Below are 54,460 nucleotides of genomic sequence, written 5' to 3' on the forward strand. Positions count from 1 at the left end.
GGCGCGGCAGCGGGCGCTGCGCTGGATCCAGTCGTTCGCGCACGAGCAGCCGGGCGCGGACCTGCTGCTGATCGTGGAGCGCGCGCGGCGCGAGCACGGCCGCAAGGGCCCCATCCGTGCCGCGGTCGAAAAGCTGCTGGAGGAGCTGAACGGCGGATTGATCGACTGGTGGCAGCCGTTCGCCGAGGGAAGCATCGCCGTCCGCATCTCCGCCGATCCGCACCGCTACCGCCGCCCCGGCGCCAAACCGGAGGATCCGGGCGAAGGCCGCACGGACGAAACGGCGGGGCGCGCCTGGCTGCATCCCGAGGCCGACATCCCCGAAGAGCTGGTGCCGCTTGCCCGGCGCACGGCGGAACTGCGGCGCACGCGGGAACGGCAGGCGGTGGGGCTGATGGCCGTGGTGCTGCGCGAGATCTGGATCGAGGCGCAGGCCACGGCCATGACCGACCGCATCACCTGGGACGCCGCGCTGCAGGCCATCGCCCGGCGTGAGCAGGCGCGGATGCTGGAGTCGTTCGAGGAGGATTGACGCCGCCCGCTGGACAACCGCCCCCGCTCGCTCCCATTCTTCCCCTCGCGCCGCAAGCCGCCACCCCGTCCGCACCGTCCGATGAGCGATCCGCAGAACCCGCGTTCGTCCCTGCACTCGTCCCACATCCCGCCCCCGCCGCCGCGTCCCGAGCGGCGCAGCGGGTGCTTGCGCGTGGGGTTGATTGGCTGCGGCGTGCTGCTGCTGCTGGGGATCGTGGCCGTGGTGGCCACCGGCATCTGGTGGAAGCGCAACAGCCCCGAGCTTCAGGCCGAGGCCGTGGTGGCGGCGCGCGAGGGCGCGCGGTTTGGCGTGAGCAACGACGAGGCTGCGTGCTTTGAGCAGGCCAAGCAGCGTGCGGCCGGCAGCATGACCGTGGCGGGAAGCTTTTCGGTGGGGGCATACATGCGCACGTGCCTGGAGTTCGCCCGCCAGACCCCCGCGTTCTGCGACGACGTGCCTCCACAGGGCTCTCTGCGCCGCACCGTGGAGTGGCAGACCGCCCGCTGCGGCGACGACGCCATCTGCCGCAACGTAGCCCAGGTGGTGCAGCAGTACTGCACGGGCGGCCGCATCAAGCGCCCCGCCAGCGATACGGTAAAGGTGATGACGGACTCCGTGGGGATCTTCGGCATGCCGCCGCCAGCCGGCGGAACCGCGGCGGAGGCGGAAGCGGATAGCGGGACGTTCTAGGGACGGGGAAGGATCGAACTGCGTCCGCGGGGGTGCCCCTCCCCCGGCCCTCCCCGTTCGTTCCTCACGGAGAGGGGAGAACTGCGGGGGGTGCTCATGGTGCGGTCCGGTTGCGGACGCGCAGGTGCTTGGAACGCCGCACACGGTCCGGCCGCCGAGTCCACGCAGGTGGACTTCGTGTAGTTGTTGCCGCGAATTTATTCGCCCCGGCAGGCGGCCGCGCACGTGCCCGGCCCAGACTCGATCCAGTCACCCGCTCACCAGCTCACCCGCTCACCCGTTCACCCGCTCACAACAAGAGGCCCCGCGACTCACGCCCGTCATCCATCCGCCACAATCAGTGCGTGATGTGGCGTTCGAAGTACTCCAGGATGCGCAGCATGTGGTCGATGCGGTGCCCCGGCTCGCCGCTGCGGGTAAGCTCGTGGCCTTCGCGCGGGTAGCGGACGAACTCCACCGGCCGGCCCAGCACCGTCAGCGCGCGGTACAGCGCCTCGGCGCTGGCGATGGTGGCGCGAAAGTCGGTGTCGGCGTGCAGCAGCAGCAGCGGCGTGCGGATGTCGGCCACGTACGTAAGCGGCGACTGCGCGCGCGTGATCTCCGGGTCCTCCCACGGCCGCGTGCCGAACTCGCCCTCGAACAGCCGCCAGGTGTTGGACGAGCCGTACCAGATGCCCAGGTCGTACACGCCGCGCTGCGCCACCGCCGCCTTGAAGCGCGTTTGCGCCTCGCGCGCGATGATCCACGTGGTCAGGTACCCCGCGTAGCTGCCGCCCGTGATCACCTGCCGAGCCGGGTCCGCCAGCCCGCGCGCGATCACGCTGTCCGCGCCGATCAGCACGTCCTGCGCGGGCGGCGTGCCCCAGTTGCGGCGGATGGCGCGCAGCCCCTCGTTGCCGTAGCCCGACGAGCCGCGCGGGTTGGACAGCCACACCGTGTACCCGGCGCCCGCCAGCATCTGGTACTCCAGCCACATGCTGGCCTCGCCCGGGCCCCACATGGCGTGCGGACCGCCGTGCATCTCCACCGCCAGCGGCGCCCGCCGGCCGGGACGATGGTTAATGGGGAGCAGGTACCAGCCGTGCGCGCGGCGGCCGTCGAACGACGGATAGCGAATCTCGTGGTAGTCGCTCACGTACACCTGCGCCAGCAGCGAATCGTTCAGCGTGGTCAGCCGCCGCTCGCCCGCGCCCGCCGCGTCCGCCGTGTACACGTCGCTGGGGCGCCGCGGGTTCATCTCCGACCAGGCGATGCGCCCGCCCGCCGCGTCGAACGAAAGCACGCCGCGCGGTCCCTGCACCACCGGCTGCGGGTTGATGTTGTCCAGCCGCGTGCGGTACAGCGGCACCGAGCCCTCCGACGGCGTCGTAAAGTACAGCCACCCGTCGGAGGTGATGGTGAATCCGTTGGGCGCGCGGTCCATCGGCCCGGTGATGCTGCGCCGGTTGCTGCCGTCGCGCCGCATCACCACCAGCTCGGCGTCGGTGGCGGTGAACGAGTTGGGGTCCGTGGCAAAGCGGATGTAGACGATGTGCTGGCCGTCCGGCGAAAAGCTTGCTCCGTCCTCGCCCGTCCCCGCCTCGGCGATGGTGCGCGGGCGACCGCGGCCGTCCGCGGCGGCGATCACCAGGTCGCTTTCCAGCTCGTAGTCCGGGTGCAGCCCGGCGGTGCGCGGCGGCCCGGCGCTGTAGATGAGCGAGTCGCCCGCCGGCGTCCACTCCGGCGCGCCGATGCCGTACGCCGCGCGCGTCAGCTGGACGGGCTTGGCGCCCTGCCGCACCTCGACCACGTAGATCTGGCCGTAGCTTTCGTCCTCGATGCTGGTCTCGCCCAGGTAGCCCAGGCGGGTGACCACGCGCGGGTCCTGTTCGCGGGCATTGGCGGCCAGCTTGGCGCGGATGGCGGCCAGCGCGGCGGCGCGGTTGTCGTCGATGTTGCGGATGGCCGCCGCGTCGATCCTGGCCTCATCCGCCTTCTTGGCGCTGTCCGCCGCCGTTGAGTCGGACTGTGCCAGCTGCTCGGGGGTGAGCTGCGACATGAAGGCGATGCGGCGCGAGTCCGGCGACCACACCGGCGCGCCGGCGCCCGTCTCCAGGTCGGTGAGCGGCCACGCTTCGCCGCCCTCGGCCAGGGGAAGGATCCACACCTGCCCCGGCCCCTCCCCGCGCGACTGGGTAAAGGCGATCATCCGCCCGTCCGGCGAGAACCGCGGCGCCCCGATCCCCCGCGCGTTGGTCCAGGTGAGCCGCCGCAGTCCGCTGCCGTCGGTGTTGGCGATCCACAGGTCGCGCCGGTAGCGGTTCTGCGCGCTGTCCACCTCGGTGACCACGAACACTGCCCGCTGCCCGTCGGGCGACAGGTTCACGGCGCCGGCGTTCTTGAGATGGTAAAAGTCCAGCGCCGTAAGCGGGCGCCGTTCCTGCGCGTGGGCCGGCGCGGCGGCAAGCGCCAGCGCGGCCAGGGCGGTCAGGTGCGAAAGGCGGATGCGCATGGGTTGTGGGCGGGTGCGGGACGTGGTGCGCCGGAGCGGGTTGGCGCCATCTGGATGTGCTGAAAAATTTGCACCCTCCGGGTTCCCCTCCGCAAGGGAAACGTTGAGCCGGGTGGTTGCCAAACCTTTAGACTGGAAAGCAAGTCGAGTCATCCTGAGGGAGCGCACCCCGTGTAACCAGAACCTGCAGAAGAGCTTGCGCGCGACCGAAGGACCTCTCTCCGCCATCGTGGGGCATGCCCTTCCGCGGAAATCCAGCCCTTCGGCTCTGCCGGCAAGGTCCTTCGGTCGGCGCCAAGCTGCATCATACCGAATCCGCAAAAAGAATGGTGATAGGGATCCGGCAAACGGTGTCATTCTGAGGGAGGCGCCGCGCAAAGCTCTCCGTCTCGCTGGAAAGCTTGGCGCCGACCGAAGAATCTCTACGCTGGGCGCACCATCCTGTCGGCTACGACTGGCTTTGGCGCGAGAAACCCCGCCCGTTTCCGATAAAGATCCTTCAGTCGGCGCACGGGCTGCTGCGCTTTGCCGAAGGTTCGGGGTGGGCGCCTTCCTCAGGATGACAGCGATCGTCCACAACCACTGTTTTTGCGGATTCGGTATCATGATCATACAAGCAGGATGCAGCGCGGCGCCTCCCTCAGGATGACTGCTCAACCGGGCGTGCGGCAAACGACAAACGGACGCGGAGGGTTTCCTCGGCGTCCGCTCCTTATGTTGTTCCTCTCCGCGCCCTCCGCGCCCTCCGCGTCTCCGCGTGATATCCGTTCGTTCAGGTGCCCGAGACGATCTTGTAGACGCCGCCATCGTGCGAAGTCAGGTACAGCTCGCCGCGCGCGTCCTCGCCGAACGACGAGATGTTGCCCACGTTATCCACCTCCCACGAGCGCGCGTCCGTGGCCGCGCCGTTCGTGTAGCGAAAGCTGCGGAGCCAGCCCTGGCAGAAGTCCGAATAGAAGTACTGGCCGCGCAGCGCGGGAATGTCCTGCCCGCGATACACGAAGCCGCCGGTGACGGAGCAGCCGTCGGAGTGTGTGTACTCCAACGCGGGCAGCATCGTGCCGGTGCGGTCGCAGCCGGTGGAGGGCTCAAAGCAGTCCGATCCCTCCATCACGTCCCACCCGTAGTTCATCCCGCCCTGACCTGCCGGGACGACGTTGATTTCCTCCAGCCGGTTCTGCCCCACGTCGGCCACGTACAGCAGGTTGGCCGTGCGGTCCCACGAAAAACGCCATGGGTTGCGCAGCCCCGACGCCCAGATCTCCGGCCGCGGGCTGGTGCCGCCGGCGTACGGATTGTCGGCGGGGATGGCGTACGGCCGCCCCGCGTCCACGTCGATGCGCAGCAGCTTGCCCAGCAGGTGCAGCGGGTCCTGCCCCGTCTCGTCCGGGTCGCCGCCGCCGCCCCCGTCGCCCATCCCGATGTACAGCTTTCCGTCGGGCCCGAACGCCGCCAGCCCGCCGTTGTGGTTGCTGTACGGCTGCGCGACGCTCAGCACCAGCTCCGCCGTGGCGGGATCGGCGCGGTTGGGGTCGGCACTCACCCGGTAGCGCTCGATGCGGGTGTCGCCGCGCGTGTCGGTGTAGTTGACGAAGAAGGTGCCGTTGGAGGCGTAGTGCGGATGGAACGCCACGCTCAGCAGCCCCCGCTCGCCCCCGGCGGATACTTTGGCCGTGACATCCAGAAAGGGCGTGGGGAGCAGCGTTCCGTTCTGCACGATGCGGATGCGCCCCGGCTGCTCTACGATGAACAGCCGCGCATCGTTCGCGGGCGCCGCAAGCTGCACGGGCGACTGCAGCCCTTCGGCCACACGCTGCAGGCGGATGCTGGTGTCCCCCGCGGGCGGGCCGCCGTTGGAGGGACCGTCGGAGCAGGCAGCCGCGAACGCCAGCAGAAAGATGAGGATGCGCGGGGTCATGGCGCCTCCGGGAAGTGGGTCGGCCGGTTCATCACCGCCGTTGTCCGGCGCGTCGTCGTCCAGCAGGTCGTGCGCGTCGCGCTCGCGGTGCCAGGGCACGCGCACCCGCACGCCAAACTGCGACCCGCCCTGAAAGCCGGGGCCAAAGATGGCGACGTTGGGCCCGTTGTCGACCAGTGCCGGGATCCCCGCTTCGCGCAGCGTTTCCGCCGCGAAATCGGCCTCCCACACCGCGCCGTACGTCGCCACCACCACCCACGGTTCGCTGCGCGACATCGCTCGTCGGGGTTCCGGGTCAGCATGGGCCGTTGGCACGGCCATCCTCTGGATGGTAGCCTTGAACCCGCGAGGTCGTCAAAGGTTTGCTGCGGAGAACCGCCGAGATCCGGTAACGAGGGGATGGTGATCGGGCGATGGACGGCTGCGGAACGCGCAGGTACCGATTGCGGATCTAACTCGGTGATCTCGCGGTTGCGGACGCGCCGGTGCATGGGATGCCGCACACGGCCGGGCCGCCGAGTCCACGGAGGTGGACTTTGTGTAGTTGTTGCAGCGAATTCATTCGCCCGTGGCGGAGGAGCGGATCAGAATCTCGACGCCGTGTTGATCACTTCCGCGGGCGGGGCGGTACGTTGCCGGACTACGAGTGGGGGCCGCACTCCATCGACATCATCTACTCCGGCGGCCCCACCACGCGGCGCACTTCGGAAACCAGGTGCGGGGGCATGCAGGGCTTGATCAGCAGCCCGTCGAACCCCTCCGCGACCATGCGGTCGCGGTCCACCGTGAGCGCCATGGCCGTCAGCACGATGATGGGGATGCCGGCCGTGCGCTTGTCGGCGCGCAGCTGCTGCATGGCCTGGCGGCCGTCCATCACCGGCATGGCCAGGTCCATCAAAATCAGGTCCGGCATGTGCTCGCGCGCCGCGTCCACCGCCTGCTGGCCGTTGGCGGCGCCCAGCGTGCGGTACCCCTCGCGCTCCAGCACGGTGAGCAGCGCCAGCCGGTTGTCCTCGTGGTCGTCGGCGAGGAGGATGGTCCGTGGCATCGACGGGTAGCCGGGCGGCCGGCGCGGGCGGTGTGCCTGGCCGGTGAGGTCATGGAAACGGAAGATGTGCGGAGTGCACGTATGCTGCGCAACCGCAAAATTGGCGCCGTTCCTGCCGCTGAATCACCCGGCGAACAGATCCTGCTGCGCGGTGGCGGGATAGATGAGGGTCCCGTCCTCCCGCACCACCGCGTGCTCCGAAAGCACGGCCGGACGCGCCTCGCCCGGGCCCAGGATGTCCAGCACGGGAACGCCGCGGGCCAGCAGCGCGTCGGTGATCAGCCGGCGGTGGCAGCGCCAGGGCACCGCCTCGGCGCACATGATGGTGGTGCGGCGCTCTGCCCCATCCCGCATCAGCCGGCCCAGCGCGGCCTGAAACGGCGGTGTGGCCGCGTAGTCGGCGTAGGCGCGGAACGCCGGGTGCCGCCACGCCGTGTTGGGCGACTCGCCCGCCTTGGGGTCCCCCGCCCGCCGCCCGCCCAGCGCCTCCTCGTGCCGGTACGCGATCCCCGCCTCCGCCAGCGACGCCGCCAGCGCGTCGCGCCCAAACTGCGGGTGGCGCCGCGAGCCGGGAAAGCGCCGCACATCCACCAGCAGCCGCACCCCGTGGTCCCGCAGCAGCCCGATGAACTCCTCCGCCGTGCGCGTGGAGTGGCCGATGGTGTAGATAGCCTGCGTCGAGTCGTTGCTCACCTCTTTCGCCTGCTCCCTCGAATCCGGCAGCATCGTGTTTTTCCTGTGTGTCGGAACTCTCACCCTTGTCGCTCGGCTGCTTGCTTGCACACATGAGCTTGGCGACGACTCATGGACCTTGCCTGCACGACAAGGGACGTGAACAACTCCCGGAGGCTTGGGCCGTCGCGACCCGACAAGGATCCTTCGGTCGCGCGCAAGCTCTTGTGATCAGGACAATTCGGACGTGCGCTTCCCTCAGGATGACAGCGTGCTTCTGGAGGAACAACTGAGGCTTCTCAACACCTCATGTCCAGCGCTCAGGCCAGGATAACCGGTTGAGGGAGCCGAAGGCTCTCGCCGTCACGAGCGTGGGGCTGGCTCCCTGCTTGGAGCCACCCCCACGGAGAGGCATACGAGATCCGACGGTCGCGCGCAAGCACCTGCGCTGTTTCGTGTTCCGCGCGGAGCGCTCCCTCAGCAAGTCAGCGTAATGCGCGGCCTGCCGATCAAGACGCGGGCTGCTCCACCGCTTCGATGGCGATGGAGATGGTCACCTCGTCGCCCAGCACCGCGCCGCCGCCCTCGGCCGCGCGGTTCCACGACACGCCGTAGTCCATGCGGTTGATGCGCGTTTCCGCCTCGAAGCCGATGCGGCGGCGGCCGGCCACACCGCCCACCTCCAGCATCCGCCCTTCCAGCACCACCGGCTTCGTCACGCCGCGGATGGTCAGGTTGCCGTGCACCCGCAGGTCCGCACCGCGCGTCTCCACCCGCGTGCTGCGGAAGGTGATCGTGGGATGGTTCTCCGCGTCGAAAAAGTCGCCCGACTTGAGGTGCGTGTCGCGGCGCTCGTTGTTGGTGTCGATGCTGGCCGTCTGGATCTCCACGTTCACCGATCCGCCGCCCAGGCTGGCCGGGTCGGCCACGATGGTGCCGCCCCACGTGTTGAACGAGCCGTTCACGCGGCTCACCAGGTGGCGGATGCGGAAGCTGAGCTCGCTGTGCGACTGGTCGATCTGCCAGCGCACGGGAGCCGCGCCGGGCGCGTCGGCGGGGCGGACGGCGGGCGCGGCGGCGACGGCCGCGGCCAGGAGCGACGGGACGATGGCCAGGGACAACAGAGTACGGCTGCGGACTCGCATGGTCGTTGGGACTTTCGGGATGGGAAGGGCCGTTCCAGCGCGGCGGTGAGGCCGTTGAAGGTTGCCGCGCAGAATGCGTGTTGCAACGAATATATGCGGATACCACCCGCCGTCCAGTGGCGGAATCCCGGCGTACCTCTCGCCGCGTCGTGCGGAGGGTTTCAAAGATCGCGCATCAGGTGGTGCGTACCTGCTTCTCCCCTGCGCTCCGGATAGGATCCCTCCGATCCGCACCCATCCTCACAAAAAGGCTGCGGATCGTGAGATCTGACGCTGAGGATACACCACGTAAAACTCTGTTGACTCTGCTAACTCTGTGTGAGCCCCTACTCTCTTTCCAAGCCACGAGAGCAGCGGAAACGGCACGAGAAACTCCGTTGACTCCGTGTGAGGCCCCATCTTTTGCGGAGGCAGCCGAACCCGTTCAGTTGCGGCGGCGGTTCAGCATGCGGCGCAGGTCCGCCTCCGCCGCGATGTAGCCGAACGGCGCCCAGTCCTCCGCTGAGGTCACGCGCCAGAAGATCTCCTCCGCCTGGTCCACGCGGCCGTTGTACAGGTGCCAGTTGCCCACCCCGTACTGCAGCGCGGCGGCCTCACCCGCCCCCTGCGTGGGCAGGGCCAGCAGCGAGTCGGGCGAGATGACGCCCTTGTACATCAGCAGGCGCCGGTAATAGCTCCGGTTCTCGATGACGTCCATCCCCTCGCGGATCGGCCCCAGCACCGCCGCCGCTTCTTCCTCGCGCCCCATCCGCCGCAGCGTCATGTACATCCAGTCGCTGGCCGTCACCCGCGCGTCGTCGTTCTGCGACACCGCCAGCGCGTTGCGAAAGCTGTACTGCGCCTGGCTGAACTCGCCGCGAAGGTAGTGGGCCAGCCCCAGGTGGTACCACACGTTCCAGTGCAGCGTGCTGCGCGGCTCGTTGCGCACGTTGGGCGCGCCGTCCGGCTCCACCTCGTCCGGGCGGCTGCGCAGCAGGCGGGCGGCCTGCTCCAGGTCCTGCACCGCGCGGTCAAACTCGCGCACCGTGATCCACCGGTGGCCCCGGTGGCGGTACATCCGCGGGTCCTCCGGGTGCTTGCGGATCCCTTCGGAAAAGATCCCCAGCGCGTCGCGGTAGCGGCCCAGGTACGCCACCCGCCGCCCCAGCCAGATGATGGCGTCGGCGTTGTCGGGGTCGCGCTCGTAGGCCGCGTACGCCGTGGCCAGGTCGGCCTCCAGCTCCTGGCGGCGCTCGCGCGGGCGCTCTACCGCGTACAGCGGCGCGCCCAGCAGCGAGGTGGCTTCGGGGTAGCCCGCGGCGGTGGGCGGCCCCCTGCGCCCGATACAGGACGCGAGCAGCACGGCCGGAACCAGCGCGAGTGCGGTGGCGAGCCTCATCGGGGCGGCGCTCCGGGGGAGGGGGACGGCAGGCGGCCGCACGTGCGCGCGCCGGAAAGGGCGAACGCTGGGGGTGCGCGGCCGGTGCGGTGGATCGGCGGAACGTACGGCGAATGTTGGAGAATACGCGGGAAGCGGCGGATTGAAAAGGGGTTCCGCCGCCGCCCGCCCGCCGCCGGCACCCTCAGCGGTTCAGCCGCAGGGGAAACATCAGCTGCCCCGGTACCGGCCAGCCGTCTTCCGTGGCGGGAACAAAGCTGATGGCGCGTACGTAGCTGAGCACCCGGTTCTCCCACCCGGCGCGGCCAAAGGGGGTGCGTTCCAGCCGCGCCTCCGTTACGTGGCCGCCCGCGTCCAGCGCCACCCGCACCCACACCGTTCCCCCGCCGCTGCCGCCGGCGGGCAGGATGGCCGTGGGGGCGCTGCGCTCCCGCACGTCGCCAAAGGGGGTGCCCCCAAAGGCGCCGTACCCCGCCACCGCCGCGTCACGCACCTGCGCCGGGCACACCTCGCGGCGTCCCACGCGCAGCACCGGCTGCTCGCCGCCCATGTCCATCCGCAGCCGCACCCCCCACTCGCGCGGCGCCGCGTCCGCCGTGCGCCGGTGGGCGAACACCAGCTTCTGCAGCGAGTCGGCCATGGCCGGCGGCAGGCGGTGCTCGATCAGGTCGCGGCGCACGTTCAGCCCCGCCTCGTCGTACGCCATCGCCAGCAGCACGTGGCCGCGCGGGCTCCCCGCCCCCCGCCACAACTCCCCCGCGGCGGCGATGAGGGCGGCGGAGTCTACCAGCGCGTCGGCCGCGGGGAGCTGCGCCGGAGCCGGGGACGGGCGGCAGGGCCGGTCCAGGGACGCGGGCGCGTCGCTCAGCAGGCTGGCGCGGCCGGGCGCCGCGCCGGAGCCCGCGGAGGCGCACGCCGCGCACGCCAGCAGCGCGGCCATCGAAACGAGCAGGCGGCGGTTCGTCATGGGAGGGCGGGGGTGAGGTGGATTTCCGCGCATCCGTACCGTGCGGTGACCGGAGCGTTACCATCCCGTTTCTCAATCGATAACGCAGCAGCATCACGGATGCCAGCTATTTCCGTGTAACGATTTTCGGAACGGCGATGATCCGCATCCAATCCCCTTGTGGGGGACGATCCGTTCAGCCGTCGTCTGCCCCCGGGTGATCAAGATGCTTGACGGATGTGGACGGGCGCGGGTAGAGTGCCCCCGGCCCGCCACGGGATCCATCCTCATCCACGCCGCCCGGACTCGCTCCCGACCATGAGAGATACACCCAGTCGCGCCCTCACCGCCGAGGCGATCGGCACGTTCGCGCTCTGCTTCGTCGGCATTCTGGCCATCAACGTCGACGCCATCAGCGGCGGCGAAGGCGCGGCCTCGCTGGCCAGCATCGCCTTTGCCCACGGCCTGACCATCATGGTGATGGTGGCCGCGCTGGGCGCCATCTCCGGCGCCCACTTCAACCCCGCGGTCACCATCGGCTTCGTGGCCACGGGGCGGATGACGGCTGTACGCGGCGTGCAGTACGCCGTCGCCCAGCTGGCCGGGGCCGTGCTTGCGTCGCTGCTGGTGGCCTGGCTGTTCGGCCTGGACGTGGTCCGCGGCGGCACGCCGGCCGTGGCGCCGATGGTCAAGCCCGTCGGCGCCATGGTCGTGGAGGTGGTGACGACGTTCTTCCTGGTGCTGGTCGTCTTTGGCACGGCCGTGGACCACCGCGCGCCCAGGAGCGTGTTTCCCTTCGCCATCGGCCTTACGGTCGCCCTGGACATCATGGCCACGGGCCCCATCACCGGCGCGGCGATGAACCCGGCGCGCGCGCTGGGTCCGGCGCTGGTGTCGGGCGCGTGGGCCAACCACTGGGTGTACTGGGCGGGGCCGCTGCTGGGCGGCGTTCTGGCCGCGTTCCTCCAGCACCGCTTTCTGATGGAGCACGCCCCCAGCCCCGCCACCGCCGAGCACGGCGGCCCCGCGCCGGCGGAAGAGCGCGGGGTCTGAGCGGGGCCTTTCGCTGTGGAGAGACGTTTTGGATGCGGAAGTCCAGCGATGATTTCTCCGAGGGTGATGCTAAACCTGCCCCCGCGACCAGTCATCCTGACCCTGAGGGAGGCGCCGCGCCGATCTTTCTTGTACGAAAGATTTTGGCGACCGAAGGACCTTGTCTGCCTGACCGAAGGACTTGAACGGCTCCCGGGGGCTGGGCCTCGCCCAACCCGACAAAGATCCTTCGGTCGCGCGCAAGATCCTGCGGTTATGAAAGTTACGGGCGTGCGCTCCCTCAGGATGACACCGTACCTCCAGGGAGCCGGTGGAGGTTTTGGCAACACCTCTCAGGAATCAACGGTATTCAGCTGGATTCTGTGTAACGAATCCGCAACGATCCACAACGTTTGCATATCCGGCCGTTGACGGTCGCGCGGGTTGGCGTGTAGACTCGTCGGCGTGGGGAGTAGCCTGTCGCTGACCAGGACAGCAGCGAACACGCGGTCGTCAATACGGGGCGCCTCTTGCGCCTTCGGGCGCGGGCACGAGGACCTTTGACGGCCTCTGGGGCGAGACCACTACGACACCGAACGTGCCGTAGGGTCTCGCCCTTTTTGCGTGCCCTTCGGCCTGGAGGAGGAGTGGTCCCGATGGCCGATTCCATCTGGCTGTGGGTGGGGTTCAATGCAGCGGTGCTCATCATGCTGGCGCTGGACCTGGGCGTGTTTCACCGCAAGGCGCACGCGGTAAGCCTGCGCGAGGCGTCGGCGTGGACGGCCGTGTGGGTGTCGCTGGCCATGCTGTTCAACGCCGGCATCTGGTACTTCGCGGGCCGGCAGCCCGCGCTCGAGTTCCTGACCGGCTACCTGGTCGAAAAGTCGCTGGCGGTCGACAACATCTTCGTCATCGCCCTCATCTTTTCCTACTTCGCCGTTCCCGCCGCGTACCAGCACCGCGTGCTCTTCTGGGGCATCCTGGGGGCGCTGGTGATGCGGGGCGCCTTCATCGCCGCCGGCGCGTACGTGCTGCACCAGTGGCACTGGGTGATCTACGTCTTTGGCGGCATCCTGCTGCTCACGGGCATCAAGATGGCCCTGCGCAAGGACGAGGCGATCGACCCCGAGCACAACCCGGTGGTGCGCCTGGCGCGGCGCTGGCTGCCGCTTACCCAGCGCTACGACGGCCAGCGGTTCTGGACGGTGGAGAACGGACGGCGCGTGGCCACGCCGCTGTTCCTGGTGCTGCTGCTGGTGGAGTTCACCGATCTGGTGTTCGCCATCGACAGCATTCCCGCCATCTTCGCCATCACGGACGACGCGTTCATCGTCTACACCAGCAACGTGATGGCCATCCTGGGCCTGCGGTCGATGTACTTTCTGCTGGCCGGCGTGGTCCACAAGTTCGTCTACCTCAAGTTCGGCCTGTCGCTGGTGCTGGTGTTCGTGGGCGCCAAGATGATGCTGATCGACTTCATCAAGGTTCCCACGACCGTGTCGCTGGCCGTGATCGCCACCGTGATCGGCGGCTCCATCGCCCTGTCGCTGCTGCGCCCGCCCAGGGGTGGCGTTGCCCCTCCGCCGCTGGGCCAGGACGCCCCGGACCCGGAGCCCGAGGCCGACGCCAGGGCAAAACCGGCGACCGTGGCCTGATCCGGCTTCGGACGTCGATCTCCCTCTCCTCGCGGCTTGCGAGGGGAGGGGCTGGTCGAAGCGCTTCCTCTCACGGGTGTTTCCCGTCCTCCAACGGCCCCCGTGTCATCCTGAGGCTCAGTCAGGCAGAGGAGATCCTTCGGTCGGCGCCAGAGGGTGTTGCCAAACCAAACCTCACTTGCTCCCACCGGAGCCCCACACTGTCATCCTGAGGGAGCGCACGCCCATAACCTTCATGACTACAGAAGGTTGCGCGCGACCGAAGGATCTTTGTCGGGTCGCGCCAGGCCCAGCCACCGGGAGCCGTTCCAGTCCCTGAGCCGGGCAGACAAGGCGCTTCGGTCGGCGCCAACTAGTCGCGAGGTTTACGAGCTCCGGAAGGGTCCGTCCCCTCGCGCCAAAGCATCCGAAGCGCGGTCCTTTCACCCCCTCTCCGCGAGGAACGAGCGGGGAGGGGGCCGGGGGGAGGGGCAACACCGCGCCGCAAATCCGCTCCAACTCCCCTCCACGTACCATCTTCTGCGCCGGGCACGCTTTCCGCATGCCCGGGAACCTTATCGCGCCCCACGGCGTTTCAGGTTTGTCCAAGCCAGCCGGAGCCGACCCTGGCCGCCCCGCAGTAGAGGTGTTGCATGCTGATCAAGAAGCCCGAGATCCCGTCGTCCGAGATTACGCCCGAGCGGCTGTACCTGAGCCGCCGCGAGTTCATCGGCGCCTCCGCCGTGGCGCTGGCCGCGGGCACCATTCCCGCCGTGGCCGCCTGCGACACCGCTGACGGCGCGGCCGAGGGTGCCGCCGCGGCGCCCCCCGCCCAGCAGCGCGACGAGCTTACGCCGCTGGAGGACGTGACCGGCTACAACAACTTCTACGAGTTCGGCACGGACAAGGAGGACCCGGCCCGCAACGCGCCGCGCACCCTGCGCCCGCGCCCGTGGACCGTGGTCGTCGACGGCCTGTGCGACCGGCCGGGGCGCTACGCCTTTGACGACTTTGTCCGCGGGGTCGCGCAGGTGGACCGCACCTACCGGCTGCGCTGCGTGGAGGCGTGGTCCATGGTCATCCCGTGGCGCGGCATTCCCCTGCGCGACATCGTGAACCGCGCCCGGCCGCGCGCCGGCGCCCGCTTCGTGGAGTTCACCACCCTGCACGACCCCGCGCAGATGCCGGGGCAGCGCCGCGACGTGCTGGACTGGCCGTACGTGGAGGGGTTGCGGATGGACGAGGCCATGCACCCCCTGGCCCTGCTGGCCACCGGGCTGTACGGCCGCGCGCTCCCCGCGCAGAACGGCGCGCCGCTGCGGCTGGTGGTGCCGTGGAAATACGGATTCAAGTCCATCAAATCCATCGTGCGCATCCGCTTTACCGACCGGCAGCCGCGCACCGCGTGGAACGTGTCGGCGCCGCAGGAATACGGCTTTTACGCCAACGTGAACCCGCAGGTGGACCACCCGCGCTGGAGCCAGGCGCGCGAGCGCCGCATCGGCGAGTTTCGCCGCCGGCCCACGCTGATGTTCAACGGCTACAACGAGGTGGCCAGCCTGTACAGCGGCATGGACCTGCGCCGCAACTACTGATGGCGCCGGCGGCGTGGCAGCTCAAGGCGGCGCGGTGGATCCGTCCCGCCGCGTGGGTGGGGGGATTGATTCCGCTCATCCTGCTGGTGGTGGGCGCGTTTACCGGCGGGCTGGGCGCCGACCCCATCAAGTACGTCACCCTGCGCACCGGCTTTGCCACCCTGCTGATGCTGATGTGCACGCTGGCCGTGACCCCCGTGCGCCGGCTGACGGGGTGGAACTGGCTGGCGCCCGCGCGGCGGACGCTGGGCCTGTGCGCCTTTCTGTACGTCTGCCTGCACCTGGCCATCTACCTGGTGGACCAGGGGTTCGCGTGGACGTACATCGTGGAGGACGTGCTGGAGCGTCCGTACGTGACCGCGGGCTTCATCGCGTTCCTGCTCCTGGTCCCGCTGGCGCTCACGTCTACGAAGGCAGCGATACGCCGGCTGGGGAAAAGGTGGCAGAAACTCCACCGGGTGGTGTATCTTGCGACGGGGCTGGGCGTGCTGCACTTCATCTGGCTGGTGAAGAGCGACCTGCGCGACCCCCTGATCTTTGCCGCCGTGTTCGCGCTGCTGATGGTGCTGCGCATCCCCGCCCTCACCGGCGGAAAGCCGAAGGGTGCGGCGAAGCGGCCCGCGGCAACCCCGCGCGCGGCGGCGGAATCGTAACCTGCAAGGCCGGGTGAAACTCGCCCGGCGGCGATGGCGTAGGCACGGGGACAGCGTCCGTACGCCCCCTGCCGGATACCAGGAGCTCTTGGAAATGATGATCGAGGCCGTTGCCCCCATGATCGTGATGATGACGCTCATCCTCACCACCGGGGGAGTGCTCATTCTGCGTCCCATCTCCAGGCGGCTGGGCTCGTACCTGGACGCCGTGACGGCGGCCAAGCTGCGGCCGGCCCCGGAGGCGGACCTGGCGCGCATTCACGACGTGCTTTCCAGCATCGACGGCCGCCTGAACCAGATCGAAGAGCGACAGGACTTTGCCGAGGCCCTGATCTCCGCGTCCGATCCCAAGCTGCTCACCATTCCCGCCCCCGTGCGGGCGCCCGAGCGAAACTGACCGGACGCGGCGTCCCCACCGGGGGGCGACCGACGGGGCCTCGCGGATTCGCGGGGCCCCGTCGCTTTTTTTTCGCCCGTCGCGCGCGGGTGCCGCAACCCCGTGCGCCGCGTTATCTTACTGGCCTTTCCATTCGGTACTTTGTGATGCATACGGTCGCCACGCCCCGGGTCCGGGGCGACAGGGAGCGCGCCGCCGCCCGCCACGGACGCAGGCGGCGCTCGCTGCTCTTTCTGCACGAGCTTCGCGCGCTGCTGCGCCTGGCCGGCCCCATCGTGGTGGGCCAGCTGGGCGGCATCGCCATGAACACCACCGACACCATCATGGTGGGCCCGCTGGGCGCGCCGTCGCTGGCCGCGGCCGGGCTGGGCAACGCCATCTTCATGTCGCTGCTCATGGTGTGCACCGGCACGCTGATGGGCATGTCGCCGCTGGTAAGCCAGGCGTTTGGCGCGGGCGACCGCCGCGAGTGCCGCCGGGTGATGGTGCAGGGGCTGTGGCTGGCCTCCGTCCTGGCCATCCCCATGACGCTGGTCTGCTTCTTTGGCCTGCCGATCGCGCGGGCGCTGGGGCAGCCGGACCAGGTGGCGCGGCTGGCGGGCGGATACCTGGCGGCCATCGGCTGGGGCGTGCTTCCCATGCTGCTGTTCATGGCGTTCCGGCAGTACCTGGACGCCATGGGCCTTACCCGCCCGGCCATGGTGATGACCTTTCTGGGCGTGGCCGTCAACATCGTGGGCAACTACCTGCTCATCTACGGCTTCGAAGTCGGCGTCCCGCTCTTCGGCACGCTCGAGGTGGCGCCCGGCGGGCTGGTGGGCGCGGGGTGGTCCACCACCATCTGCCGCTGGAGCATGTTCCTGGCGATGGTGATCTACATCCTGCGGCGCCGCGATCTGGCCGTGGGCGTAAAGCTGGCGCCGGTGGCCGCGCGGCTGCGGCGGATGGCGGCGGTCGGCGCGCCGATCGGCGGGCAGCTGCTGGCCGAGGTGGGGGTGTTCGCCTTTGCGGTGGTGATGATGGGGTGGCTGAGCCCCGTGACCCAGGCCGCGCACCAGGTCACCATCAACATCGCCTCGGCCACCTTCATGGTGGCGCTGGGCACCAGCCTGGCGGGGTCCATCCGGGTGGGCCAGCACGTGGGCGCGGGAAGCCGCCGCGCCGTGCACCGCGCGGTGCTCACCACCTACGTGGTGGTGGTTTCGTTCATGGCGATGTGCGCGCTGCTCTTTCTGGTGGCGCCGCGGTGGCTGCTGGGGCTGTACACGGACGACCCGCGCATCGTGGAGGTGGGGATGGGGCTGATGGTAATGGCCGCCGCCTTCCAGGTGTTCGACGGTGCGCAGGTGGCCGGCCTGTGCGCCCTGCGCGGCGCCGCCGACACCCGCGCGCCCATGTGGATCACCGTGCTGGGCTACTGGGTGGTCGGCGCGCCGGTGGCGTACCTGCTGGGGTTTCACACCCGCATGGGCGCGCCGGGCATATGGGCGGGGCTGGTCGTCTCGCTGGGGGTCGTCAGCATCCTGCTCGCCTGGCGCACCCGCCTGGTGCTGTGGGACCGGCCGCTGCCCCGGCGCGTGTAGCCACGCCCGCGAGTGCTTCGGACACGGTGGCGCGAGATGGTGAGCGCCCCCTCCCCGACCCTCCCCCGCAAACTGCGCGGGGGAGGGAGGTGCGACGCACCTTACGGAGTGGGATCGAATTTCTCCCCTCTCCGTGAGGAACGAACGGGGAGGGGCCGGGGGAGGGGCAACCCGCGGACGCGGTTCGATCCCGTTCGAAGCATCCTGAAGTTCTCCTCTCCCCCCTGCAGTTCGGGGGGGAGAGGCCGGGTGAGGGGGGGCGCCCCCGGACGCCAGTTGGATGCCGGTCGACAGCACCGGGATCCACAGGCTGTGTTCCTCCATCCGCCCGAAACCCCCGTTCCCGTTATTCCGTCCTTCCTGGCTCGATCCAGCGCGGCAAACCCTTGTGGTACCCTCCCATGCATCCTCTCCAGACCCGCGATCCGCATCCGGTGACATCCTCGTTTAAACCCTTGGGGCCGCGGCCGCGTCATAGACCCGGAAACGCGATGCTCCCCGAACGCACATGTCCCGATGGCGGCACTCATGCTGGCTGACATCCCCCCCGCTTCGGAGGTGAGGGCCGTGGACCTCACCGTCCGGCGGGCGCAGCAGGGTGACACGGCCGCCTTTGAACAGCTGTACCGCGACAACGTGGGCCGCATCTTTGGCCTGTGCCTGCGGCTGAGCGGCGACAGCGCCCGCGCCGAAGAGCTTACGCAGGACGTGTTTGTCCGTGCGTGGGAAAAGCTGGCCAGCTTTCAGGGCAAAAGCGCGTTCAGCACCTGGCTGCACCGCCTGGCGGTGAACGTGGTGCTGGGCGACCGCCGGTCGGAGTCGGTGCGGGTGCACCGCGTGTTCGCCACCGACGAGCCGGAGAAGTACGAAACGCCCTCCACCCGCGCTTCGGATCCGGGGACGGCCATGGACCTGGAGCGCGCCATCGCCACGCTCCCCCCGGGAGCCCGCGCGGTGTTCGTACTGCACGACGTGGAAGGCTACAAGCACGAAGAAATCGCCGAGATGCACGGTTCGGCGGTGGGAACCAGCAAGGCGCAGTTGCACCGCGCCCGCAGGCTGCTCAGGGAGGCACTGGGACGATGACACACGAACAGATTCTGGAGCTGCTGGACGATTTCGTGGCCGGCGACCTGCCGCCCCGCGAAGAGCGGGACGTCCGGCGCCACCTGATGCAGTGCGAAGCCTGCCGCGCCGAAGAGCAGGCGCTGCGCGCGCTTCTGGACGAGGCGGCCGCGCTTCCCGACGAGATCGTCCCCGCGCGCGACCTGTGGAACGACATCGCCCCCAGGCTGCAGTCCCGCGGGTCGCTGGTGGATGAACCCGACGCCCTGACCGAGGTGCGCGTGATCGGACCCCGGCCTGCCCGTCCGCTTCCCTGGTGGATGTCGGCCGCCGCGGCGATCGCGCTGGTGGTCACCACCTCGTTCGCCACGCTGCAGTTCTCCGACCGCCGGGCAGAGACGGTGCCGGCCATCGAGTCGCAGCAGGCGCAGGCGCCCCAGGGTGCCGCGCCGCGCAACGCGACTACGGCGCTGGTGGCGTTCAAGCCGGCCGAGCAGGAGTACGAAAAGGCGATCTCCGACCTGCAGATCGTCCTGCAGACCCAGCGCGGCCGCATGGCGCCGGAAACGGCCGCCACACTGGAGGCCAACCTGAAGATCATCGACAAGGCGATCGCGGAGTCGCGGGCGGCGCTGGCCGCGGACCCCAACAGCGCGGAGCTCACGCACATGCTCTCCGACGCATACAACACCAAGCTGGACGTGCTGCGGCAGGCGGTCTCGCTCTGACCCGCGCACGCACCTGAAGAGGATAAACGGAGCCATGACACACATTCGCACCCTTGGGCTGGCGGGCGCCGCGGCGCTGCTGCTGGCGGTCCCGGCCCACGCCCAGCGGCAGGTGAACGAGCGCCACGCCGCCTCCGCCACGGGGACGGTAGAGGTCCAGATGAACAGCGGCTCGGTGCGCGTGACGGGGTGGTCGCGCAACGAGGTGCAGGTCACCGGCAGCCTGTCGCGCTCGGGCGACCAGGTGGTGATGGACGGCGGCGGCCGCACCCTGGAGGTGCGCGTGGCCAGCCGCAACGGCGGCCGCGGCGGCGCCGCCACCCTGGAGATCCGCGTACCCGCCGGCAGCACGCTGGAGGTGGTGGCCGGCTCGGCGCCGATTACCGTGGGCGGCGTCACGGGCTCGGTGGAGGCGGTCAGCGCCAGCGGCCCCATCACCATCCACGCCAGCTCGCGCCACGTCGAAGCCGTCGCGCAGAGCGGACCCGTGACCATCGAGGGGCAAACGGAGACGCTGGACGTGACGGCGATGAGCGGCCCCGTGCGCGTGACGGCCAACGTGCGCCAGCGCGCCACCATCGAGGCGCTGAGCGGGCCCGTGGACCTGCTGGGAAGCGTGGGCGAGGTGCACGTGAACGCCGTGAGCGGACCCGTGCGGGTGGCCAACTCCACCGGGCGCGTGGAGATCGAGGCGGTGAGCGGCAGCGTGTCGTTGAACGGCACCCGGCTGCGCGGCAACGTGCAGAGCGTGTCGGGAAACCTGGTGGTCACCGGCTCCGTGGGCGGCACGCTGGGGCTGGAAAGCCACGGCGGCAACGTGGAGCTGCGGCTTCCCTCCGGCACCAACGCCGAAGTGGAGGTGGCAACCTTCAGCGGCTCGCTGCGCTCCGACTTTGGCAACGGAAACGGCTCGCGGGGGCGCGAGCGCCACGTCACCATCGGCCGCGGGGGACCCAGCGTGACCATCAGCACCTTCAGCGGCGACGTGAAACTACTCCGCAGGTGACCGCGTAGCGCTCCGGGCAGGGCTCTTCATCACCCACGACCTTACCTCGGACGATGGTTACCGGGATCCTTCTCTTGGGGGCCACCCTTCTGGCCCCGTCCGATTCCACTCCACAAAAGACACTGGCCGCGCACCGCCTTGCCCCCGGGCAGGCGGCGCCGGTCCTGGACGGCCGGCTGGACGATGCCGCGTGGGCCCAGGCGCCCGTGGCCGGCGAGTTCGTGCAGAGCAAGCCGCACGCGGGGCAGCCCGCCACCGAGCGCACCGAGGCGCGCATCGTCTACGACGGGGGCGCGGTGTACGTGGCCATGCGCGCGTACGACGCGGCGCCGGATTCCATCGCCGCGCAGCTGGGGCGGCGCGACCCGGACGGCATCTACAGCGACTGGCTGCACGTGGTGCTGGACAGCTACCACGACCGCCGCACCGGCTACCGCTTCTCCGTCAATCCCCGCGGCGTGAAGATGGACGCGTTCCACTTCAACGACGGCGACGAGGACGACGGCTGGGACGCGGTGTGGGACGTGGCCACGCGCATGGACTCCGCCGGATGGACGGCGGAGTTCCGCATCCCGCTGAGCCAGCTGCGCTTCAAGCCGGGCGCGGGGGCGCAGACGTGGGGGCTGCAGTTTGGCCGCGACGTGGCGCGCCGCGAGGAACAGTCCACCTGGACCCTCATGGCGCCCGACGAGCCCGGGTTCTCCTCACGATTCGGGGTGATGACGGGGCTGGCGGACCTGCGCTCGCCGCGGCGGCTGGAGCTGCTGCCGTACACGGTGGCCAGCGTGACGCGCGAGCCGGGCGGCGGCGCGGACCCGTTCTATCACCAGACGGCGCCGTACGCATCCGTTGGCGCGGACCTCAAGTACGGGCTGGCGGGCGACCTTATGCTGACGGCCACCATCAACCCCGACTTCGGGCAGGTGGAGGCGGACCCGTCGGAGGTGAACCTCTCCGCGTTCGAGAGCTTCTTTTCCGAGAAGCGTCCGTTCTTCGTGGAGGGCGGCGACATCTTTCAGTTTGGCGTGGGGCTGGGCGACGACAACAGCGAGTCGCTGTTCTACTCGCGCCGCATCGGCCGGCAGCCGCAGCGGGGGGTGGATACCGACGACCAGCGTCCGTACGTGGACGCGCCGCAGCAGACGACCATCCTGGGCGCGGCCAAGCTGACGGGGAAGGTGGCCGGATGGTCCATCGGCGTGCTGGACGCGGTGACGGCGGAGGAGCGCACGCGCTTTCTGGACGCGGGGACGGGGCAGGTGGGGTCGGTGGTGAGCGAGCCGATGGCCAACTACTCCATGGCGCGCGTGCGGCGTGACCTGCGCCAGGGGCGCAGCTCGGTGGGCGCGGTGCTCACGGGGACGTACCGCTTCATGGACGACGACCCGGCGCTCCTGGTCCTCCCCTCCTCGTCGGTGGCGGGCGGGCTGGACTTTCGCCACAAGTTCGGCGCGGACGACGCCTGGCAGGTGTCGGGGTACGCGCTCTCCAGCCTGGTGCAGGGCGACAGCCTGGCCATCGGCCGCCTGCAGCAGCAGCCGCAGCGCTACTACCAGCGGCCGGACGCGGACCACGTGGCCTTCGACCCCCGCGCCACGTCGCTGACCGGGAGCGCGGCGAGCTTTCAGCTGGCCAAGATCGGCGGCAAGCGCTACCGCGGCGGCGTGCTGGGGCTGTACCGCTCGCCGGGGTTCGAGGTGAACGAGCTTGGCTACCTGCGCGAGGCGGACAAGGTGGAGGTGGCGGCGTACGGGCGCTGGTTCCAGTTCGAGCCCCGGGGCGCCATCCGCCGCGGTGACCTGGGGTGGAACCTGTACAGCGGGTGGACCACGGGCGGCGAGCGCACCTTCACCGGCGGCAACGTGAACGGCAGCTTCTCCCTGAACAGCCTGTGGGGCGCGTACGGCGGCATCGAACGGGGGATGGGCGGGCTGAGCCCGCGCTCCCTGCGCGGCGGCCCGGCGCTGCAGACGCCCGGCTCCTGGGCGGGCTGGGCCGGCTTCTGGTCGGACTCGCGCAAGCGGGTGTCGGGCGGGGTGGAGACCAGCTGGGGGGTAGAGGACCAGACGGACGGCTACCGCTGGTGGCTGGGCCCGTACATCAACGTGCGCTCGTCCAGCCGCCTGTCCATCGCGCTGAACCCCTCCATCTCGCGCGAGCGCTCGGCCACGCAGTACGTGGGCACGTGGAACGACGGGGCGCTGGACGAGAGCCGCTACCTGTTCGCGCAGCTCAACCAGACGGTGGCGGCGCTTACGGCGCGGGTGAACTACACCTTTACGCCGGAGCTCACGCTGCAGCTGTACGCGCAGCCGTTCGTGGCCGCGGGCGACTACGACGGGCTGATGGAGGTGGCCGACCCGCGTGCCGGCGGCTTCACCGGGCGTTTCCACTCGCTGGGCGGCGAAGCGCGGGCGTGCGACGGCTTTTACGGCGTGCGGGGGACGGGCGATGGATGCGGGGACGGGGCGGGGTTCGCGTACACGGTGGACAACCCGGACTTCAACTTCAAGCAGTTTCGCAGCAACGCGGTGCTGCGCTGGGAGTACCGCCCGGGAAGCACGCTGTTCGTGGTGTGGAGCCAGGGGCGCGAGCACTCCGCGTCGGACGGCTCGTTCCGCCCGGGGCGCGACTTTGGCCGCCTGTTCGGGATGGACGACGCCATCGACGTTCCCGCGACCAACGTGCTGATGATCAAGCTGAACTACTGGCTCAACCTGTAGGCTTTCCCCTTTTTCGGAAGAGGTTCGGGATGCGGATGATCCATACGGCGCGGTTCGCCGTGCTCGCCGCGGCGGTGACGGCCGCGCCGCTGGCGGGGCAGCGGGCGGAGCGCTTTACCCTCACCGGCTCGCCGGCGACGGTGCACAACCTGGCGGGCGAGGTGACGGTGGCGGCGGGCTCCGGCGGCGGCGTGGTGGTGGAGGTCACGCGCGGCGGCGCCGACGCGGCGCGGCTGCGGGTGGCGCGCGACGGCAACGAGGTGCGCGTGGCCTTTCCCGGCGACCGCGTGGTCTACGAGCGGATGGGCGCTCGCGCACGGTCCACCCTTTCCGTGCGGGCGGACGGCAGCATCGGCGGCGGGCTGCGCGCGCGCCGGGTGACGGTGAGCGGGTCCGGCAACGGCACGCGGGCGTACGCGGACGTGCGGGTGCTGGTGCCTGCAGGGCGCAGCGTGGAGGTGCACCTGGGCGTGGGGCGGGTGCAGGTGAGCAACGTCAACGGCGAGCTGAAGGTGCACACCTCCGCCGCCGCCGTGCGGGCGCAGGGGACACGCGGCTCGCTGGAGGTGGAGGTGGGCTCCGGCGCCGTGGAGGTGCGCGACGCGCAGGGCGACGTGGCGGTCTCCACCGGCTCCGGCGCGGTTACGCTGGGCGCCGTGCGCGGTACGCGGGTGGAGGTAGAGACGGGGAGCGGCGCGGTAACGGCCACGGACGTGCGCGCGCAGGACCTCTCCATCGACGTGGGCTCGGGCCGGGTGCAGGCGGCCGGGATCGCTGCCCGCGACATGCTGGTGGACACGGGGAGCGGCGCGGTGGACCTGGCGCTGGTGGCGGACGCGCAGAACGTGACCATCGACACCGGTTCGGGCGGGGTGATGCTGGCGCTCCCCGCGAACTTTGGCGCGGACGTGGCGATCTCTACCGGGAGCGGCGGGATCAACGTCGACGTGCCGGTGACCCGGCGCCAGGCGGACCGCGACAGCTTCCGCGGCCGCATCGGCGACGGCAACGGGCGCATGGAGATCGAGACCGGCTCCGGCGGCGTCCGCATCCGCCGCCGCTGACCAGCCGTCATCGGAGCCAATCCGGAGAAACAGCAGGTCTCACGCGGAGACGCGGAGACGCGGAGACGCGGAGGACGCGGAGGCGCGGAGAACCTCTCCACCCGGAGTCTCCGCGCCTCCGCGTGAGGTCTGGTCTTTGTTGCGGACCGATAATCATCCACCGAGCCAGAAGGCCCGCCCTCCACGCGAGGGCGGGCCTTTTTGCGTCACCTGTGCGTCACCGGCGTCATCTCAAGATATACAAAATCTGCCAACTCGCGGACGAGAGAAATCGCCGCTGGCGCAAGGTGCGCGCTTGTTTTTGGGGCTGTAATGGCACACGGACTTCCAGCGAAATTGGAGGTGTTGACGAAACATATCGAAATGCATATAGTCAGGGGAAGCCGCATGGGTGAGCCGTTGCTACGCCCGCTGGTGTTCGTCGGGGGAGCGGGCAAGGAGTACCGACAGTTCCCGCGTGCCGTGACGCACGAGATGGGATACCAGTTGCATCGCGTGCAATTGGGAAAGGAGGCCGCCGGCGAAAAGCCGTTGTCTCAGGGCCCGCTGAAAGGCCTCGGCATCCGGGAGCTCCGGGACGACTTCGACCGTGATACGTATCGAGTGGTGTACACGGTCAAGCTCACGAACGCGGTATATGTGCTGCACGCGTTCAAAAAGAAGTCGAAGTTCGGCATCTCGACGCCGAACCATGACATCGACGTGATCAGGCAGCGGTACCTGGAGGCTGTAAAGCTGGATGCGGCGGTCCAATCAACATCAGCGCGGGACAGGATCCGATGAGTGACGAGCTTCCGGAGTTCTTCGTCTGCAGCGACAACATCTTTGCCGACTTCGGTGATCCCGACGCGGACGAGCTGCTGGCGCGCGCCAAGCTCATGAGCGCAGTCACCGACATCATCAAGGAGCGGGGGCTTACCCAGGCCCAGGCGGCCAAGGTCCTGGGGACCAACCAGCCCACGGTCTCCGACCTGATGCGCGGGAAGTTCAACAAGTTCTCGCTGGAGCGGCTGATCGGGTTCATGACCGCGCTGGGGCACGACATCGAGATCCGCGTGCGCCCGCGGCCGGCCGGGAGCGAGGGGCCCACGCTGTCGGTCGTGGGCGATCGCATGTAATGTAATACGGAATCCGGGAAAACACCTGTCATTCTGAGCCTGAGGGAGCGCCCTCGTCGGGCTCTCGGGAACGCCACGAAGCCAGTGGCGCGACCGAAGAATCTCCCTCCCCTCGCGCGGAACCCCTTTCCGGGTAACGCCCGGGAACCCCGTCGTGACGGAAAGAACCGCGCGTTTCAGCATGGAGATTCTTCGGTCGGCGCCATGCTCCTGCGCGAACGGAGAGTGCTGCGCGGCGCCTCCCTCAGAATGACAGTTTTGTCGGATCTGGTATAACCGGTCTGCGGAGCCCTGCTCATCGAGAAAGGAGGCCTGTCCCGCGAAGGGGCGGGCCTTTGTGCGTCGTGGAGCGCGGCTTGTACGAACATTGCAGCCGTCGATCCGTCCGCCCGCCGCGCATCGACGCGCGGCGCGTGGTGGTGCGCGCATTGGTGAGGAGGCTGGGGATGCAATCGTCCGAAAAGTCGGTGTCGGTGTGGGAGGCCACGGTGCCGCAGCGCGAGTATCCGCCGCTCGCGGGTGAGGCGGAGGCGGACGTGTGCGTGGTGGGCGCGGGGATCGCCGGGATGACGGCGGCGTACCTGCTGGCCAAGGCGGGGCGGCGGGTGATCGTGCTGGACAAGTCGGGGGTGGGCGGCGGCGAGACGGGGCAGACCACGGCCCACCTGAGCAGCGCGCTGGACGACTACTACCACGTGCTGGAAAAGGTGCACGGCGAAAAAGGCGCGCGGCTGGCCTACGAGAGCCACCACGCGGCCATCGCGCGCATCGGCGCCATCGCGGCGGAGGAGGGGATCGGCTGCGACTACGCGCGCGTGGACGGCTACTGGTTCCGCCAGCCGGACGACGGGCACGGGCCCGACTTTCTGGAAAAAGAACTGGAGGCCGCCCGCCGCGCGGGGGCGGAAGTGGAGATGGTGCCGCGCATCCCCGACGTGCCGTTCGACAGCGGGCCGGCGCTGCGCTTTGCGGGGCAGGGGCAGTTTCACGTGCTCAAGTACCTGGCCGGGGTGGCGGACGCCATCCGCCGGCTGGGCGGGCGCATCCACACCGGCAACCTGGTCACCGAGGGGGAGGGCGGGGCGCGCGCCACGGCCAGGGGTGAGGGCTTCTCCGTATCGGCCGGGGCCGTCATCGTGGCCACCAATCCCCCGATGCACGACCTGTTCGCGCTGCACACCAAGCAGGCGCCGTATCGCACCTACGTGATCGCGGGGAAGGTGCCGGCGGGGACGGTGCGGCCGGCGCTGTTCTGGGACACGCTGGAGTCCTACCACTACATCCGCACGCAGCCGGTGGAGGGCGATGCGGGGCAGGTGTGGGTGATCGTGGGCGGCGAGGACGTAAAGCAGGGGCACGCGGATGACCACGACGAGCGCTACGCGCGGCTGCTGGAGTGGGCCCGCCCGCGCTTCGGGGTGCAGTCCGCCGAATTGAAGTGGTCGGGGATGGTGATGGAGCCGTTTGACTACATGGCGTTCAGCGGGCGCGACCCGGCGGGGCGCGACAACGTGTACGTGCACACGGGCGACAGCGGCCACGGGATGACGCACGGTGTGCTGGGCGGTATGCTGATCGGCGACCTGATCCTGGGCCGCCCCAACGAGTGGGAGACGCTGTACGAACCCTCGCGCAAGACGCTATCGACCGACTCGCTGACGGAGTTCGCGAGGGAGAACCTGGACGTGGCGAAGCAGTACCTGAAGCTTTCGCCCACGTTGAGCGACGCGGACAGTGCGGCCGAGGTGGCGCCGGGGACGGGCGCGGTGGTGCAGCGTGGGCTGCACAAGGTGGCCGTCTACCGCGACGAGGCGGGGGTGGCGCACGAGATGTCGGCGCTGTGCACGCACCTGCAGTGCGTGATCCGCTGGAACAGCGAGGAGCGCAGCTGGGACTGCCCCTGCCACGGCTCGCGCTTCGCGCCCACGGGCGAGGTGCTGACCGGGCCGGCCATCTACCCGCTCAAGCGGCTGGACGCTTCGGGCGGCTGACGAACGGCGGAGGTCACGCGGAGACGCGGAGGGCGCGGAGACGCGGAGGAGAGGCTTCTCCGCGTTCTCCGCTTTCTCCGCGTTCTCCGCGGTTTTGTGTGAGAAGCATCGCCGTCCCGTGAACGGAACGAGTGCGCCGGATCACGGCTCGACGAACGATCACGCGCGGGCGGAGAGTAGATGTCTCCGCTGGCGCCAAGGTCTGGAGTGGCGGGCGGTTCGGTGTGGCGCCTCCTCCGCAATGACAGGTGTGCGTGGTGGCCTCTTACCGTGAACCGGGACGGATTCGGGATTACCGCACCAGCACGTTGGCGATGCGCTGGGCGAGCACGTCCAGGTCGGCGCGGTTGGTGTTGGCGAGCAGGATGATGGTGGCGTTCTGGTCGAGCAGGCGGTACAGGACGGCGTTGGCGCCCATGATGCTGCCGGGGCGCTTCGCCACCCGGTACCGCGTGCCGTTGCGCTCGAATCCGTAGGACCACAGGCCGTAGCCGTATTCGTCCAGGGCGGGTGTGAGCAGGCGTGTCCGCGCATCCGCGCCCAGCAGCCGGTCGCCGCCGAACAGGGCGTCGGCAAAGACCAGCAGGTCGGCGGCGTTGGAGTACATGCCTCCCGCGGCATAGAAGTTTTCCCAGTACACCGGCAGATCCGGAACCCCCTTGCCCGTATCGTCCGGATAAAAGTAGGTGCTGGCCAGGCGGGGGAGGATGGTATCCGATCGCATCATCCCCGTATCCCGCAGCCCCAGCGGGCGCAGGATGCGCTCATCCAGCACCTGTGCGTACGGCATTCCGGCGACGCGCTCGATGATCTTTCCGAGCACGATGTAGTCCGCGTTGTTGTAGCTGAACGCGGCACCCGGCTCGCCCTCCAGCGGCCCGCCGCAGCAGCGGGCCAGCAGCGCGTCGCTGGTGTGCGGCTTCTGGTACCGCTCTAGCCCGTTATCCACCCCCTCCTGAAAGCTGCGTTCGCGATCGAAGGCGGCCAGGCCGCTGGTGTGGTTGAGCAGCTGGTGGATGGTCACGCGGTCGGCGCCCTGTCCGGGATAGTCCGGCAGAACGGTTCCGATCGTCGCGTTCACGTCCAGCCGCCCCTCCTGGTGCAGTTGCAGGACGAGGACGGCGGTGAACAGCTTGGTGATGGACGCGACGCGGAAGCGCGTGGAATCGTCCATCGGCGTGCCGAACGCCCGCTCCGCCACGCCAAAGCTGCGCTGGTAGAGACGCCGGTCCCCGTGCTGCACCAGGACCGTGCCGCTGAAGTCGTGCTCGCGCGTGTAGGCGCCGATCAGCGAGTCCAGCGGCGCGGGGGGCTGCGCGGACGCGGCCGTTGGGGCGGCGACGGCGAGGATCGCTGAGATCATCAGCAGCGCGCGTCTCATCAGGATCTCGTTTGGCGGAAGGTCGCGGGAGGGTAGGCGTGGAGTTCGAATCACAGTAGTGGATGCGGGCCGGCTCCGCATCGTTTGAACTGCGCCGATCGCCGGGCCGGGTTTTGCAAAGGGGAGCGCGCCTCTGCGCACGGCGGCGGACGATGGGCCGTGCTCCGGCTGGAAATCGAGAGGAGCGGGATGACGAAGCGGACGAAGGCGGTGCTGCTGGACATCGACGGAACGCTGATCGACAGCAACGACCAGCACGCGCAGGCCTGGGTTGACGTGGGACGGGAGTTCGGCATCGACGTCGACTACGATCACGTGCGGCGGCTGATCGGGATGGGCGGCGACAAGGTGATGCCCGAGGTGATGGGGATCGAGGAGGATGAGCCGCGGGGGGAGAAGATCAAGGAGCGGCGCGGCGAGATCTTTCGCGAGCGGTATCTGCCGAAGCTGAAGCCGTTTCCCGGCGCGCGTGAGCTGCTGGAGCGGCTGCGCGACGACGGGTACACGCTGGCGGTGGCGACGTCCGCCAGCAAGGACGACATGGACGGGCTGCTGAAGCAGGCGGGGATCCGCGACCTGATCGACGAGAAGACTTCGTCCAGCGACGCGGAGGAATCCAAGCCCGATCCCGACATCGTGCAGGCGGCGCTCGAGGAGGCGGATGCCAGGCCGGACGAGGCGCTGATGCTGGGCGACACGCCGTACGACGTGGAGGCGTCGGGGCGCGCGGGAGTGCGGTGCGTGGCGCTGCGCTGCGGCGGCTGGGGCGACGCGGAGCTGGGCGGCGCGGTTGCGGTCTACGACGATCCGTCCGATCTTCTTGCCCGGTACGCCGACTCTCCGTTCGCGGCGGGATGACCGCGGATCGGGGGCGGATGACGACGAGGAAACCCGGCGGACCGGGGGAGAGCGCGGGCTCTCCCCCGGTTTCCGTCTAGCCGGTGAGAGGGGCGGATGTCGATGGATGAGCAGGGCGCGGCGGCCGAGACCGCGGCCACGGAGCTGGGCGCGGAGGCCACGGGGCCGGTTCCCGGATGGGGATGGACGGAAACGGCGCTGAGCCTGATGGTGTTCGTGTGGGGCGTGAACTTCGCCGTGGTGAAGCACGCGCTGGACAGCATTCAGCCGCTGGCCTTCAACGCGCTGCGTTTTGTGATCGCGTCGGTGCTGGTGTGGGCGGTGCTGCGCGCGCGCGGCGAGGTGTCGCTCCCCGAACGGCGCGACATTCCGCGCGTGGTGGCGCTGGGGCTGCTGGGAAACGTGCTGTACCAGATGTGCTTTATCCTGGGGCTGGACCGCACGGCGGCCGGGCACGCCAGCCTGATCCTGGCGCTCACCCCGGTGATGACGGCGTTCCTGTCGATGCTCACGGGGCACGAGCGCCCGGGGCCGCGCACCTGGGGCGGCGCGTCGCTCTCCATCCTGGGCATTGCGCTGGTGAGCGGGGCCAGCATCCGCGTGGAGGGGGCGAGCGCGCTGGTGGGCGATGCCATCCTGGTGACGGCGTGCGTGGCGTGGTCGGTCTATACGGTGGGCGCGCGGCCCATCGTGCGGCGCTACGGCTCGGTGCGTACGACGGCGTGGACGCTGTGGTGCGGCGCGGTGGGGCTGGTGGCGCTGGGAACGCCGGCGCTGCTGCGGCAGGACTGGCAGGCCGTGAGCGCCGAGGCCTGGGCGGCGCTGGTGTTCTCGGCCACGTTCGCCATCGGGCTGGCGTACCTGATCTGGTACCGCGGCGTGGAGCGCATCGGCAACACGCGCACGGCCATCTTCAGCAACCTTACGCCCGTCGTGGCGCTGTTCGCCGGCGTGGTGCTGCTGCACGAGAAGCCGTCGGCGCTGGCGCTGGTAGGCGCGGCGCTGACGCTGGGTGGGGTGATGGTCGTGCGGACGGATCCGGGGTCGGTGGGGTGAACGGGTGAACGGGTGAACGGGTGAACGGGTGAACGGGTGTGAGGGTGTGAGGGTGTGAGGGTGTGAGGGTGTGAGGGTGTGAGGGTGTGAGGGTGTGAGGGTGTGAGGGTGTGAGGGTGTGAGGATTTCGAATGAATTTCCCCAAGGCTGATTTCCTGAGGGAGGGGCCGCTCCGAGCTTGCTGCCACCGGGGTACTTTGGCGCCGACCGAAGGATCTCGCCGGTAGCACCTCGGGGCCGGATCAGTGCCGCGTGGCCAGCGCCGCAAGGACCGGAACGAGAGATCCTTTGGTCGCGCGTAAGCGGTTGAAGAATCTCGATTGATCGAGGCGCGCTCCTCGGGAAGTCAAAGCTCGGGTTATCTGAACGTGTATCGTGAACACACGCTCAGGGCGCCGGGATGGAGATGCTGACGGTGGTGGCGGGGGGGCGGATGGGGGTGCGGAAGGGCTGCCAGTGGTCGCCAGCGAAGAGAGCGCCGCTGGCGGCACCCAGGCCCAGGCCCAGCGCGCCGCCACCCAGGCTGGTGACCAGCGTGGCACCCACAAAGTTGTCGTCCTTGCGCTCCATGGAGATCAGCGGGCCCAGCACCACGCCCGTGGCGAAGCCCATGAACAGCCCCGCCACCCCAAACCGCCGCACCGACCGCCGCCGGTCCAGTCCCTCGTTCTTCAACAGCCGCTTCACACTCGCCAGCGGCACGGCGTAGCGCGTCCCCGTCCCCATCTCCCGCAAGGCAAGGCTGTCGGTGTGGTACACCAGCAGCTCGCCTTGCACCAGCCTGGGCCCCCACTCCGCAGCCAGCACGCGCACGGTGTCACCGGGCTCCAGCGTGTGGCCGTTGTCCTGCGCTGCGGCCCGCATCGGCGGCAGGACGGCGACGGCGGCGAAAAGCAGGACGCGGAGCAGGGAAGCGGGCATCGGCATTGGATCGGCCGGATGAAGAGCGTGGGATGATGCCGCTGGCGGCATCGCGCGCGTCAACATCCCACGTGCCGGTGGTTTTCACAAGATGGAGACTGCGCCACGTGCGTCTGCCCGCCGGCGGCGTATGACGAGGAACTTGTGGAAGGTGGCACGGAGAACGCACCGTGACGGGAGCCGGCCCACCCCGGGCGCGGCACGCAGGCGGGTGCGATGCCGACGGAGGAGCGCATGGCGGACGTGAACACGCGCGGAACGGGACGCGGCACCAGCGGGTCCACGATGCTGCTGGGCCTGCTGCTGCTGGTGGTATTGGTGCTGGTGGTGTGGCTGGTGATGCGCGGCGGCGGCGACGCCAACGTGGAGGTGAACGTTCCGCGGGTAGAGACGCCGGACGTGGAGGTAAAGAGCTCCGGCGGCTGAACCTGGGGACTCCGTGGATACGGGTGCGGCGGAGGGGTCATCCTCCGCCGCGTTTCGTATCCATGCGCGTCCTGTCAGTCGGCGGCCACCTCAAGCCCGGTCATCCTGAGGGAGCGCACCACCGGTAACCAGAACTCACGGTAGAGCTTGCGCGCGACCGAAGGACCTTCTCCCGGCCGGCGGGGCCGGCTTCTCGGCACGAATTCACGCACCACGGTTGTGCCGGCAAGGTCCTTCGGTCGCCGTCGTGGATCCAGGCAGGGCAAGGGTCTGAGCAGCGGCTCTCTCAGGATGACTGGGCTTTACGCGCGGAGGCGTTTCGGCATCTGCCGCGTTCGCGTTTCATCAACCGAATGTCACGATAGAGATGGATGATGCGATCAGCCACTGCGCGGCGAAATGCGTTCCCAGCACGACCACCTGTCCACCAACGCGATCAGCGATGCCCGGCGGCGGCGCGCTGTTGTGCCACGCGCTCCAGGTTCGCGATCTCCTTGCGGTAGACGGGCGCGGCCAGGCGCGGCAGCAGCACGCTTTCCAGCCAGCCCACAATGCCGCCGCGCGTGTACGTTGTGGTGATGGTCACGCGCGAGTGTCCGTCCGCGATCGGCTCCACGCCAAACGTGCTCACCAGGTCGGAGTCGCGGTCCGATTCCATGAGCAGGCGGCCGGGCTGGGGCTCGGTGACGTCCATGCGGTACGTGATCATCCCCAGCCCCTGCCGCGTGGTGACGCGAAACACGGTGCCCGCGCCGGTGCCGCCGCTCTCCACCACCAGCTCGCCGAACGGCGGGCGCGGCAGGATGCCGGGGTGCCCCTCGTGGTAGTCGGCCAGCACGCCGTACACGACGGCGGGCGGCGCGTGGACGTCGGCGGATGCGCGGATGGTGACCTGGGACATGGCGGTCGATGGGGATCAGTGGCTCGAGTTGCCCGTCGGATGGGTGCGGGGGCTTATGCTCCGAACTCGGGCGGAGTGGCCTCGAACACGTCCGCGTCGATGTCGTGGCTCGCCAGCCAGGCGCGGGCGGACGCCTTCAGCTTGGCGTCCTCGTAGCGATGCCACGCCCCGCGAACCTCGGGAAACTCGTTAAGCGCATCTCTGAACTGGCGGAACGGACGAGGCCGGTCCAGCGCGTCCAGCAGCCTTTCGCGAACCTGCTCGTTCTCCTGTTCCAGGGCAAAGTCTTCCATCCACCGGAAGCCCTGGCTCGATCCAATGAATTCCACCATGATGAACCGGTCGCCCTCCAGCGGGTCGTCGCCAGGGTCGTCGCCGCCGATCTCGATTCCCATCTCGCGCCACTCGGAATCGCGCAGCCAGCCGGCGATCAGCAAGCCGCCCGTCTGTGTATCGAGCACCCACTCCGAGTCGTGGTCGCTCAAGGCGACGCAAAGCTCATCGAGGTCAATGCTGATTCTGGACATGGTCCCACGGAGGTGAGTGAGCGGAGTGCACACGCCATACGGTGCGTTTCGTCCGCCGCTCGCGCAAGTGGCTCCGCCCGCTCAGAGCCGCGGTTCGGCCTGGTGGAACGCGCGGTCCCACCGGGCCCGTCATCCGCAGCCAGACGGGACCGCCGGACGGGGTAACGGTGATGGTGAACTCCAGGAACGGACAGCAGCGGCGCTCGTTCGCCACGAAGCGCATCGTGCCGTCCAGCCGCTCCGGCCCGCCGCGGAAGCGTATCCATCCTCCAGCGCCCTCCGCTCCGGAATCCACCCTCCCGATCAATCCCCCACGTACAGCACCCGCTCCACCCGGCGCCCGGCCGCGTCGCAGATGGCGGTAAGCTGCACGTCGTCGAAGACGGTGAGGTCGTACAGGTGCAGCAGGCGGCGGTGCGGGCGCAGGCTACCGAACTCGTGCCTGCCGTCCGTGGACTGGTCGGCGAACTGTACGTCCGTGCTCCCCGCCAGCTGCCGCGCCCGAAAGTAGCGCGCGAAGGCAGTGGCGGTGGCGGCGCAGTCGTCGCCCGGGTGCACGCGCTTGTGCAGGCGGGCCAGTGCGGTGACGTGGTAGTTGTGGAAGAACGGGTAGCCGATCACACCCATGGGCACCAGGAACAGCCCGGCGACGATCGCCAGCGCCTGGAGGAGATTGCGGAGGGGGCGGCGGCTCGCCACTGGGTCGGAGGGCGGAATGTCGCTCATTCGATGTGCGAATCGGCGATGAGGCGGGTGCGCGCCGGCGGCGGCCGGGGAAGCGGCAGCCGTCGTCCGTCGTATGTGTCTGCCTGCGGAGGCTACGCGTGCGCGGATGCGCCGGCGCGGATGCGGGCCTGGTGCGCGGCGCGGATGCGCTGCAGGCGCAACACCACCTCGGCCGCGGAGCCGGGGCGCGCGTCCGGCTGCGGGCTGGTCATCGCGGCGACGAGTTCGGCCGCCTCGGACTCGGTGACGGCGCTGGCTTGCGGGTCGGCGCCGCCGCGCTCCCACCGCCCATCGGGTGCGTCCGGCCAGAACAGGTCTTCGAACAGCCGGCCCAGCGCGTAGACGTCCGCCGCCGGGGTCGCGACGCCGGCCGCCTCCTGCTCCGGCGCGGCGTACCCTCCCGCTCCGAACGCGGCGGAGACGGGAACGCCGGACTGGTACGAACCCTCCATGTCCTTCTCCCACCCGTTCCACAGCTCCAGCCGCTCGGCGGCAAGCCGCTGAATGCCGGTCATCATGAAGTCCATCAGCACCGGCTGCCCGTCGGCGCGGACGAGCACGTTGCCCGGCTTGAGGTCGCCGTGCGGCACGCCGGCCGCGCCGTCGCCGTCGATGCGGCATTCGTGCGCCACGCGCAGCGCCTCCGCCGCGGCGATGGCGACGTCCAGGCGGCGGGCGAGCAAGGCGCGTTGGGCGGTGGCGGCGGAGGGATCCCGCCGCGTCTGCAGTCCGCGGCTCCACTCCGGCAGCGGACGGCCGTCCACCGGCTCGTACACCAGGTACGGCGCCGCGCCGATGCCGATGCGTACGTAGTCGTAGTCCAGCAGCGCGGCGATCCCCGGATGGCGCAGCGACGAGACGCCGCGGACGGCGCGCTCGGTGGCCTGCATGACTTGCCGCAGGTCGTCGGCGAAGGGAAAAAAGAGCTTGAGCGCCACCTGCCGCCCCAGCCGAGTGTGCACGGCGGCGAAGACGGCGCCCGACGCACCCACGCCCAGCAGCTCCCGCAGCGTGTAGCCGCCGATCTCCTGGCCGGCGTACGCTTCGCGGTGGGCCAGGTGCTGATGCACGTCCGCCAGCGAAAAGCCGGGGTTCTCCACAAGTGACCGCCAGATGGCCGGCAGCGCCGACCGCTGCGCCTCTTCCGGCGGCGCCGCGGCGGGTGGACGCCGGCCGGCCAGGGTGAGGATGGCCTCGCACGCGGCGTCGATTCCGCCGCCCGCATCGACCGCCAGGCGCGCGGCCAGGAGGGGGGAGCGGCGCGCCACGTCGGCGGCGGTGACGCCGTGCCACACGGGTATCATCAGCCGCTCCGGGCCCATCTCCCGCGCCAGCAGCCGGTCCAGCTCCGCCCGCGGCCACTCCATCCCCAGAAACCCGGGGCCGATCACCAGCACGCCCCACCCCGCCCGCGCCAGTCCCTCATCCACCCGCCGCCGAAGCGGGTCGCCCGGGGCGAGCTCCTCCGCGTCCAGCGACACGTCCAGCCCGTGCCGCCGCATCGCCGCGGCCAGCGGGTGCGCGGTAGCCGCCCTGTCTTCGCGAGCGTGGCAGATGAAGACGTCCCGCTGCATGGGAAGCCTCGTTCAGAGCAGGACCAGGGGGTGCCCCGGATGCGGAATCAGGGTCCGCACTTGGGGCAGCGGTCCACCAGCTTGCCGTCCGCGGGAAGCTCGCGCGCCACCCAGGTGCGCAGCGCGGACTTGGTGTCGGAGCAGATCTGCCGCGCGCCCCTGGCCCGCAGCCGTCCCGGATGTACGTCGCGGTCCACCTCCGGGCAGCCCGCCTTGTGCAGCAGCGGCTTGGAACGGGTGCGCACGGCGAGGATAAAGCCGTCCGGATGCGTATCGCGCCACCAGCCGTACTCGGCGTCGTCCGTGAACTCTTCCGTCGCGCTGGCCTCGGCCGGTTCGGGCATGAAAATGGTGCCTTTCAGGAGGTGCCGGGGAGGGTGTAGTCGAACTCGTAAGCGTGCTTGCCGCCTTCGATGATGATGTTGAGCCTTCCCGTGAGCCCCACGAGCTCGCCCGTGCCCGTGTCCGGCACCACGGTGATGGAAAGCGACGGCGCGCCGCGGTCCATGGTGCCGGTGTGCTGCAGGTAGAAGGTGCCGGTGCGGCCGTGCAGCGTACCCGTCACCTGCTCCAGCGCCACGTAGCCGGCGGAGCCCTGCACGCCGCCCTGCACGGCCAGCATCTCGCCCTTGCCGGTGGCTTGCAGGTCCCCGTGGAACTGCTTGTCCAGCGACATCCTGCCGATGGTGGCCGCCGTTTCCTGCGGCGCCATCTGAACTTCGAACGTGCCCGTTGCGCGTGTGCTCACGGATCTCTCCGACGGTGTGTTGGATGGCGTGCCCGGCTGCACCTGCGCCTGCGCCGCGCCGGCGAGCGCCAGGGTCAGGCAGACGCCGGCCAGCGCGGCGATGGCGCGGATGGGGTGCTTCATGCTTTTCACGGCGTGCGGATGTGGAGTGTCGCCAGGAGCTGCGACCTGCAGGGAACAGTACGCGCGAGGCGCCCGCGGGACAACGGGAGAGAAGCCGCTTCAGGTGAAGGGATGAGCGGCCTGGAGATACTCGCGGAGCCGTGCGGTAACGGTGTGCGGCTCCGGCGTGACGAAGGTCGCGATGAGCGCGGCGGTGCGGACCTGCAGCCGGTACGCCGGCCCCGGGACCAGAAGCCTGGCAAGCGCGGGCAGCCTTACCTCCACGCATTGCACCTCCGTCCCGGGTGTGATGGCGATGGTGAGTGGCGCCCGGTGCCGCTTGAGGTTCTTGCGATGCGGAACAAAGGTCCACGCCGCGGGGCCCAGATACAGGTGCCCGCCCACCGCCAACGCCGGGGATGCCATGTAGCTGCAGGCCAGGCGGTAGTCGTAGTCGCCCGCGGGCGGCGCGGGGACGATGCGCGGGTCTCCCTGGTAGATGCGCTTCTGCAGCCTGCCCATCCAGAACGCCATCGTCCACGCCCACATGAAGCCGAACACCAGCGCTCCCATCACGCCCACCAGCAGGAGCAGGACGGCCTCCAGCGCATCCTCCGCGTCCAGCATGGTAAAGAGGGTCATCGGTACGCCCCAGAGCACCGCCATCACCAGCGCGGTCCGCGTTCTTGAGGCGCCCATCCCCTGGTACGCCTGCGGCGGCAGCAATTCCTGCATCATGATCAGAACCTTTGTTTGAGAGGCGGAAGCATCATCCAGACACCTGGGGGTGCGCTCACGCGCCCGCGGCCGGCAGCGCAAAATGGTCGATGATGCGCTCCGCCACGGCTTCCGGCGGCAACTCGGTGTTGTCGATGCGCAGCCAGTCGGCGCGATGGTCAAACTCGCCGCCGGAGTTCAGGCGGTACACGGAGTCGTGCTCCAGCAGCCGCTGGCGCGAGACGGCCACGTCGCGCTTGGACGGCTTCTGGGCCAGGCGGAACTCCGTCTCGTTGCGGCGCAGCCGTTCCTGCTGCGTGGCCTCAAGCTCCACGTACAGCACGCGCCCGCCGCGCGGGGCAAAGATGTCGGCCAGGCGCGCCACGGAGGCGTGATCACCAGGCTGATCGAACGCCCACACGTAGGTGAAGATGAGGCCCGGCAGGTCGCTGGCGGCCACCTCTTCCAGGATCCTTTGCCGGAACTCACCCACCAGCCGCGCGAACGGCGGCGATCCGAACGGAAAAAACTGCAGCGCCAGCTCGATGGTGTGGTGGTTGTGGAACAGCTTGAGCCCCGTGCGGCGGGCAAGCTCGTACCCCACCGTCATCTTTCCCACCGCGGGCGGACCGATGATGAAGATGAGGGTAGGCGGTGCGGATGTCTGGCTCATGGTCGTTGCCGCTGGTTCACCGCACGGGCGGGCATCTACTGAATGGCCTCACAGAGTCAGCGAAGGAATCTGGAAACGTTTGATACCATTCCTCGCAGTTCGTTGTGCAATCAGAGGAACGACCGAAAAACATCACGCGGAGGCGCGGAGGAACTGAAGAGGCGCGGAGGCGTTTTGGCGTTCCCTCCGCGCCTCTTCTGTTTTCTCCGCGCCTCCGCGTGAAAATCGTTACCCTCACTGCACATCGAAATCCGAGAGATGGTATGAGATCCCGGTTGAATGCGGCGAGGCTACCGTGTTAACCCGCTGAGGAGGAGCGTCGCTCCCAAACCCAACAGTGCTGTTCCGAGCACAAACCTGCGGCTGTGCTGAAACGGCTCTGCTGTTTGCCACTCCGCGTAGACGGCTGCGAGCAGGGTGACCGCCCCGGCTCCGATCATTACCCCCCCAACCCCGGGCAGAAGCTCCCGTCCACCTTGGGTGAAGGAACTGACCGTCGACCACGCCGCAAAACCCAGCATAGCGCAGAACATCAAAGCCGCGACAGCGAGGTTGAACAATCGCGCGGCCTTTGGCATCGGTGGGCGCGTCCGGATGTCATGCACGGATTGCAACTCCATCAGGGGGTTGGAAGGATCACGCCGGGCGAGCAGGCCACGACCGCGGCAATCACGGCCAGAACCGACGCACCCGCTCCAAGGCTGTAGTTCTGAACTGCATCGTTATAGTTCGCGCGGGCAACTTCCACTCGATGTGCGTACAGCAACTCCATCTGGAGCGTAGGATCGTTTGCCATCACAGCATCATACATACGCTTGGCGCTCGCGTACTCTTCTCGCGCGTTGTACACGTCATGGCCAAGCGGCTCCAACATCGCCGCCGTACCCATAACACCGAGCAGCGTGCCGACGCAGGCGACGAACACGCCAGGACCCTGGTTGCCATCGGCCTCCGGCGGCGTCGAATCGCCCAGGCCCGGACCGCCGCTCCCACCTGGGCCGCCAGCCTCTCCCGATCCACCACCGGAACCTCCACCGCCACCGGGACAGCTTGACACCCCCAGCGTGTCGTAGGGCAGATTGATGGTACCCGTGATGCACGTCCCACAGGACGGCTTCCACAACACATCGCAGCCTGGGTCTGGATCATCGCCGCCGCCCACCACGATCGGCTGCAGAGTGCACAGCCCGTCCGATACGCAGCCCTGTAGCGTAGCGTTGTATGCTGGACCATCCGCGACCGCTACGTCAGCCGGAGCATCCGGCTGCGTCGGCACGTCCCCGCACGCTGCGACTGTCAGCAGGGACACCAGCACACAGGGATAAAGCGCAAACTTTCGCATCTTTCCTTCTCCGGTTGAAATTGTGAGCGAACAAGCTTTTAAGTCGACTTTTAACCGTTGCTGGCGCGCTATCTTCCTTTCTCGACGCAGGAGTTATACTAGTAAGAACCATCGCCTCACAAAACGTGACTGCGCGTACGGAGCGGTTGGGCAGCGCATCCTGACTAGCCCAAAATGCGTCCTGAGTCACAGCGTCGTGGGCTGCTACATTTCTGGCGCCCGATGCGGCCAGGATAGAATTTTAGGTGTGGCTCCCGCCACAGGTCAAATAAAGTCTTCCAAGGAATCGTCTCCAGCAGTTGCAGCAGGGCAGGTACATGCCCTGCGCCGCACCTGCACCCTCTCAGATCATCCAGCAACGACGTGGCACTGGTGACACAGTGCCAACAGAGTTGCGGGGACGGAGCGCGGGCATCTCTACCCGCCCGACTCCGCCGCCTGCGTGGGGAGATTGTCAGCGGGGGTACTCATTGGCGGGAGCAGGTCGCAGTAGGCGAAGCGGTCGCCGCGCATCACCACCTCGCCCACTTCGTACGGGACCGGCGTGCGGAAGCCGGGGCCGTCGGAGACGAAGGTGTGGAACTCGCCGTTCTCGCCGCAGGGGTCGATGGAGGCGGGCAGCTCCGCCAGCAGCGCGGCGTCGTAGGCGCGGCCGGCGAAGGCGGCGGAGAGCGCGTGCGTGTCGACGCAGACCAGGCGCGCGCGGATGCCGCACTCCATCACCTCCCGCGCCAGCGCGTCCGTCGGCTCACCCCACAGCGGAAATAGGCCGTCAAAGCCCAGCGCGGCGACGCGATCCTCGCGGTACTGCCGCACGTCCTGGAGAAAGATGTCACCGAACGCCACCCGCCGCACCGCCGGCTGCCGCTCGCGGATCTCGCCCAGCGCCTGCGCCAGCGCGGCATCGTACGCCTGGTTGGAGCTTTCGGGCTGCAGCGTGACCTCGTGCACCGGCACGCCCAGCGCGGCCGCCTGCGCGTGCAGCAGGGTGCGGCGCACGCCGTGGATGCTCACGCGGTCGTATCCGGCGGTGACGGTGGTGAGCAGGCCGGTGATCTGGACGTGCGGATCGTCGCGGAGGCGCACCAGGGCCAGCGCGCTGTCCTTGCCGCCGCTCCAGCTCAGGATGATCGGTTCGGGACGAGTCACGGAGCGGGATGGATGTGAGACGCGCGGTGGATATTGCCGTCGGGAGGTGCTATCCCGAACTCACGGCGCTGATTTCCTGAGCCTGAGGGAGCGCCACACGAATCCTGAACTTACGCAACCGCTTGCCCGCGACCGAAGGATCTCGTCTGCCGCTGCTGCGGGGCTGGATTCGGAGCGCAGAGCCAGCGCCGCGGTCGTGCCGGCGAGATCCTTCGGTCGGCGCCCTGGCCTCGTCCTTGGAGTCAGATCAGCGCGGCGCCTCCCTCAGGAAATCAATTCCGGGGGTTGGGCAATACGACCTCCGCGTTCACGATACCCAGCCCGGCAGCGCCTGCGAAAGCGACTCGCGCATGCGGCGCGTGTGCGAGCCTTCCCAGTATACGCGGCCGCAGCCGGGGCAGCGAGAGACGGGGCCGGGCTGGCCGCGGCTGGCTTCCGGCACCAGCGTGGCCGCCTCGTCTGCCGTGGCGGGGCGCAGCACGCCGTTGCACATGGCGCAGCGGCTGAACAGCGCCGCCGGCCCGGTCAGTCCGCACGCCGCGACCACCTAGCGAAGCTGGTCCAGCGGCGCATCGTGCGTGACCAGCAGCGCGCGCTCGGGGCGCAGGTGCTCCACCAGGTGGCGGTCACGGGTTAGGAGCACGCGCCCTTCCGCGGCCGCCAGCACGACCAGCTGCGGGTCGTGCACGGCGGGGTCGTAGAAGGTGTCGAAGCCCAGCGTGCGCAGCCAGCGCGCCAGCCGGCCCAGCATGGCATTGGCGAGAAAGCGCGCCGGTGGCGAATCCGTCGTCATCGACCCGCCCGGCGCTTACACCATCACCGAGCGCGCGCGGAACAGCGGTTCGGCCAGCGCACGATCGCCCTCCACGAACTCCAGCTCCCTGCGGGCGACCTCGGGCGGGAGCGCGTTGTACAGCAGCCGCCACGCCGTGTCGCGGCCCACGCGCAGCAGCGCCGCGGCGTAGTGCGCGAAGCCGTGGAACACCCGCCACCCCGACGCGGTGCGCACCACGGTAAAGCTGTCCGTGTCCTGCACGTGAAAGGTGATGGCGGTTCCCTCCGGCGCGTCCACGTTCGCGAACGCGCGGGGAAGGGCGCGCACGGAGAAGTGCAGCAGCGGCTGCAGCCAGTCCCACTCCAGCAGCGCGTGCCGCGCGTCCACGGCGTCGCGAATCTGCATCTGGTGGTGCCAGCGCTCCGTGTACTCGCGGCCGATGTCCATCCAGTTCTCCGACCGCTCCTCGCCGGCCCACGCCACGGGGTACAGCGCGTCGCCGTGCGGCGGCAGCTGCGCGAAATGATCGGCCACCCAGCGGCCGGTGACCTCCAGCAGGTCAGTGATGATGCGCGGGCTGAGCCGCTGCGCGTACGCCACGCCGCTGGCGTTGGCGCGGTTGATCAGCCCCACCACGTCGGCGAACGAGTCGAGCGGCCCGTCCGGCGGAAGCAGGTGCGCGTCGCGGCCTGCGGACAGCCTGCGCAGGTCGCCATCCAGCAGGTGCGCCGCCACGTCGCGCACGCGCCACGCGCCGGCGACCGTGGGCCGCGCCCAATCGTCCTCATCCAGCCCGCGCAGCAGCGCGATGAGTTCCGCGTGCAGGCCGGGGAACAACTCCGCGGTGTAGATGGGGAGCAGGGGTTCCAGAGGGGGATCCACGTCCGCGGATGTCATTGTCCAGTGCTCAGCCCACGTGCCGGGTTACCTCCAGCGCCGGTCGCGCCGGTGCCGCAGCTCGAACGTGCCCATCAGCGCGAGCGGCGTCAATCCCATGAACGCGGCGAACCCCAGCGCCCGGGCAAGCAGCGACGGCGAATCCATGCTCCACGCCAGAAACCCGTACGACGCGATGGCTCCCATCCACAGAAGCGCGACAGTCCAGCCACACAGCAGCAGCCCCGCCAGGCGCCCGATGGGCCCGAAGACGGGCGCGAGCACCACGCCCAGCACCCCTCCAGCAAGCTGGCCCGCGATCTCGTACAGGATCCAGAGGCCGGCAGCCGCAAGCAGGGAGAGAAACGTCGTCATCAATGGCCGGTGTGTACGCGTGGCGATGTCGGTCCAATCGCGTACGAATCACGGGACACGGATGTTTCCGCATCGGCCGCCACTGGACGGTCACGGCAGCGGGCGCCAGGGGTCGTCGGGGTTGAAGTGCTGGTAGACGGCGCGGGAGACGGCGCGAATCAGGCGGTGGCCTTCGTTGCTTTCCTGGTAGCTTTCGTCCACCTGGTTCTTGGTGATGATGGCCAGCACGTAGTCGCCGCGCGGCGCGTTCACCAGCAGCACCTCGCTGCGGGATTTGTCGACGAAGCCTTGCTTGGAGGCGGCCTGCACCGTGGGAGGAATCTGCGACAGGGCGACGTCGTCCCAGTACGCCCTGGTGAGCATGCGGTACATGTCCTGTGACGCGCGCGGGCTCACGGCGCGGCCCTCCCGGATCATCACCAGCGACGCCGCGATTTCGCGCGGCGTGGTCTGGCCCCAGCCGAACGCGGTGCGCGCCGCCTCACGCCCCGGCGTGCGCGAGTTGACGCGCGTGTGCTCAAAGCCGTGTGCCGCCATCCACTCGTTGACCGCCGCGCCGCCGCCCACCAGCGCCTGAATCCACAGGCTGGCCACGTTGTCGCTCACCGAGAGCATCAGAAACGCCAGCTCCGACAGCGGAAGCGTGTCGCCGGCCACCATGTATCCCACCACGTCGGTGGCTTCGACGTAGCGGTAGCTCAGCGTGTCGGGGTACGGCACCCGCGCGTCCAGGTCCAGCATTCCGCGCTCCACCTGGTCGTACAGCGTGAGCAGGATGGGGATCTTCACCAGGCTGGCGGTGGGGAACACGGTGTCCGCGTTCATCTCCACGCCGGCGCCCGTCCCGAGGTGCCGCACGTAGATGCCCACCGTGCCGCCGAAGCCGCGCGCCAGCGAGTCGAGCGTGGCCGCCAGCGCCGGGTCCGTCCACGCGGCGGGGGGCGCGGGCCGCTGCGCCCGGAGGGGCGCGGCGATCAGCGCGACAAGCAGGAACAGCCGGGCGAAGCGATGCATGCCGGTGCGTGCGGAGCGGGATGAAAGGCCGCGTGGATGGGTGCTACTGCGCCGCGATCTTGACGAGGGCGGCGATCCAGAGCATGGCGATCAGCAGCAGGCCGCCGCGCCGACCCTCGCCGCACGCGAACCAGAAGGCGCCCACCAGCCCCGTGGCCACCGCCACCAGCGCGATCACCTGCGCGGCGGCGGAGATGCCCGTGTACGGCAGCGCGTACTTGAGCGGAAACAGCACGCCAAAGAAGATGATCAGCCTTGTCCGGGGCGAAAGGCGCGAGCGCCGGCAGCTGGGACCGGCTTCGAAGGCGGCGTCGGGCGGGGGAGCGGCGGAGATGGACACGGGCGAATGTCTGGTGCGAGAAGGCGCCGCGATGGTGCACGGCATCCGCTGAAAGATAGCGGTGCCGGGAGCGATCGGCGCGAGTGTCGTTGTCCAGGATACGACGAGAATCATCCGTTCCCGGTTTCAGCGCAGAGCTCTGCCGGGGATGGATGTTACGCGCCGTCAGCCTCGGGCATCTGCGTGACGAAGCCCAGGATGGTGCCCTCGGGGCTCTGGGCGTACGCTACCGTCTGGCCCCACGGCATCTCGCGTGGCGGGGTGAGCGGCGAGGCGCCCGCGGCGACGGCGCGATGGTACGCGGCGGGCACGTCGTCGGCGTAGAAGGCCAGCTCCACGGCTGAGACGCGCTGCCCGTGCTGGTTGTACGCGCCGGGCATCATCAGGTCGCCCGCGCGGTGTGCGGCCAGCGCCAGCCGCTTTTCGGCACCCAGCTCGGCGAATCCCGCGGCCTCATCGTAGAACTGCGGCTCCAGGCCGGCGGCCTGGCGGTAGAACTCGATCGCCGCGACGAGATCATCCACGTAGATGACGGTGGTGGCGAAGCGGACGCTGCTGCTCATGGGCTTCGTTGCGGTGCTCGTGGTGAGGAGATCGACGATTCGCGCCAGGCGGAGGCGGTAGCCGACTCGAGGTCCGGCAGGCGCAGCAGCGCCCGGTGCGGCGCCCCGGTGCGATCTTCGCAACCTGGAGATGACGTCGCCGGCTACCGGACGCGCCGGTAGTGCGTGGTCATGAACTGGTGCCAGGTGCCGTCCGCCTCCAGGTAGCCGGACGTCTGCACCCGGTGGTCGTCGCTCACCATCTCGATGGTGTCGCGGTACTTCATCATCCCCTCGCCCGTGTAGCTGGGACCTTCCGCATCCACGGTGAGCACGTTGCCCGCGGCGTCCAGCTGGCCGTCGTAGATCCACAGGTACGTCATCATCGAGCTGATGAAGGTGCCCTGGATGCGCCGCCGCTCCGGGTCGTAGCCCAGGCTCATGATGGACGTGGCCGTGGCGCCATCGGGCGTGGTGCCGCTCGCCTCGCAGATCACCCACGCGTTGCCCAGCGCGCGTACGCTTTCAGAGCCGGCGTCCTTGATGGGCGGGTCGCCGGGTTCACCCTCGGCCTCCATCTCGTACGTCCACTCGCCTACCATCCGCGCCAGCCACTGCTGCTCCGCCCGCGGCTCTTCCGGCATCGCTGTTTCCCTGACGAAGGTGGATTGCGGCGGCGACAGGGCCGCTGCCGGAAGGTACGCGCGAGCGGGACAGCACAAAAGTACCGGCGTTCGCGCGGGAATCAGGGGCGGAGGGATGGGGAGGGATGATGATTCGGATCTTCGAGCCGTGCAGCCGCGAAGGGCGAATGATCCGGATCATAATTAGAATTATCATTATACCAGATCCGGAAAAACACCTCACCTCAAGTCGGACCACGGGGAACAGAGGTCAGGGTACAGAGGAACAGACAACAGCCAGAGGAACAGAGGACGGAATGCGGATCGCCTCTGTTCCTCGGGCTGTTCTCGGTCCCTCTGTACCTTCCGATGTTGTTTTCCCGGATTCCGTATCACGAAATCCGTCTTCGTGCGTCTTCGTGGACTGGCTGGCTTTCGCGTGGGAAGCGGGGATGGCGGGAGTGGTGGTGGGCCGCGGAAAAATGGCCTACTCGCCAAGCACGAGCTTCATGGGGAGAAAGGCGATGCCGTTCTGCTCTACGCGCGGGCCGGTGGGGACGAAGCCGAAGCGCTCGTAAACGGGGATGGCGTAGATGCTGGAGTTGACGGTGAACTCGCCGGGATTGCCCGCCCGCAGCGCTGCTTCCCGGGCGGCATCCCACAACTGGCGCGCGAGGCCGCGGCCGTGGTGCGCGGCCGCGACGAACAGGTGGTGCAGGTGCGCGTTGTCGCGGATGGCGACGACGCCGGCCAGCGCGCCGTCCTCCTCCGCGACCTGGTACGCAAAGGCAGGCGACACCAGGTAGCCGCCGATCGCCTGGGGCGAGAGGTTGGCCAGAAACGCCTCTGCTCCTTCGCCGTCCGGATGGAGGGTGAAGAAGCGGGAGACGCTCAGGATCAGCGCGCTGATGCCGGCTGCGTCGCCGGCGGTCGCGGGGCGGATGTGCATTCGGATGGGCCGGTGGCGCTACGGTAGCACGTTGGCGGGCGGGTTGGCCGGATCGATGGTGCGCGGCCGTGTGCGCGGGATCATGGTCAGGCAGGTCAGGGTCAGCGCCCCCAGGCCCAGCGCGATCCACCACGATTCCATCATGACCGCGAGCGCCGTCAGCAGCGCCAGGACGGGCGTAAACACCAGTGCCGCGACAAAGTTGGGGATGGAACCGGCCTTGAGTTTGACCCCGGGGTTGCGCGAAACCGCCACCAGCAGCGCCCGCACGAAAGGCGCGTACGTGTCGCCCCGGTCCTGGACGTTGCCGATGCCGCCCCAGTGCTTGCTGACGATGGAGAGGCGGCGGCGATTGGGGGCGTCGATCAGGCAGCGGTAGTGTGCGCCCGCATTGGTGCGGTCGTACTTCAGGTGGATCTTGCGCACGTTGGCCAGCTCATGCACCACCGGCGTGGGCACCTGGCCCGTGATCACCAGGCGGTCCGCATACAGGGTGTACGTTTGTTCCTGCTCGAACGCCGAACGGCGAAACGAGTACTGCGCGAGGGGCGTGGCGGAGGTATCGGTGTCGGTGGCCGGCGCTGCGATCGTCATCAACGTGGCTCCAGGGAAGGGTTGGGGCGGGCCGGCTGGCCCCCCGGTGGCGGGTCGGGGTCCGCGTACACCACGACGGGTTCATCTGATCCCGACGTTTGATGCAGATCCGGTGCGGATGTGGATCACCCTCAAACATCCCCCGCCCTTACCCGCTCTCCGCCAGCGCGAACCGCTTCCATCCTCCCGTCCGCCTGTCCCGGCGAACGCTTCCGCCCCGCCTGCCGTGCGCGTAGGATGATATCGCCCGCCGCGGCCGCCGCCATCCGGGCGGAATCCGCGGTTTGTCCCTTGATCCTCATCCACCTGCCCATGCGCTCCCTGATCCTCGCCGCCGTGCTGGTGCTCTCCGCCGTCGCGCTGCCGGCGCAGCAGCTATCGCCCGCGATCTACACCGATCCGCCGCGCGACACGGCGCACCCCGCGCGGATGGAGGTGCTGCACATCCCCTCCGGAGACGTGCGGATCAACGGCGTGGCATACCTGGCGGCGGGAGCGGGCGCGCATCCCACGCTGGTCATTGCGCACGGGTGGCCGGGGAACGAAAAGAACCTGGACCTGGCGCAGGCGGTGCGGCGCGCGGGATGGAACGCCGTCACCTTCAACTATCGCGGATCGTGGGGGAGCCCCGGCGCGTTCCGCTTTGCGCAGAACGTGGAAGATGCGGCGGCGGTGCTCGCATTTTTGCGCGACACGGCCAACGCGCGGCGGCTGGGCATCGACCCCGCGCGGCTGGTGCTGGGCGGGCACAGCATGGGTGGATGGGTGACGGCGCTCACCGCGGCGCGCGACTCCGGCCTGCGCGGCGCGATCCTGATCTCCGCGGCGGACATGGGGCTGGCGGGGAGCGGGCCGCGCGCGGACGTGGTCGCCCTGGCGGCGGACAACCTGGAGTCGCTGGCGGGGGTGACGCCGGCGTCGATGGCGGACGAACTGATCGCAAATACCGCGGCGTGGCGCTTGGAGGGCGCGGCGGCGGGCCTGGCGAACACGCCGCTGCTGGTGCTCACCTCGGAAGACGGCCTGGCGCCGCATTCCGAGCGGCTGGTCGCCGCGGTGCGGGCGCGGGGCAATCCGCGCGTCACCGCAGTGCACGTGGCGACGGACCACGGCTGGTCCGACCGCCGCATCGCGCTGCAGGACGCGGTGATCCGCTGGCTGCAGACGCTGGCGCCGTAGCCCTCCGTCCTTCGACGCGAGGGACGCCGTGGCGACGGGGATCCACCTGCCCCGCCTCACGACGGCTGGGACGCGCGCGCCGCCGCGGCCAGGCGCGCGGCCTTGAGCGTCAGGTAGTCGCGCTCCGGGATGCTGGCCGTGCGCTCCGCGGCGGCGCGGTAGTGGGCGATGGCGCGCTCCGCATGGCCCAGGCGCTCGTGCAGGTGCGCGCGCACGGCGTCCAGCCGGTAGTGGCCGCGCAGCCGCACATCCCCATCCAGCGCCTCCATCTGCCGCAGCCCCGCCTCCGGACCGTGCACCATGGCGGCGGCGATGGCGCGGTTCAGCGACACCATCGGGTTGTCCGACATCCGCTCCAGCACGCCGTACAGGGCCAGGATCTGCGGCCAGTCGGTTTGCTCGGCGCGCGCGGCCTCGTCGTGCACCGCGGCGATGGCGGCCTGCAGCTGGTATGGCCCAACGGCGCCGCGCGAAAGGGCGCCGGAGACCAGCGCGACGCCCTCCGCGATCAGCCCGTGATCCCACAGCGCGCGGTCCTGCTCGTCCAGCGGGATCAGCTCGCCGCTGGAGCCCGTACGTGCGGCGCGGCGGGCGTCGGTCAGCAGCATAAGCGCCAGCAGCCCCGCCACCTCGGGGTCGTCCGGAAGGAGCGCGTGAAGGGTGCGGGCCAGGCGGATGGCCTCGTTGGAAAGGTCGGTGCGCTGCAGAAGCGGGCCGCTGCTGCTGGCGTACCCCTCGTTGAAGATAAGATACAGCACGTGCAGCACGGCGCCCAGCCGCTCCGTGCGCTCGGCGCCGTCCGGCAGGGTGAAGGGAAGTTTCGATGACTTGATGCTGGCCTTGGCGCGGCTGATCCGCTGCGCCATGGTGGCTTCGGGAACCAGAAAGGCGCTGGCGATCTCCGCCGTGGTCAGGCCGCCGGCGGCGCGCAGAGTGAGCGCGATGGCCGAGGCCGGCGTGAGCGCGGGGTGGCAGCAGAGGAACAGCAGCCGCAGGGTATCGTCCCCCTCCACCCCCAGCTCCACGTCCGGCGGCGGCACGAACGCCCACTCCGCCCACACCGCGGTGGCCACGGCGTCCTCGCGGCGGCGGCGCGACATCTCGCTGCGCAGGTGATCGGTAAAGCGGCGCAGCGCCACGTGATACAGCCAGCCGTGCGGGTTGGCGGGGATCCCCTGCCGCGGCCACTGCAGCGCCGCGGCGACCAGCGCTTCCTGCACGGCATCCTCCGCCGCGTCAACGTCGCCGTGCCGCCGCGCGACGGCGCCCAGCACCTGCGGCGCCAGGTCGCGCAGCAGGTGCCCGACGACCGATTCCAGCGCTTCCGGCATCAGCCGTCGGTACGCGGCGCGCTCATCACCTGGCGCACCTCGATGGGCATGTTGAGCGGGGCGCCGCCGGGGCCGGGGGCCGCGGACGCCCTGGCGGCGATCTGGTAGGCGCGCTCGGGCGAGTCGGCCTCGATGATCCAGAAGCCGGCCAGGAACTCCTTGGCCTCGGGAAACGGCCCGTCGGTGACCGGCGCGCCGTCGGCGGCCGCGCGCACCAGTTTGGCCTCGCCGGGCGCGGCCAGCCCCTGCCCGTCCACCCACTCGCCGGTTTCCATCAGCTCCTTGTTCAGCTGGTGCATAAAGCCGATGTGGGCGCGAAAGTCGTCCGGGGACCACTCGTTGACCTGGTAGTCACCCGTGCCGCGCGGGGCGTGCATCATCAGCATGTACTTCATGGTCCACTCTCCTGTCCCGGTGTGGGCGTTGGATCACCCGTTATCGCATTGGGAGCCCGTGATGGGTCCTTGCACACTGTAGTCGGAGCCGGCGGCGCGTTCTCTACATCCCCGTAGAAGTACACGATGCGCACACGGTTTCGCCAGATGGAAGCGCGAGCGTCGGGTTGTCGAGTACTCCGACGGCTGGGGGCGCGAGAGGGTGGGCCGCCCCCCTCCCCGGCCCTCGTAGGGGAGGGAGAACGGCAGAAACGGAAACCGGTACGGGACTGGACTGTCCGCCTCTCCTCGTGAGGGAGGGTGACGCAGCCAGCAGGGCAGAGGTGGTGGGCCACAGGCGTTGTTAGCTGCATCGTCCGTGGTCCGTTCTTCTCCCCGCTCCGCGAGGTTCGCCATGTCACCAGCTTCGTCCGGTTCTCCCCGCTCGCCGCTTACGCCGCTGCAGGCCATCGTGGGCGGGGCGCTGATCGTCGGTGTGCTGGACCTGCTGGACGCGCTGCTGTTCTACGGCGCGCGCGGCGTGCCGGCGACGGCGATTCTGCACAGCATCGCGGCGGGGGTGCTGGGGATGGCGGCGTTTCGCGGCGGGGCGGGGACGGCGGCGCTGGGCGTGCTGCTGCACTTTGTAATCGCCCTGGGCGTGGTGGCCGTGTACTTTGCCGCCAGCCGCGCATGGCCGGCGCTGCGCCGGCAGCCGCTGCTGTACGGCCCGCTGTACGGGCTGCTGGTGTATGCGGTGATGAACGTGATCGTCGTTCCGCTCTCCGCGGCGCCGGAGGGGCCCAGGCCGTGGCCCGTGCTCCTGAACGGCCTGCTGATCCACGTCCTGGGCGTGGGCCTTCCCGCCGCCCTGGCCACCCGCGCCGCCGGCGAGCCCGCGGAGCACCGCGGGCGCGTCGTGGCGGCGTGATCAGGGGGGGAGCCTGCCCGCAACGTGGGCTCACTCCGAACGTCAACGCTTCGGGTTTGGGTGTAGCCACACCCTCTCAGCCTCAGCAGGCCAACGTCACCTTCCCGATTCAGGATCAGGCCTGGGCCGGCGCGTAGGTGGTGATGATGGCGCCCGTGCTGGTAACGCGGCTGTCGACCAGCCGCAGCTGGCGAAGCGCGCCGTCGTCGTGGAACAGGCGCTTGCCGCCGCCCACCACTACCGGGTCGATGATCAGCCGCAGCTCGTCGACAAGGCCGTGCCTCAGCAGCGTCTGCAACAGCTCCGTGCTGCCGATTACCAGCAGGTCGCCGCCGTCCTCCTGCTTGAGCGCGCGGACCGCCTGCGCAACGTCGCCCTGCAGCAGCGCGCTGTTCTGCCAGGCGAGCGGTTCGCTGAGCGTGGTGGAGGCCACGTACTTGGGCCGCGTGTTCAGCGGCACGGAGAGCACCGGCGGCCCGGGCGCGGTGGGCCAGTGCGCGGCGAAGATCTCGTACGTGCGGCGCCCGAACAGGTAGGCACCCGCGCTCGCGACGGTTTCGGCCACCCATTCCATGAACATCGGGTCGATGAACGGCACGTGCCATCCGCCGTGCTCAAATCCGCCGCTGGCGTCCTCGCCGGGGCTGCTGGGGCTTTGCACCACGCCGTTCAGCGTCATCCACTCGCTTGCGATCAGCTTGCGCATCTCCGTCTCCTGTCTGGGCGGCGCATCCGCCGCCGTCATCGTCCACGCGAAGCAGCCACGTGCCGGCCGCTTGCATGGAGCAGTCGGAGCCGGCGCGGCGAACTCTACATCAACGCAGCGAGCGTCATCAGCGTAGCGGAGACCCGTCCGTTCCCTGGCCGCTTGCGCCCTGTCTTCCAGTCCCGGCCCCGTGGCGGCGGATGCGGCGCGATTGTAGTCTACGCGCATGACGACCTCCACATCCCCCGCCCCCATCCTTCGGACCGAGCGGCTGATCCTCAGCGGCCACACGCTCGCGGACTTTGACGAGTGCCTGGCCATGTGGGCGGACCCGCACGTCACGGTGCACATCGGCGGGCGGCCATCGACGGAAGAAGAGGTGTGGGCGCGGGTGCTGCGCTACGCCGGGATGTGGGCGCTGCTGGGATACAGCTACTGGCTGGTGCGCGAGCGGGAGTCCGGGCGGATGGTGGGCGAGGTGGGGCTGGCCGACTTTCACCGCGACGTTACGCCGCCGCTGGGTGCGCCGGAGGCCGGGTGGGTGCTGGCTACGTGGGCGCACGGACGCGGCTTTGCCACCGAGGCCGTGCGCGCCGCGCTGTCGTGGGCCGACGCGCAGCTGGCCGCGCCGCGCACCGTGTGCATGATCGCCCCCGCGAACACCGCCTCCATCCGCGTGGCCGAAAAGTGCGGCTTCCGCGAATCCCTGCGCACCACCTACAAGGGCGACGACTCGGTAATCTACGAGCGCCTGCGCGTTTGATTCGGAGCGTTGCCGGCCTGCGTGAGGATTGCCTGAGAGGACGTTGCGAGACCCGGGCTGTTCCCCAGAAGCACACTGTCATCCTGAGGGAGCGCACGCCGGAACCATCATGACCACAACCGCTTGCGCGCGACCGAAGGATCTTTCTCGGGTCGCGACGGGCCAAGCCTCCGGGAGCTGTTCACGTCCTTTGGCCGTGCGGGCAAGGTCCTTCGGGTCGCGCGCAAGCGGTTGAGTGACTTCTGGTTGCACGGTGTTGCGCTCCCCTCAGGAAACCGACGACTGGGGCGCGGCGTTAGAAATCGATGTTCGAGGGGCGCCCACCGCAAGGCGCCCCTCGCGGTTTTTTCGCGATCCGCCTAGATCCCGTTCTCGTACGGGATGCGAGCCCACGTGGCCACGGCGGAAGCGATGGCGCCGGCCCACGCGGTATCGTACAGCAGCTCGTTGCGGCTGTAGGTGGGGTCCGCGGCCGCGACGGCGGACACCTCGCGCACCAGCTCCACATCGTCCCCCGACCGCAGCCGCGTGCGGACCCCGCGCTGCAGGTAGTCGTCGCTCGCGTACGCCTGCACGCGCGCCAGTTCCGCGCGGGCGAGCGTCCGCCCGCAGGCGAGGGTGAGCGTGTTGCCGCTGGCGTGCAGCACGCGCCCGTGCGGCCCCCAGACCGTCACCCCATCCACCCCGATCAACCAGACGAAGTCACAGCGGCTGTCGTACTCGCCGACGTCGATCCCTCGGTCGCGGAGTGATGCGGCCGCGGCGTCCTCATCATCGACCGAAACGCTGCGGTGGGCGAGGGGAAGCGCGCGGCTATCCACCAGCGAGAACAGGGTGAGCGTCCGCTGGCCTTTGCACGTCGTCAGGTCCCACGCGGCCAGCAGCGGGCCGGGGTGATCCAGCGCCTCGTCGAAGGTCATGGGCCGGTGCGGGTGCAGTCCGATGCGCCTACCGGGGCGCCGGGGTGGCCGGCCAGACTTGGGCGCTGATGTCGTCCACGGCCACGGTTTCCACGTACTGCGTGCTGGACGTGGTTTCGATCCACAGACGCACCAGCGCCGCCTGCCGCCCGCCGTACACGCGGTACGCGAGCTTGCTGACCCTGGTACGGCCCAGTTCGATGTCGGAATCCAGCGGGCGCAGGGAGTCGATGGGGCCGGCGGGGAGCGCGCGCATCATGATGTCGAACGAAGTTTTTGGATCACCGGCATCGCGCAGCGTCGCGGGCTTGATGCGCGCGCGAACGCCGGCGAGCCCGCCCGCATGCATGTCGCGCACAAACTGCTCCGCGAACTGGCTGTCGCGGCGATACGCGTCGGCGGACTCGTTCGCATCGATGCAGCCAGCGCACAGGAGCGCGGCCGCCATCACGACCACGCGTGCCGGGGCCTGCCACAACGTAAAATCAGCTTTCATCGTCCCTGGATGCGCCGCTGAATCCGTGGCTCGTGGTCAGTCCTGGTCTTCGGCCCACAGGATGCCGGCGCGGTGTTGGTCGACCACCACCAGCCCCAGGTCGAACGTTGCCTCCGTCACCGCGTTGCTCCAGTGCTCGCCGTGTACCGTGAACGTCTGGTCCAGGCACGTAAAGTTGGTGAAGAACCGTGCATCCGGCTCAAAGTGCGCCAGGAACTCGCGCGCCAGCTCGTCCGCCAGCGCGGGCTTCATCATCTCGTGGTCATACGCGAGCTGGCGCCAGAGCACTTCGTACGCAACCTGGTAGCCCTGCGCCGGGCTAAGCGCGACCCACCGATCCCCCAGCGTGCGGAAGCCCAGCGCGTTCGTGAGCGCATCGCAGGCGTCGCGATCGCCGATACCTTTCGCGCCGATCGCACTGCGCTCGCGCAGCTCGACGTGGATCACGCTGTACGGCCGCGCCGTCTTGATCCGCCCCCGCAACGTCTCGAAGCTCATCCGTTCTTAATTGTCAGCAAGTCGGGTCCCCGAGCAGCGGTTCCGAAAAGGGCTGCGCGGCTCACGCTTTCGTGCCGACAGGCCTACGCGCGCGCCTTCTCCACGCGCTCCGTCAGCCGGTCGAGTGCGTCGGAGGGGAACGGCGCGCTCCAGTTCTTACGATACCCTTCCGCGCTCGCCCGGCCGGACAACTCGCGCAACCCGCGCCATAGCGGCAGCACGATCTCCAGCGGCGTCCCCCACGCCTTGGCGACCACCTCGCCCTTCGTGCCGCGGCCATACGCGTACGTCACCACCTCGAACACGACGGCTGATCGATCCGACGAGCGGAACCGCCAGTCGTGCTCTACCGGCTCCTCGCAGATGCGTGCGACGTACTCCCCCGGCCCGTCGAGCACGCCGGACAGCGCCGCCACCAGCTCCCCGACGAAATCGTAGGGGATGTGCGACACGTCGAACGCCAGCGCGCCGCGATCGTCGATGTCGAGCGTGGTCGGCAGCCACCCGTGGCGCGCCTTTCCGAATTGGAGCTTTATCGCGGAAGTCATGTGATGCAGATCTGGAAATCGGTCAACGCTCGCTGGCAGGCTGGTGCTAAACCATCCCCAGGCGTCGGCTTCCCGAGATGGTGTGGCGCAACCTCACCTGCTTCCAACGGAAG

At 69.4% G+C, this 54,460-nt stretch carries 56 protein-coding genes and 1 pseudogene (1 of these 57 only partly in view); 22 read left to right on the forward strand and 35 right to left on the reverse strand.

Annotated elements, in window-relative coordinates; genetic code table 11:
* Both ACOJUJ_RS10595 and ACOJUJ_RS10600 read left to right on the forward strand, forming a co-directional pair.
* Positions 1–532, forward strand: partial view of a hypothetical protein gene (locus ACOJUJ_RS10595; RefSeq protein WP_420126841.1) — the 3' portion only. Its footprint begins 89 nt before the window's first position; only the last 532 of its 621 coding nucleotides appear in the window; its start codon lies off the left edge, out of view; it ends in the stop codon at positions 530–532.
* An 81-nt stretch (positions 533–613) separates the two neighbouring features.
* Entirely contained in the window at positions 614–1,225 is a 612-nt protein-coding gene (locus tag ACOJUJ_RS10600) for a hypothetical protein (protein ID WP_420126842.1), read from the forward strand.
* A gap of 337 nt (positions 1,226–1,562) precedes the next feature.
* Here ACOJUJ_RS10600 and ACOJUJ_RS10605 read toward each other — a convergent pair whose 3' ends face one another.
* From ACOJUJ_RS10605 to ACOJUJ_RS10635, 7 genes are all read right to left on the reverse strand, one after another.
* Positions 1,563–3,716 carry a S9 family peptidase gene (locus tag ACOJUJ_RS10605; RefSeq protein ID WP_420126843.1) on the reverse strand — a complete coding sequence of 718 codons (2,154 nt, stop codon included), beginning with the start codon at positions 3,714–3,716 and terminating at the stop codon, positions 1,563–1,565.
* A 772-nt stretch (positions 3,717–4,488) separates the two neighbouring features.
* A complete protein-coding gene (locus ACOJUJ_RS10610; RefSeq protein ID WP_420126844.1) occupies positions 4,489–5,910 on the reverse strand; it encodes a PQQ-dependent sugar dehydrogenase in 1,422 nt (473 codons plus the stop codon).
* Between the two features lie 397 nt (positions 5,911–6,307).
* Positions 6,308–6,682 carry a response regulator gene (locus ACOJUJ_RS10615; RefSeq protein ID WP_420126845.1) on the reverse strand — a complete coding sequence of 125 codons (375 nt, stop codon included), beginning with the start codon at positions 6,680–6,682 and terminating at the stop codon, positions 6,308–6,310.
* 123 nt (positions 6,683–6,805) lie between these two features.
* On the reverse strand, positions 6,806–7,408 hold the full coding sequence (locus ACOJUJ_RS10620) for a DUF488 family protein (RefSeq protein ID WP_420126846.1): 603 nt from the start codon (positions 7,406–7,408) through the stop codon (positions 6,806–6,808).
* Positions 7,409–7,863: 455 nt separating this feature from the next.
* Positions 7,864–8,475: a YceI family protein gene (locus tag ACOJUJ_RS10625; protein WP_420126847.1), complete on the reverse strand. Its 612-nt coding sequence runs from the start codon at positions 8,473–8,475 to the stop codon at positions 7,864–7,866.
* A gap of 448 nt (positions 8,476–8,923) precedes the next feature.
* A complete protein-coding gene (locus ACOJUJ_RS10630) occupies positions 8,924–9,877 on the reverse strand; it encodes a tetratricopeptide repeat protein (protein WP_420126848.1) in 954 nt (317 codons plus the stop codon).
* 184 nt (positions 9,878–10,061) lie between these two features.
* Positions 10,062–10,844 (reverse strand): energy transducer TonB, encoded by a 783-nt coding sequence (locus ACOJUJ_RS10635; RefSeq protein ID WP_420126849.1) that lies wholly within the window; start codon positions 10,842–10,844, stop codon positions 10,062–10,064.
* Positions 10,845–11,141: 297 nt separating this feature from the next.
* Here ACOJUJ_RS10635 and ACOJUJ_RS10640 point away from each other — a divergent pair, with 297 nt between their 5' ends.
* From ACOJUJ_RS10640 to ACOJUJ_RS10705, 14 genes are all read left to right on the forward strand, one after another.
* Positions 11,142–11,876: an MIP/aquaporin family protein gene (locus ACOJUJ_RS10640; RefSeq protein WP_420126850.1), complete on the forward strand. Its 735-nt coding sequence runs from the start codon at positions 11,142–11,144 to the stop codon at positions 11,874–11,876.
* A 635-nt stretch (positions 11,877–12,511) separates the two neighbouring features.
* Positions 12,512–13,510, forward strand: coding sequence for a TerC family protein (locus tag ACOJUJ_RS10645; protein WP_420126851.1), 999 nt, complete (start codon positions 12,512–12,514; stop codon positions 13,508–13,510).
* Between the two features lie 632 nt (positions 13,511–14,142).
* Positions 14,143–15,084 carry a protein-methionine-sulfoxide reductase catalytic subunit MsrP gene (gene msrP, locus ACOJUJ_RS10650; protein WP_420126852.1) on the forward strand — a complete coding sequence of 314 codons (942 nt, stop codon included), beginning with the start codon at positions 14,143–14,145 and terminating at the stop codon, positions 15,082–15,084.
* Positions 15,084–15,737 carry a sulfite oxidase heme-binding subunit YedZ gene (locus tag ACOJUJ_RS10655; protein ID WP_420126853.1) on the forward strand — a complete coding sequence of 218 codons (654 nt, stop codon included), beginning with the start codon at positions 15,084–15,086 and terminating at the stop codon, positions 15,735–15,737. The genes msrP and ACOJUJ_RS10655 overlap by 1 nt, the downstream gene beginning before the upstream one ends.
* 94 nt (positions 15,738–15,831) lie before the next feature.
* Positions 15,832–16,134 (forward strand): hypothetical protein, encoded by a 303-nt coding sequence (locus ACOJUJ_RS10660; RefSeq protein WP_420126854.1) that lies wholly within the window; start codon positions 15,832–15,834, stop codon positions 16,132–16,134.
* 146 nt (positions 16,135–16,280) lie between these two features.
* Positions 16,281–17,717, forward strand: coding sequence for an MATE family efflux transporter (locus ACOJUJ_RS10665; RefSeq protein WP_420126855.1), 1,437 nt, complete (start codon positions 16,281–16,283; stop codon positions 17,715–17,717).
* 516 nt (positions 17,718–18,233) lie between these two features.
* The gene (locus ACOJUJ_RS10670) at positions 18,234–18,803 is read left to right on the forward strand and encodes an RNA polymerase sigma factor (RefSeq protein WP_420126856.1); all 570 of its coding nucleotides are present in this window, start codon (positions 18,234–18,236) and stop codon (positions 18,801–18,803) included.
* Entirely contained in the window at positions 18,800–19,510 is a 711-nt protein-coding gene (locus ACOJUJ_RS10675; RefSeq protein ID WP_420126857.1) for an anti-sigma factor family protein, read from the forward strand. Before ACOJUJ_RS10670 ends, ACOJUJ_RS10675 begins: the two co-directional genes overlap by 4 nt.
* 34 nt (positions 19,511–19,544) lie before the next feature.
* On the forward strand, positions 19,545–20,516 hold the full coding sequence (locus ACOJUJ_RS10680; RefSeq protein ID WP_420126858.1) for a DUF4097 family beta strand repeat-containing protein: 972 nt from the start codon (positions 19,545–19,547) through the stop codon (positions 20,514–20,516).
* A 74-nt stretch (positions 20,517–20,590) separates the two neighbouring features.
* Entirely contained in the window at positions 20,591–23,239 is a 2,649-nt protein-coding gene (locus tag ACOJUJ_RS10685; RefSeq protein ID WP_420126859.1) for a DUF5916 domain-containing protein, read from the forward strand.
* Positions 23,240–23,268: 29 nt separating this feature from the next.
* Positions 23,269–24,303: a DUF4097 family beta strand repeat-containing protein gene (locus ACOJUJ_RS10690; RefSeq protein WP_420126860.1), complete on the forward strand. Its 1,035-nt coding sequence runs from the start codon at positions 23,269–23,271 to the stop codon at positions 24,301–24,303.
* Between the two features lie 387 nt (positions 24,304–24,690).
* Positions 24,691–25,086, forward strand: a complete 396-nt coding sequence (locus ACOJUJ_RS10695; RefSeq protein ID WP_420126861.1) for a type II toxin-antitoxin system RelE/ParE family toxin — start codon at positions 24,691–24,693, stop codon at positions 25,084–25,086.
* Positions 25,083–25,421 (forward strand): helix-turn-helix domain-containing protein, encoded by a 339-nt coding sequence (locus ACOJUJ_RS10700; RefSeq protein ID WP_420126862.1) that lies wholly within the window; start codon positions 25,083–25,085, stop codon positions 25,419–25,421. The genes ACOJUJ_RS10695 and ACOJUJ_RS10700 overlap by 4 nt, the downstream gene beginning before the upstream one ends.
* Positions 25,422–25,867: 446 nt before the next feature.
* Positions 25,868–27,412 carry an FAD-dependent oxidoreductase gene (locus tag ACOJUJ_RS10705; protein WP_420126863.1) on the forward strand — a complete coding sequence of 515 codons (1,545 nt, stop codon included), beginning with the start codon at positions 25,868–25,870 and terminating at the stop codon, positions 27,410–27,412.
* 292 nt (positions 27,413–27,704) lie between these two features.
* On the opposite strand, the gene ACOJUJ_RS10710 is transcribed toward ACOJUJ_RS10705, so the two are convergent.
* Positions 27,705–28,793 carry a serine hydrolase domain-containing protein gene (locus tag ACOJUJ_RS10710; protein ID WP_420126864.1) on the reverse strand — a complete coding sequence of 363 codons (1,089 nt, stop codon included), beginning with the start codon at positions 28,791–28,793 and terminating at the stop codon, positions 27,705–27,707.
* A gap of 189 nt (positions 28,794–28,982) precedes the next feature.
* Here ACOJUJ_RS10710 and ACOJUJ_RS10715 point away from each other — a divergent pair, with 189 nt between their 5' ends.
* Both ACOJUJ_RS10715 and ACOJUJ_RS10720 read left to right on the forward strand, forming a co-directional pair.
* Positions 28,983–29,651: an HAD family hydrolase gene (locus ACOJUJ_RS10715; protein ID WP_420126865.1), complete on the forward strand. Its 669-nt coding sequence runs from the start codon at positions 28,983–28,985 to the stop codon at positions 29,649–29,651.
* Between the two features lie 96 nt (positions 29,652–29,747).
* Entirely contained in the window at positions 29,748–30,707 is a 960-nt protein-coding gene (locus ACOJUJ_RS10720) for a DMT family transporter (protein WP_420126866.1), read from the forward strand.
* A 387-nt stretch (positions 30,708–31,094) separates the two neighbouring features.
* On the opposite strand, the gene ACOJUJ_RS10725 is transcribed toward ACOJUJ_RS10720, so the two are convergent.
* Positions 31,095–31,628, reverse strand: coding sequence for a hypothetical protein (locus ACOJUJ_RS10725; protein ID WP_420126867.1), 534 nt, complete (start codon positions 31,626–31,628; stop codon positions 31,095–31,097).
* A 234-nt stretch (positions 31,629–31,862) separates the two neighbouring features.
* Between ACOJUJ_RS10725 and ACOJUJ_RS10730 the strand changes: the two genes are divergently transcribed.
* The gene (locus tag ACOJUJ_RS10730; protein ID WP_420126868.1) at positions 31,863–32,054 is read left to right on the forward strand and encodes a hypothetical protein; all 192 of its coding nucleotides are present in this window, start codon (positions 31,863–31,865) and stop codon (positions 32,052–32,054) included.
* 436 nt (positions 32,055–32,490) lie between these two features.
* Here the strand turns inward: ACOJUJ_RS10730 and ACOJUJ_RS10735 are convergent, their stop codons facing one another.
* The 19 genes and pseudogenes from ACOJUJ_RS10735 to ACOJUJ_RS10825 form a co-directional block, all read right to left on the reverse strand.
* Positions 32,491–32,955, reverse strand: coding sequence for an SRPBCC family protein (locus ACOJUJ_RS10735; RefSeq protein ID WP_420126869.1), 465 nt, complete (start codon positions 32,953–32,955; stop codon positions 32,491–32,493).
* 53 nt (positions 32,956–33,008) lie between these two features.
* The gene (locus tag ACOJUJ_RS10740; RefSeq protein ID WP_420126870.1) at positions 33,009–33,482 is read right to left on the reverse strand and encodes a UPF0158 family protein; all 474 of its coding nucleotides are present in this window, start codon (positions 33,480–33,482) and stop codon (positions 33,009–33,011) included.
* Between the two features lie 303 nt (positions 33,483–33,785).
* Positions 33,786–34,208: a hypothetical protein gene (locus tag ACOJUJ_RS10745; RefSeq protein WP_420126871.1), complete on the reverse strand. Its 423-nt coding sequence runs from the start codon at positions 34,206–34,208 to the stop codon at positions 33,786–33,788.
* A gap of 92 nt (positions 34,209–34,300) precedes the next feature.
* Complete coding sequence (locus ACOJUJ_RS10750; RefSeq protein ID WP_420126872.1) at positions 34,301–35,782, reverse strand: TIR domain-containing protein; 1,482 nt, start codon at positions 35,780–35,782, stop codon at positions 34,301–34,303.
* 47 nt (positions 35,783–35,829) lie between these two features.
* Positions 35,830–36,126 (reverse strand): hypothetical protein, encoded by a 297-nt coding sequence (locus ACOJUJ_RS10755; RefSeq protein ID WP_420126873.1) that lies wholly within the window; start codon positions 36,124–36,126, stop codon positions 35,830–35,832.
* A 14-nt stretch (positions 36,127–36,140) separates the two neighbouring features.
* A complete protein-coding gene (locus ACOJUJ_RS10760; RefSeq protein ID WP_420126906.1) occupies positions 36,141–36,530 on the reverse strand; it encodes a DUF3224 domain-containing protein in 390 nt (129 codons plus the stop codon).
* Between the two features lie 222 nt (positions 36,531–36,752).
* The gene (locus ACOJUJ_RS10765; protein ID WP_420126874.1) at positions 36,753–37,370 is read right to left on the reverse strand and encodes a hypothetical protein; all 618 of its coding nucleotides are present in this window, start codon (positions 37,368–37,370) and stop codon (positions 36,753–36,755) included.
* A 55-nt stretch (positions 37,371–37,425) separates the two neighbouring features.
* Positions 37,426–38,022, reverse strand: a complete 597-nt coding sequence (locus ACOJUJ_RS10770; RefSeq protein ID WP_420126875.1) for a hypothetical protein — start codon at positions 38,020–38,022, stop codon at positions 37,426–37,428.
* A gap of 619 nt (positions 38,023–38,641) precedes the next feature.
* Positions 38,642–39,364, reverse strand: coding sequence for a hypothetical protein (locus tag ACOJUJ_RS10775; RefSeq protein WP_420126876.1), 723 nt, complete (start codon positions 39,362–39,364; stop codon positions 38,642–38,644).
* A gap of 417 nt (positions 39,365–39,781) precedes the next feature.
* Positions 39,782–40,513 carry an ATP-binding protein gene (locus tag ACOJUJ_RS10780; protein WP_420126877.1) on the reverse strand — a complete coding sequence of 244 codons (732 nt, stop codon included), beginning with the start codon at positions 40,511–40,513 and terminating at the stop codon, positions 39,782–39,784.
* A gap of 307 nt (positions 40,514–40,820) precedes the next feature.
* Positions 40,821–41,306 (reverse strand): annotated as a pseudogene (locus ACOJUJ_RS10785) (Mut7-C RNAse domain-containing protein).
* A gap of 15 nt (positions 41,307–41,321) precedes the next feature.
* Positions 41,322–42,185 carry a maleylpyruvate isomerase N-terminal domain-containing protein gene (locus ACOJUJ_RS10790; RefSeq protein ID WP_420126878.1) on the reverse strand — a complete coding sequence of 288 codons (864 nt, stop codon included), beginning with the start codon at positions 42,183–42,185 and terminating at the stop codon, positions 41,322–41,324.
* 27 nt (positions 42,186–42,212) lie between these two features.
* Entirely contained in the window at positions 42,213–42,539 is a 327-nt protein-coding gene (locus ACOJUJ_RS10795) for a hypothetical protein (RefSeq protein ID WP_420126879.1), read from the reverse strand.
* A gap of 90 nt (positions 42,540–42,629) precedes the next feature.
* Positions 42,630–43,553, reverse strand: coding sequence for a serine hydrolase (locus ACOJUJ_RS10800; RefSeq protein WP_420126880.1), 924 nt, complete (start codon positions 43,551–43,553; stop codon positions 42,630–42,632).
* 43 nt (positions 43,554–43,596) lie between these two features.
* Positions 43,597–43,893 carry a hypothetical protein gene (locus tag ACOJUJ_RS10805; protein ID WP_420126881.1) on the reverse strand — a complete coding sequence of 99 codons (297 nt, stop codon included), beginning with the start codon at positions 43,891–43,893 and terminating at the stop codon, positions 43,597–43,599.
* A 155-nt stretch (positions 43,894–44,048) separates the two neighbouring features.
* Positions 44,049–44,456, reverse strand: coding sequence for a VOC family protein (locus ACOJUJ_RS10810; RefSeq protein WP_420126882.1), 408 nt, complete (start codon positions 44,454–44,456; stop codon positions 44,049–44,051).
* A gap of 143 nt (positions 44,457–44,599) precedes the next feature.
* On the reverse strand, positions 44,600–45,079 hold the full coding sequence (locus ACOJUJ_RS10815) for a DUF1579 domain-containing protein (protein ID WP_420126883.1): 480 nt from the start codon (positions 45,077–45,079) through the stop codon (positions 44,600–44,602).
* Between the two features lie 466 nt (positions 45,080–45,545).
* Positions 45,546–46,007 (reverse strand): GNAT family N-acetyltransferase, encoded by a 462-nt coding sequence (locus ACOJUJ_RS10820; protein WP_420126884.1) that lies wholly within the window; start codon positions 46,005–46,007, stop codon positions 45,546–45,548.
* Between the two features lie 18 nt (positions 46,008–46,025).
* Positions 46,026–46,601: a hypothetical protein gene (locus tag ACOJUJ_RS10825; RefSeq protein WP_420126885.1), complete on the reverse strand. Its 576-nt coding sequence runs from the start codon at positions 46,599–46,601 to the stop codon at positions 46,026–46,028.
* Between the two features lie 312 nt (positions 46,602–46,913).
* Here ACOJUJ_RS10825 and ACOJUJ_RS10830 point away from each other — a divergent pair, with 312 nt between their 5' ends.
* A complete protein-coding gene (locus ACOJUJ_RS10830; RefSeq protein ID WP_420126886.1) occupies positions 46,914–47,780 on the forward strand; it encodes an alpha/beta hydrolase family protein in 867 nt (288 codons plus the stop codon).
* 56 nt (positions 47,781–47,836) lie between these two features.
* Here ACOJUJ_RS10830 and ACOJUJ_RS10835 read toward each other — a convergent pair whose 3' ends face one another.
* Both ACOJUJ_RS10835 and ACOJUJ_RS10840 read right to left on the reverse strand, forming a co-directional pair.
* Positions 47,837–49,111 (reverse strand): RNA polymerase sigma factor, encoded by a 1,275-nt coding sequence (locus ACOJUJ_RS10835; RefSeq protein WP_420126887.1) that lies wholly within the window; start codon positions 49,109–49,111, stop codon positions 47,837–47,839.
* Positions 49,111–49,506: a YciI family protein gene (locus tag ACOJUJ_RS10840; RefSeq protein ID WP_420126888.1), complete on the reverse strand. Its 396-nt coding sequence runs from the start codon at positions 49,504–49,506 to the stop codon at positions 49,111–49,113. The genes ACOJUJ_RS10835 and ACOJUJ_RS10840 overlap by 1 nt, the downstream gene beginning before the upstream one ends.
* A gap of 394 nt (positions 49,507–49,900) precedes the next feature.
* Between ACOJUJ_RS10840 and ACOJUJ_RS10845 the strand changes: the two genes are divergently transcribed.
* Positions 49,901–50,416, forward strand: coding sequence for a hypothetical protein (locus ACOJUJ_RS10845; protein WP_420126889.1), 516 nt, complete (start codon positions 49,901–49,903; stop codon positions 50,414–50,416).
* A 115-nt stretch (positions 50,417–50,531) separates the two neighbouring features.
* Here the strand turns inward: ACOJUJ_RS10845 and ACOJUJ_RS10850 are convergent, their stop codons facing one another.
* Positions 50,532–51,122 carry a dihydrofolate reductase family protein gene (locus ACOJUJ_RS10850; RefSeq protein ID WP_420126890.1) on the reverse strand — a complete coding sequence of 197 codons (591 nt, stop codon included), beginning with the start codon at positions 51,120–51,122 and terminating at the stop codon, positions 50,532–50,534.
* A gap of 226 nt (positions 51,123–51,348) precedes the next feature.
* Between ACOJUJ_RS10850 and ACOJUJ_RS10855 the strand changes: the two genes are divergently transcribed.
* Positions 51,349–51,885, forward strand: coding sequence for a GNAT family N-acetyltransferase (locus tag ACOJUJ_RS10855; RefSeq protein WP_420126891.1), 537 nt, complete (start codon positions 51,349–51,351; stop codon positions 51,883–51,885).
* 359 nt (positions 51,886–52,244) lie between these two features.
* On the opposite strand, the gene ACOJUJ_RS10860 is transcribed toward ACOJUJ_RS10855, so the two are convergent.
* From ACOJUJ_RS10860 to ACOJUJ_RS10875, 4 genes are all read right to left on the reverse strand, one after another.
* Positions 52,245–52,805, reverse strand: coding sequence for a hypothetical protein (locus ACOJUJ_RS10860; RefSeq protein WP_420126892.1), 561 nt, complete (start codon positions 52,803–52,805; stop codon positions 52,245–52,247).
* 28 nt (positions 52,806–52,833) lie between these two features.
* Entirely contained in the window at positions 52,834–53,301 is a 468-nt protein-coding gene (locus ACOJUJ_RS10865; RefSeq protein ID WP_420126893.1) for a hypothetical protein, read from the reverse strand.
* A 36-nt stretch (positions 53,302–53,337) separates the two neighbouring features.
* On the reverse strand, positions 53,338–53,799 hold the full coding sequence (locus ACOJUJ_RS10870) for a hypothetical protein (RefSeq protein WP_420126894.1): 462 nt from the start codon (positions 53,797–53,799) through the stop codon (positions 53,338–53,340).
* Positions 53,800–53,882: 83 nt separating this feature from the next.
* Positions 53,883–54,347 carry a hypothetical protein gene (locus ACOJUJ_RS10875; protein WP_420126895.1) on the reverse strand — a complete coding sequence of 155 codons (465 nt, stop codon included), beginning with the start codon at positions 54,345–54,347 and terminating at the stop codon, positions 53,883–53,885.
* Positions 54,348–54,460: the final 113 nt, after the last annotated feature.

This window comes from Longimicrobium sp. (genome assembly GCF_048594345.1).
Classification (GTDB): Bacteria; Gemmatimonadota; Gemmatimonadetes; order Longimicrobiales; family Longimicrobiaceae; genus Longimicrobium.

What these genes read in the sequence shown, in the direction of transcription:
- ACOJUJ_RS10600 (WP_420126842.1), top strand. Translation starts at nt 614, where the DNA reads ATGAGCGATCCGCAGAACCCGCGTTCGTCCCTGCACTCGTCCCACATC.
- ACOJUJ_RS10605 (WP_420126843.1), bottom strand. Translation starts at nt 3,716, where the DNA reads ATGCGCATCCGCCTTTCGCACCTGACCGCCCTGGCCGCGCTGGCGCTT.
- ACOJUJ_RS10610 (WP_420126844.1), bottom strand. Translation starts at nt 5,910, where the DNA reads ATGTCGCGCAGCGAACCGTGGGTGGTGGTGGCGACGTACGGCGCGGTG.
- ACOJUJ_RS10615 (WP_420126845.1), bottom strand. Translation starts at nt 6,682, where the DNA reads ATGCCACGGACCATCCTCCTCGCCGACGACCACGAGGACAACCGGCTG.
- ACOJUJ_RS10620 (WP_420126846.1), bottom strand. Translation starts at nt 7,408, where the DNA reads ATGCTGCCGGATTCGAGGGAGCAGGCGAAAGAGGTGAGCAACGACTCG.
- ACOJUJ_RS10630 (WP_420126848.1), bottom strand. Translation starts at nt 9,877, where the DNA reads ATGAGGCTCGCCACCGCACTCGCGCTGGTTCCGGCCGTGCTGCTCGCG.
- ACOJUJ_RS10635 (WP_420126849.1), bottom strand. Translation starts at nt 10,844, where the DNA reads ATGACGAACCGCCGCCTGCTCGTTTCGATGGCCGCGCTGCTGGCGTGC.
- ACOJUJ_RS10640 (WP_420126850.1), top strand. Translation starts at nt 11,142, where the DNA reads ATGAGAGATACACCCAGTCGCGCCCTCACCGCCGAGGCGATCGGCACG.
- ACOJUJ_RS10645 (WP_420126851.1), top strand. Translation starts at nt 12,512, where the DNA reads ATGGCCGATTCCATCTGGCTGTGGGTGGGGTTCAATGCAGCGGTGCTC.
- msrP (WP_420126852.1), top strand. Translation starts at nt 14,143, where the DNA reads ATGCTGATCAAGAAGCCCGAGATCCCGTCGTCCGAGATTACGCCCGAG.
- ACOJUJ_RS10655 (WP_420126853.1), top strand. Translation starts at nt 15,084, where the DNA reads ATGGCGCCGGCGGCGTGGCAGCTCAAGGCGGCGCGGTGGATCCGTCCC.
- ACOJUJ_RS10660 (WP_420126854.1), top strand. Translation starts at nt 15,832, where the DNA reads ATGATGATCGAGGCCGTTGCCCCCATGATCGTGATGATGACGCTCATC.
- ACOJUJ_RS10665 (WP_420126855.1), top strand. Translation starts at nt 16,281, where the DNA reads ATGCATACGGTCGCCACGCCCCGGGTCCGGGGCGACAGGGAGCGCGCC.
- ACOJUJ_RS10670 (WP_420126856.1), top strand. Translation starts at nt 18,234, where the DNA reads ATGGCGGCACTCATGCTGGCTGACATCCCCCCCGCTTCGGAGGTGAGG.
- ACOJUJ_RS10675 (WP_420126857.1), top strand. Translation starts at nt 18,800, where the DNA reads ATGACACACGAACAGATTCTGGAGCTGCTGGACGATTTCGTGGCCGGC.
- ACOJUJ_RS10680 (WP_420126858.1), top strand. Translation starts at nt 19,545, where the DNA reads ATGACACACATTCGCACCCTTGGGCTGGCGGGCGCCGCGGCGCTGCTG.
- ACOJUJ_RS10690 (WP_420126860.1), top strand. Translation starts at nt 23,269, where the DNA reads ATGCGGATGATCCATACGGCGCGGTTCGCCGTGCTCGCCGCGGCGGTG.
- ACOJUJ_RS10695 (WP_420126861.1), top strand. Translation starts at nt 24,691, where the DNA reads ATGGGTGAGCCGTTGCTACGCCCGCTGGTGTTCGTCGGGGGAGCGGGC.
- ACOJUJ_RS10700 (WP_420126862.1), top strand. Translation starts at nt 25,083, where the DNA reads ATGAGTGACGAGCTTCCGGAGTTCTTCGTCTGCAGCGACAACATCTTT.
- ACOJUJ_RS10705 (WP_420126863.1), top strand. Translation starts at nt 25,868, where the DNA reads ATGCAATCGTCCGAAAAGTCGGTGTCGGTGTGGGAGGCCACGGTGCCG.
- ACOJUJ_RS10710 (WP_420126864.1), bottom strand. Translation starts at nt 28,793, where the DNA reads ATGAGACGCGCGCTGCTGATGATCTCAGCGATCCTCGCCGTCGCCGCC.
- ACOJUJ_RS10715 (WP_420126865.1), top strand. Translation starts at nt 28,983, where the DNA reads ATGACGAAGCGGACGAAGGCGGTGCTGCTGGACATCGACGGAACGCTG.
- ACOJUJ_RS10720 (WP_420126866.1), top strand. Translation starts at nt 29,748, where the DNA reads ATGTCGATGGATGAGCAGGGCGCGGCGGCCGAGACCGCGGCCACGGAG.
- ACOJUJ_RS10725 (WP_420126867.1), bottom strand. Translation starts at nt 31,628, where the DNA reads ATGCCCGCTTCCCTGCTCCGCGTCCTGCTTTTCGCCGCCGTCGCCGTC.
- ACOJUJ_RS10730 (WP_420126868.1), top strand. Translation starts at nt 31,863, where the DNA reads ATGGCGGACGTGAACACGCGCGGAACGGGACGCGGCACCAGCGGGTCC.
- ACOJUJ_RS10735 (WP_420126869.1), bottom strand. Translation starts at nt 32,955, where the DNA reads ATGTCCCAGGTCACCATCCGCGCATCCGCCGACGTCCACGCGCCGCCC.
- ACOJUJ_RS10740 (WP_420126870.1), bottom strand. Translation starts at nt 33,482, where the DNA reads ATGTCCAGAATCAGCATTGACCTCGATGAGCTTTGCGTCGCCTTGAGC.
- ACOJUJ_RS10745 (WP_420126871.1), bottom strand. Translation starts at nt 34,208, where the DNA reads ATGAGCGACATTCCGCCCTCCGACCCAGTGGCGAGCCGCCGCCCCCTC.
- ACOJUJ_RS10750 (WP_420126872.1), bottom strand. Translation starts at nt 35,782, where the DNA reads ATGCAGCGGGACGTCTTCATCTGCCACGCTCGCGAAGACAGGGCGGCT.
- ACOJUJ_RS10755 (WP_420126873.1), bottom strand. Translation starts at nt 36,126, where the DNA reads ATGCCCGAACCGGCCGAGGCCAGCGCGACGGAAGAGTTCACGGACGAC.
- ACOJUJ_RS10765 (WP_420126874.1), bottom strand. Translation starts at nt 37,370, where the DNA reads ATGATGCAGGAATTGCTGCCGCCGCAGGCGTACCAGGGGATGGGCGCC.
- ACOJUJ_RS10770 (WP_420126875.1), bottom strand. Translation starts at nt 38,022, where the DNA reads ATGAGCCAGACATCCGCACCGCCTACCCTCATCTTCATCATCGGTCCG.
- ACOJUJ_RS10775 (WP_420126876.1), bottom strand. Translation starts at nt 39,364, where the DNA reads ATGCGAAAGTTTGCGCTTTATCCCTGTGTGCTGGTGTCCCTGCTGACA.
- ACOJUJ_RS10790 (WP_420126878.1), bottom strand. Translation starts at nt 42,185, where the DNA reads ATGACATCCGCGGACGTGGATCCCCCTCTGGAACCCCTGCTCCCCATC.
- ACOJUJ_RS10795 (WP_420126879.1), bottom strand. Translation starts at nt 42,539, where the DNA reads ATGACGACGTTTCTCTCCCTGCTTGCGGCTGCCGGCCTCTGGATCCTG.
- ACOJUJ_RS10800 (WP_420126880.1), bottom strand. Translation starts at nt 43,553, where the DNA reads ATGCATCGCTTCGCCCGGCTGTTCCTGCTTGTCGCGCTGATCGCCGCG.
- ACOJUJ_RS10810 (WP_420126882.1), bottom strand. Translation starts at nt 44,456, where the DNA reads ATGAGCAGCAGCGTCCGCTTCGCCACCACCGTCATCTACGTGGATGAT.
- ACOJUJ_RS10815 (WP_420126883.1), bottom strand. Translation starts at nt 45,079, where the DNA reads ATGCCGGAAGAGCCGCGGGCGGAGCAGCAGTGGCTGGCGCGGATGGTA.
- ACOJUJ_RS10820 (WP_420126884.1), bottom strand. Translation starts at nt 46,007, where the DNA reads ATGCACATCCGCCCCGCGACCGCCGGCGACGCAGCCGGCATCAGCGCG.
- ACOJUJ_RS10825 (WP_420126885.1), bottom strand. Translation starts at nt 46,601, where the DNA reads ATGACGATCGCAGCGCCGGCCACCGACACCGATACCTCCGCCACGCCC.
- ACOJUJ_RS10830 (WP_420126886.1), top strand. Translation starts at nt 46,914, where the DNA reads ATGCGCTCCCTGATCCTCGCCGCCGTGCTGGTGCTCTCCGCCGTCGCG.
- ACOJUJ_RS10835 (WP_420126887.1), bottom strand. Translation starts at nt 49,111, where the DNA reads ATGCCGGAAGCGCTGGAATCGGTCGTCGGGCACCTGCTGCGCGACCTG.
- ACOJUJ_RS10840 (WP_420126888.1), bottom strand. Translation starts at nt 49,506, where the DNA reads ATGAAGTACATGCTGATGATGCACGCCCCGCGCGGCACGGGTGACTAC.
- ACOJUJ_RS10845 (WP_420126889.1), top strand. Translation starts at nt 49,901, where the DNA reads ATGTCACCAGCTTCGTCCGGTTCTCCCCGCTCGCCGCTTACGCCGCTG.
- ACOJUJ_RS10850 (WP_420126890.1), bottom strand. Translation starts at nt 51,122, where the DNA reads ATGCGCAAGCTGATCGCAAGCGAGTGGATGACGCTGAACGGCGTGGTG.
- ACOJUJ_RS10855 (WP_420126891.1), top strand. Translation starts at nt 51,349, where the DNA reads ATGACGACCTCCACATCCCCCGCCCCCATCCTTCGGACCGAGCGGCTG.
- ACOJUJ_RS10860 (WP_420126892.1), bottom strand. Translation starts at nt 52,805, where the DNA reads ATGACCTTCGACGAGGCGCTGGATCACCCCGGCCCGCTGCTGGCCGCG.
- ACOJUJ_RS10865 (WP_420126893.1), bottom strand. Translation starts at nt 53,301, where the DNA reads ATGAAAGCTGATTTTACGTTGTGGCAGGCCCCGGCACGCGTGGTCGTG.
- ACOJUJ_RS10870 (WP_420126894.1), bottom strand. Translation starts at nt 53,799, where the DNA reads ATGAGCTTCGAGACGTTGCGGGGGCGGATCAAGACGGCGCGGCCGTAC.
- ACOJUJ_RS10875 (WP_420126895.1), bottom strand. Translation starts at nt 54,347, where the DNA reads ATGACTTCCGCGATAAAGCTCCAATTCGGAAAGGCGCGCCACGGGTGG.